The following is a 57,089-nucleotide window of genomic DNA, read 5'->3' on the forward strand; positions in this document are numbered from 1 at the left end:
CCAGGCATCAAATAAAGCAGAAAGCTCAGTCGGAAGGCTGAGCTTTTTTGCGTTTTAACAAGAACCCCGTCCCGAAAGGTGCGGGGTTTTTTGCTGTGTGGGGTATATCTCCCCGGTGGCGCTGCGCTTACCGGGGCTACGGATCCGACACGGGGCTACGTCCCTGTGGCCGGACAAGGTGCGCAGCACCGCCTCCGGGAAAATCCCTCCTATATCACCGTCGATAAATGACTATTGCCTCTCTAACCAACTCACAATAAATGTCGCGATCTGTGGTACATCATTTAAATCCAGCAACGGAAGTGAGGTCACGATCGATACATCGCTGGCCACGGCGATGGTATGCTCATCAATTACCAGCTCTTCTACACGATGGCCGCTGTTTTGCCGAAAAAGCAGGATCTTCGGCACGGGTTCATGTTTGAACCCCTCCACTAAAACCAGGTCCAGTTTGCTGGCATCCATTCGACTGACCAGCCACGTGAGATCTAATTCCGGCTTCTCTGGCGTCTCGGTCATCAATGCCCACCGCTGTTCGCTGGCGACAATAGTTTGCGCAGCGCCCGCCTTACGCAGTTCATAGCTATCTTTGCCCGGCTTATCCACGTCCATATCATGATGGGTGTGCTTTATCAGTCCCGGGCGTAATCCTAGAGCGCAAAGCTCAGGGATAAGACGCTTTAATAATGTTGTTTTTCCGGTACCGCTCCATGCGGCGATCGCCAGTAATGGGATCATGATGGCTCCTGCATCTGCTGCAAATCTTCGAGCGTATTTACATTAATGAAAGCAGTTTTCACATCGCTGAAATTCACCGGGCGCCCACCCATTTGTCGCATAAAAACCATCACCCTGCGCTCTCCATGTGCCAGATAAGCCTCCAGTTCCGGAATGATTTGACGATGAACTAATGCAACGGCAGGATGATCCCGTTCGCCGTCATGGGCCCAAACGACCGGTGCGTCCCCTCTCTGCTGGATAAAGCGCTCCACCAAAAAGGACGGAATGAACGGCGTGTCGCAGGGGCAAAAAACAAACCATGGGCTCGCGACCTGCTGCATCACAGCAAGCATTCCGGCCAGCGGCCCCTGATAACCCTCCTGTATGTCTCGAAAGACCGGATATCCGCTGGCACGCCACTGTTCAAGATGACGATTGGCGCTAATGACTAACTCATCTACCTGCGGGGCTAATGCTTCCGCGACGTGTCGCCAGAGAGGACGTCCATTGAGCAACTGTAATCCTTTATCAATGCCGCCCATTCGCGTGGCCCTGCCGCCCGCCAGCACGACGCCGGTTATCGCCTCGCTTTGCATATGAATATCGCCTCTTTCATTGTGGGATTGACCCTGTTAACTTGTCCCTATCAAGAGTAAGGAGCATGACCATGAAATGTAAACGTCTGAATGAAGTAATTGAACTCCTCCAGCCCGCCTGGCAGAAAGAGCCAGAACTGAACCTGATGCAATTTTTGCAGAAACTGGCGAAAGAGGCTGGCTATGATGGCGAACTGAGCGATCTTTCCGACGATATTCTGATCTATCACCTAAAGATGCGTGATTCTTCAAAAGATGCTGTCATCCCGGGTATTCAGAAGGATTATGAAGAAGACTTTAAAACCGCGCTGCTGCGCGCCCGCGGCGTAATAAAAGAGTAAAAGGTTGTAAGCGCTGCCGCGTAAAGCGCAATGAGATGATATCCTGAACTATTCGTACGATTATCGGATGTCAGGATGCACGATAAGGCTTTTACTTTTCAGACGCTTCGCCCGGATACCATTATCGATGGGTTATTCGATCTGGGTATGCGGGTGGACTCCGGTCTTACCCCGCTGAACAGCTATGAGAACCGCGTTTATCAGTTCCAGGACGAAGAGCGCCATCGTTATGTGGTGAAGTTCTATCGTCCTGAGCGCTGGTCGGCAGCACAAATCCTTGAAGAACACCAGTTTGCGCTTCAGCTTGTAGAAGATGAAGTGCCCGTTGCTGCGCCGCTGTTATTTAACGACAGTACGCTTCATCAGCATCAGGGGTTTTATTTTGCCGTTTTCCCAAGCCTTGGCGGCCGACAGTTCGAGGCGGATAACCTTGATCAGATGGAGTGGGTTGGCCGTTATCTGGGGCGCCTGCACCAGACCGGGCGCAAACAGCGCTTTTCTGCGCGTCCGGAGATTGGCGTGCAGGAATATCTGCTGGAACCACGCCAGGTATTTGAACAGTCGACGCTTATCCCCTCAGGCCTGAAGGCCGATTTCCTGAAGGCGACCGATAAACTCATCGCTGCCGTCATGACGCAATGGCACGGTGGCGGGACTACTTTGCGCCTGCATGGTGACTGTCATGCAGGCAATATCCTCTGGCGCGATGGGCCGCTGTTTGTCGATTTAGACGATGCGCGAACCGGCCCGGCGATTCAGGATCTGTGGATGCTGCTCAACGGCGATAAGGCTGAACAGCGTATGCAGCTGGAGACCATCGTTGAGGCCTATGAGGAATTCAGCCCCTTTAACAGCGATGAAATCGCGCTTATTGAACCTTTACGCGCCATGCGACTGGTTTATTATCTGGCGTGGTTGCTCAGACGCTGGGACGATCCGGCTTTCCCGGTTAATTTTCCCTGGTTAACCGGGGAGGATTACTGGCGAGGGCAGATGTCTACTTTTCTCGAGCAGGTGAAGGTTCTACAGGAACCCCCGCTTCAGTTAACGCCAATGTATTAATGTGATATATCCAGGAGAGAGTAAATCATGAAAAAAGTTTGGCTGGCGCTGGCTGGTATGATTCTGGCTTTTAGTGCATCCGCTGCCCAGATCACCGACGGCAAGCAGTACATCACCCTTGATAAGCCGGTTGCTGGCGAGCCGCAGGTGCTCGAATTCTTCTCATTCTACTGCCCGCACTGCTATCAGTTTGAAGAAGTGCTGCATGTCTCTGACAGCGTGCGCCAAAAACTGCCAGAAGGCACCAAAATGACCAAATACCATGTCGAGTTCCTTGGGCCGCTGGGCAAGGAGCTGACGCAGGCATGGGCTGTGGCCATCGCGCTGGGCGTTGAAGATAAAATTACGGCGCCGATGTTCGAAGCGGTGCAGAAAAACCAGACCGTACAGAGCCTGGCTGACATTCGTAAAGTGTTCGTCGACGCTGGCGTGAAAGGGGAAGACTACGATGCCGCATGGAACAGCTTCGTGGTGAAATCTCTGGTCGCTCAGCAGGAGAAAGCGGCAGCCGATCTGCAGCTGCAGGGGGTACCGGCTATGTACGTCAATGGTAAGTACCAGCTGAACCCGCAGGGGATGGACACCAGCAATATGGATGTCTTCGTCGCTCAGTATGCGGATACCGTGAAGCAGCTGGTTGAGAAGAAATAAAAAAAACGCCGGTCACTGACCGGCTTTTTTTTATCTACTTTGCCGTGACTTCCTTGCTTTGTCCCGCATGATGTCAGTTAACTGACGGTCTTTCTCTTCCCATAGCCCATTCAGCCAGCGCTGGAAACCACGCTTAAAGTTCTTATCGTTGACGTAATCGCCGTGTAGCTCTTCGCCAATCGGTACCAGATTGATACGAACCACAATGCGCGTCAGTCGGCCACTTAGCATGTCGTAAAACGGCCTTGCATGATTTTCCGGGTAGCACAGCGTAACGTTCAGCAGTTTATCGAACTGCGAGCCGAGAACATTGAGCGCCATGGCAATACCCGCCGCTTTCGGTGGTAAAAGATTGTCGTAAGGGGAGCGCGTCTCGCGCTTTTTTACGTCGGTAAAACGCGAGCCTTCCACGAAATTGACGATTGTCGTTGGGTGCGAGCGGAATTTCTCACATGAACGGCGGGTGGTTTCGACATCTTTACCGCGGCGTTCCGGGTGACGAATAAGATAGCTGCGCGAATAGCGGCGCATAAAAGGCATATCCAGCGCCCAGCAGGCGAGGCCTATGAACGGTACCCACGCCAGCTGTTGTTTAAGGAAGTACTTATTCATCGGAATATGCTTGCGGAACAGCACGCATAGCACCACGATATCTGCCCAGCTGTGGTGGTTGCTGATCAGCAGATACCAGTTCTTTTTGTTCAGGCCTTCCAGACCCTGGACGTCCCATTTTAGCCAGGGATTGAGATGCAACAGCAGCGCCAGCCCCTCGCACCAGCAGTACATCATAAAATTGCAAAAAACGGATATAGAGCGCCATACCGCTGGAATGGGGACCAGCAGTTTAATCAGCCCGGCGACGATGATCGGTACAGAGCAGATAACGGTGACTAAGATGGTTAAGGCGATACTCAGCGGAAGTGTTATCGCAGCGAGTAATCTCGACATAGTTAGTTTATTCAGAAAGTTAGGCTGACAAAGAGCGCCTTTAAGCTGCGCAAGAGGCTGATTTTACCAGAAAACGCGGCAAATGACGGGTCTTACCAGAACAGAAAAAAACAAGGATCTTCTATCCACATGGAAGATTAGGTCATCAAATTCATGCCAGGATCGTTGATCTTCTTTTAAGTTATTGATAAATAATAACTAATACTATTTATTCATTTATTTTCAGGGGCGGATAAGCTGACGTTGTAAAACTATGCACAAAGTTATCCACAAGATAAGTTGTCGCGCGATCGGGACGGTCGTTGAATCTTTTCCGCGAAATGCGGGAAAAATTCAGGATTTCATGCCCGTCTGTGGCATCCTTTATCCATAATCTGATAAACAGGCACGGAAATTATGGTTCAGATCCCAGAAAACCCTCTCATCCTCGTTGACGGCTCCTCCTATCTTTATCGGGCGTATCATGCGTTTCCGCCGCTGACTAACAGCGCAGGGGAGCCCACCGGGGCTATGTACGGCGTACTGAATATGCTGCGCAGTTTGATTCTGCAGTATCAACCGACTCATGCCGTCGTGGTCTTTGATGCGAAAGGGAAAACCTTCCGTGATGAATTGTTCGAACATTACAAATCTCACCGCCCGCCGATGCCGGACGATCTGCGCGCGCAGATTGAGCCGTTGCATAAGATGGTGAAAGCGATGGGGCTGCCGCTGATGGCGGTCCCGGGCGTCGAAGCTGACGATGTGATTGGCACCCTGGCGCGGGAAGCGGAAAGGGCTGGACGTCCGGTGCTGATCAGTACCGGCGATAAAGACATGGCCCAGCTGGTGACGCCGGGGATCACCCTGATCAATACCATGACCAACACTATCCTTGGGCCGGATGAGGTGGTTACCAAGTACGGCGTCCCGCCAGAGCTGATTATTGATTTCCTGGCGCTGATGGGCGACTCCTCAGATAACATTCCTGGCGTGCCGGGCGTGGGCGAAAAGACCGCCCAGGCGCTGCTGCAAGGCCTCGGCGGCCTCGATACGCTGTATGCGGAACCGGAGAAGATCGCTGAACTGAGCTTCCGCGGCGCGAAAACGATGGCGGCGAAGCTGGAGCAGAACAAGGAGGTGGCTTATCTCTCTTATCAGCTGGCGACCATCAAAACCGACGTCGAGCTGGAGCTCAAGTGCGAAGAGCTGGAGGTGCAGCCGCCGGCGGCAGACGATCTGCTGGCGCTGTTCAGACAGTATGAGTTTAAGCGCTGGACCACCGACGTTGAAGCCGGAAAATGGCTGCAGGCGAAGGGGGGCAAACCGGCTGCGAAACCTGCAGTGCCTGCAGCAGCGGTAGAAGCGGAAGCAGAGGTTGAGGCCGCTACTGCACTTTCAGCAGAGCACTATGTCACCATCCTTGATGAGGCTACGCTGCTCACCTGGATCGATAAGCTGAAGCAAGCGCCGCTCTTTGCCTTTGATACGGAAACCGACAGCCTGGATAACATCTCCGCCAACATGGTCGGCCTTTCATTCGCTGTTGAGCCGGGCGTGGCCGCCTATGTCCCGGTAGCGCATGATTACCTTGATGCGCCGGATCAGATCCCGCGCGAGCGCGTGCTGGCGCTGCTTAAACCGCTGCTGGAGGATGAGAAGCTGCTCAAGGTTGGGCAAAATCTCAAATACGATCGCGGCATTTTGGCTAATTACGACATTGAGCTGCGCGGGATTGCGTTCGATACCATGCTGGAATCTTACATTCTCGACAGCGTGGCGGGCCGCCATGATATGGACAGTCTTTCCGACCGCTGGCTGAAGCATAAAACGATTACCTTCGAAGAGATCGCTGGCAAGGGTAAGAATCAGCTCACCTTTAACCAGATTGCGCTGGAAGAGGCGGGTCGCTACGCGGCGGAAGACGCCGACGTCACGCTCCAGTTGCATCTGAAAATGTGGCCGAAGCTGCAGCAGCATGAAGGTCCGCTGAATATCTTCCAGCACATTGAAATGCCGCTGGTGCCGGTGCTGTCACGCGTTGAGCGCAATGGTGTTAAAATCGACCCCGCCGTGCTGCATGCGCACTCGCAGGAAATAGCCCAGCGCCTGGTTGAGCTGGAGCAGCGGGCGCATGAGATCGCCGGGGAAGCGTTTAATCTCTCCTCCACCAAACAGCTGCAAACGATCCTGTTTGAAAAACAGGGTATCAAGCCGCTGAAGAAGACGCCGGGTGGTGCGCCGTCCACCTCTGAAGAGGTACTGGAAGAGCTGGCGCTCGATTATCCGTTGCCGAAAGTGATTCTGGAGTACCGTGGGTTGGCGAAGCTGAAGTCGACCTATACCGATAAGCTGCCGCTGATGATTAATCCCAAAACGGGCCGCGTACATACCTCCTATCATCAGGCGGTTACCGCCACCGGCCGTTTGTCGTCTACCGATCCAAACCTGCAAAACATTCCGGTGCGTAACGAAGAAGGGCGCCGTATTCGCCAGGCGTTTATCGCGCCAGAAGATTACGTTATTGTCTCGGCGGACTACTCGCAAATCGAGCTGCGCATTATGGCGCACCTGTCGCGGGATAAAGGCCTGCTGACCGCCTTCGCGGAAGGGAAGGATATTCACCGGGCGACGGCGGCTGAAGTGTTTGGCTTACCGCTGGACAGCGTCAGCAGCGAACAGCGGCGCAGTGCGAAAGCTATCAACTTCGGTCTGATCTATGGCATGAGCGCCTTTGGCCTGGCCCGCCAGCTGAACATCCCGCGTAAAGAAGCGCAGAAGTACATGGATCTTTATTTCGAGCGTTATCCGGGCGTCCTGGAGTATATGGAGCGCACCCGCGCACAGGCGAAGGAGCAAGGGTATGTTGAAACGCTGGATGGTCGTCGACTCTATTTGCCGGATATCAAGTCCAGCAATGGCGCTCGTCGTGCCGGTGCGGAACGTGCGGCGATTAACGCCCCGATGCAGGGGACGGCTGCGGATATCATCAAGCGGGCGATGATTGCCGTTGATGAATGGCTGCGGAGCGAGAAACCTCGCGTGCGAATGATCATGCAGGTTCACGATGAACTGGTCTTTGAAGTGCATAAGGATGAGCTCGATGCCGTATCGAAAAAGATCCACGAACTGATGGAGAACAGCACTACGCTGGCGGTACCGTTGCTGGTGGAAGTGGGCAGCGGAGAAAACTGGGATCAAGCGCACTAAGTATACAAAGCACAACGTGATTTTCTGTAAGTAAGCAACATAACTTATAGAGTTTTGTGAGGATCATTTGAATTTGCTATGTAAATAGTGAAAAAAAACTACAAAAAATGCTTTATCCGTGAGCGAAAGAAGAGTAAAGTTATTCGCGTAGGGTACAGAGGTAAGATGTTCTATCTTTCAGACCTTTTACTTCACGTAATCGGATTTGGCTGAATATTTTAGCCGCCCCGGTCATTTATGACCGGGGCGTTTTTTATTGCGCGAAAGAAAAGTGGCAAAAAGAAGGACGCGCTTGTGCTTGACGCTGGAGAGGAACCCGGACAAGGCGCGGCACGCTCTTATCCGGCTGTTGGTGTCGATTACTCGTCTACGGCGCTCTCTGCTTCCTGCGGCGGGATTTCGTTAAACCAGCTATCCAGCTTCTGTCGCAGCTTATCCACGCCAGATTTTTTCAGCGAAGAGAAGGGTTCAACCTGAACATCGCCATTGAAGGCCAGGACTGCTTCACGCACCATATTCACTTGCGCTTTACGCGCGCCGCTGGCGAGCTTATCGGCTTTGGTCAGCAGCACCAGCACCTGAATATCGCTTTCTACCGCCCATTGGATCATCTGCTGATCGAGATCCTTAAGCGGGTGGCGAATGTCCATCAGGACCACCAGGCCCTTCAGGCACAGGCGTTTTTCCAGGTATTCTCCCAGCGCGCGCTGCCACTTGATCTTCATCTCTTCCGGGACTTGCGCATAACCGTAGCCGGGAAGGTCGACCAGGCGTTTGCCTTCGGCGACTTCGAACAGGTTAATCAGCTGTGTACGTCCGGGAGTTTTGGAGGTCCGCGCCAGGCTTTTCTGGTTGGTCAGCGTATTCAGCGCGCTGGATTTTCCCGCATTGGAGCGGCCGGCGAATGCCACTTCAATACCGGTATCGGCAGGAAGATGGCGGATATCTGGCGCGCTAGTGACAAAGTGCGTCAGTTGATAATTCCAGTTGGTCAAGACGGTCGTCTCCGTTAAAACAGGCTATGGCAGGGATTATACCTGAACAGCAGAAAAAGGCTGTTTTTACCGCACGCCGGTTCTGTAAGTAAAAACCATGCACTTTGTGAGACATTGGCTATTCTTCGTATAGGACATGCCTGAGAAAAATAAGACTAATAAATTATAACCTACTGAAAATAAATAGATTAAAAGAATAGAGAAATCTGAAAAGTGGAATTTTAACGGCCAGACTGGTTGTCGATTTTTGTCAACAGGGTAAAGTAATACACAACGGCGGGGATGCTGAAAAGGATGAGGACTCAGGACGAGGGGTCAGGAAGCGCCAGGAGGCGAAGACCACAGGATTGTCAGGATGACGCGCGTTTTGGAAACGTTTCAAAGGGAAAAGGAAGAAACAGGGACCGTTGGACGCTAAGGGAAAGACAGGGTAAGTCGTTAGCGAACAGGGAAAGAAGAGCCCGTTAAGGGTGGTCAGTGAGGAAAAAGGCGACAGAGTAATCTGTCGCCTTTTTTCTTTGCTTGCTTTCTGCTAGATTCCGCCTCAATTCTATACTGAATAATACTGTCTGAAGATTACACACCATGAAAAAACCGACATCCGCCACCCGTGGCAAATCCGGCCGCAAGTCGCGTGAAGAGTTAAATCAGGAAGCTCGCGATCGCAAACGGCAGAAGAAACATCGTGGCCACGCGGCAGGTAGTCGCGCGAACGGCGGCGATGCGGCTTCAGCAGGTAAAAAACAGCGCCAGGCGCAAGATCCACGCGTGGGCAGCAAAAAACCCATCCCGCTGGGCGTGAGCGAAAGCAGCGCTCCAGCTCCCAAGCAGCATAAACCAAAGAGCGAGAAACCTATGCTTTCACCGCAGGCTGAGCTGGAGTTGCTGGAGAATGATGAGCGCCTGGACGCGCTGCTGGAACGTCTGGAAGAGGGCGGTACCCTGAATGCTGAAGAGCAGAGCTGGGTGGATGCCAAACTGGATCGCATTGATGAGCTGATGCAGCAGCTCGGCCTCTCTTACGATGACGAAGATGAAGAAGAGGAAGAGCGTCAGGAAGATATGATGCGTCTGCTGAAGGGTGGAAACTAACATTTGCATCCCATCGGATTCCCGGTACTGCTTATAACCCTTCTGGTTATATGTTATCTGCTGTGGTTATTCGTTAAACTACGACGGTTGTCGCGGCGTCAGAAATGGCTGCGCAACCGGCTCATGACCCGCGGTGCGGTGGGGCCGGGACGGCGTACCCGTCGGCGGCACCATCGGAAGGAGTGAGCATGTCTGAGCAGATAATCGACTGGGATCTGGCCCTGATCCAGAAATATAACTATTCCGGGCCGCGCTATACCTCGTATCCCACCGCGCTGGAGTTTTCACCACAATTCGGCGCGGCGGAATTCGATGCCGCTGTGGCCCGTTACCCACAGCGTCCCCTGTCGCTGTACGTGCATATCCCGTTTTGCCATAAGCTGTGTTATTTCTGCGGCTGCAATAAGATCGTCACCCGCCAGCAGCATAAGGCCGATCAGTATCTCGATCTCCTTGAACAGGAGATCATCCACCGTGCGCCGCTGTTTGCCAACCGTCAGGTTAAGCAACTGCATTGGGGAGGCGGCACGCCGACCTATCTCAACAAGGCGCAAATCAGTCGCCTGATGGATCTTTTGCGTACCCATTTTCATTTCAGCGCCGAAGCCGAGATCTCCATCGAGGTCGATCCGCGTGAAATCGAGCTGGATGTCCTCGATCATTTACGCGCTGAGGGATTCAACCGCCTGAGTATGGGCGTGCAGGACTTTAATAAAGAGGTTCAGCGTCTGGTTAACCGCGAACAGGACGAAGCGTTCATCTTTGATTTGCTCCGTCATGCGCGGGAGATTGGATTTACCTCGACCAATATCGACCTCATCTACGGCCTGCCGAAACAAACGCCGGAGAGCTTTGCCTTTACCCTGCAAAAGGTCGCCGAGCTCAATCCTGACCGCCTGAGCGTGTTTAACTACGCGCATCTGCCCACGCTCTTTGCCGCACAGCGCAAAATTAAAGATGCCGATCTGCCCTCCGCTGAACAGAAGCTGGAGATCCTCCAGGAGACCATCGGCTCGCTGACGGCGGCAGGCTATCAGTTCATCGGCATGGACCACTTCGCGCGTCCTGATGATGAATTAGCGGTCGCGCAACGTCACGGCGTACTGCATCGCAATTTCCAGGGCTACACCACTCAGGGCGATACCGATTTGCTGGGGATGGGCGTGTCCGCGATCAGCATGATTGGCGACAGCTACGCCCAGAACCAAAAAGAGCTAAAGCAGTACTACCAGCAGGTGGCAGAGCAAGGGAACGCCCTGTGGCGCGGGATCGCGTTAACCCGGGACGACTGTCTGCGTCGCGACGTAATTAAGGCGTTGATCTGTAACTTCCGTCTGGATATTGATGCAGTCGAAGCGCAGTGGGCCGTGGATTTTCAGTCTTATTTTGCTGAGGACCTGAAACTGCTGGCGCCGCTGGCGCATGACGGGCTGGTGGTGGTGGAGAGTGAGGCTATCCAGGTAACGGCGAAAGGCCGCCTGCTGATCCGCAACATCTGTATGTGCTTTGATGCCTATCTGCGGCAAAAGGCTCGGATGCAGCAGTTCTCAAGGGTGATTTAATGTTTTCCCCCTCTCCCGCAGGAGAGGGGGAACAATTAGCTGAACAGCCCGACCAGCGCAGCGCACAGAACGGCAGCGACTGCCGTTTGTGGTGTGTGACTCGCAGCGGCGCCGCTCGATATCATACTCACCAGTGATTCAAACATGATGCTCTCCCCTAATGCCGGGCACGATCATACTCAACTCATCGGAACAGTAAAGTACAAAATAGCAGCACTTTGCGCTGATCGGCTATTTTTCATCACGCCGTTTAACCCTACTCCATACCCAACTCTTTTAGCTTACGCGTCAGGGTATTACGACCCCATCCCAGCAGGCGCGCAGCCTCCTGTTTATGTCCCTGAGTATGACGCAGGGCGGTCGTCAGCAGCGTGCGTTCCATTTCGGGTTGCGCTTCTGAAAGCAAGTTTTGATGACCGGAACGCAGCGCCCGATCGGCCCACTGACCCAACAGCGTCGCCCAGCTGTCTGGCTGCATCTGCGTCGGGCTATCAGGAATGGTGGTCTCAAACAGTTCGCTCGGCAGATCCTGCGTCAGCACCTCCTGGCCGGCGGCCATGACGGTGAGCCAGCGACAGGTGTTTTCCAGCTGGCGAACGTTGCCCGGCCACGCCAGGCGGGTCAGCGCTGTCTCCGTTTCCGGATGCAGCTGTTTGGCTTCAACACCTAGCTCGCGGGCGGCAATCTGCAGAAAATGGCGGGCCAGACGTGGAATATCTTCCCGACGCTCGCGCAGCGGCGGCAAATGCACCCGGATCACGTTCAGGCGGTGGAATAAATCTTCACGGAATTTCCCCTCCTGCACCCGCTGCTCCAGATTCTGATGGGTGGCGGCGATGATCCGCACATCGACCTTCACCGGCGCGTAGCCGCCCACGCGATAAAACTGGCCATCCGCCAGAACGCGCAGCAGACGAGTCTGGACATCCAGCGGCATATCGCCAATTTCATCCAGGAACAGCGTGCCGCCGTCAGCCTGTTCAAAGCGACCCTGACGGACGGTATTGGCGCCGGTAAAGGCCCCTTTTTCATGGCCGAACAGCTCGGACTCAATCAGGTCCTTGGGGATCGCCGCCATATTCAGCGCGATAAACGGCGCTTTTGAGCGCGGGCTATGGCGATGCAGGGCATGAGCGACAAGCTCTTTACCGGTACCGGATTCGCCATTGATCAGCACGCTGATGGATGAGCGCGACAGACGGCCAATAATGCGAAAGACATCCTGCATGGCCGGCGCCTCGCCAATGATATCGGCGGTGGGGCTGCTTATCGGCGCATTTCGCGGCTGCTGCTGCTCCTGATAGTGGCTAATCGCCCGGTCGACGAGGGCGACAGCTTCATCGATATCAAAAGGTTTGGGCAGATAATCAAACGCGCCCTGCTGATAAGCGCTGACCGCGGCGTCCAGATCGGAATGCGCGGTCATTATGATGACCGGAAGCATCGGATGACGCTGCTTAATCTGTTTGAGCAGCGCCAGACCATCCATTCCCGGCATACGGATATCTGACAGCAGTACATCCGGGGTTTTGGTGGTGAGGGCATCTAGCACCTCATTGCCGCTTTCGAACGTTGTGCAGCTCAAGCCGGCTCCGGTGAGCGCGCGTTCAAGCACCCAGCGGATGGAGCTATCGTCATCAACGATCCAGGCTATCCCTCGTTGCATAAACACCTCTACTTCCGAATAGGCAGGTATACCGAAAATTCGGTATGACCCGGCCAGCTGGTGAATTCAATTTTGCCGGAGTGCTGATCGATAAGGCTGCGGGCGATAGATAAGCCCAGGCCAGTACCGCCTTCGCGGCCGCTGACCATCGGATAAAACAACGTATCCTGGAGCTGGGGCGGAATACCCGGGCCATTATCTTCGACGTCAATACGGGCGGCGAGGCGATAACGCACCCCGTGCAGCGTCAGCTGGAAAGCGGTCCGGGTGCGGAGAACAATTTCGCCCCCTTCCGGCCCCAGCGCCTGCAGCGCATTACGGACGATGTTCAGCAACACCTGTTCAATTTGATCCGGGTCGTGGGGGAGCTCCGGCAGGCTGGGGTCGTAATCACGGATCAACTTCACGTTGTCCGGCAACTCCATCGAGACCAGTTTCACTACCCGTTCGGCGACCTTGTGGATGCTTTCGGTAACGTGCATGCCCGGATGCTGTGGGCCGAGCAGGCGATCGACCAGATTTCTCAGCCGGTCGGCCTGCTCGATGATCACTTTGGTATATTCCGTTAGCGCCGGGTCGGGCAGGGCTTTGCTGAGCAGCTGTGCCGCGCCGCGCAGGCCGCCTAACGGGTTTTTAATCTCGTGCGCCAGGCCGCGGACCAGATCGCGGGCGGCGACCTGCTGCGCGTGCTGCAGTTGCTCCTGGCTCAGGCGGCGCTGGTTATCCATCGGCGCCATTTCCAGCAGAATAAAGCCTTCCGGCAGCCGCTGGGCGGTCAGCGACAGGATATGCGAGCGGCCATCGATAACCAGCGTCACTTCGTTATCGGTAAAACCCTGGCCCGCTTGCAGACTCTCCTGCATCAGCCCAATATTTAATGAGAAATAGCTCAACAGCTCAGGTAACGGGGTGCCAAACAGCTTGCGCGAACTCTGCGCCAGCAGCTGCTGCGCCGCAGGGTTGGCAAAGTGCACCGCCAGGTCATCATCGACCAGTAAGATACTGTTGATAAGAGAGTTGAGGATCTGCCCAGCATCGGGCAGTGTGCCTGTTGCCATTCGACAGTCTCCTGAAAAAGAGTGCACCAATTTAGTGCAGTATAGCTTTTTATCGGTAAAAAGCTCGCGAGATCAGCGTGTTGGTGGAGAAAAAAGCCCATCCTGAGATGGGCTGAAAGTTTCCACGGCAACAAAATATCCCGGGCATCCCGCGCCACAACACGACATACCCTGGATTTACAGCAAAATTAGACGCTGTAGTACAGTTCGAACTCAACCGGATGCGGAGTCATGCGTACGCGGTCGTTCTCTTCCATACGCAGGGCGATGTAAGCATCGATAGCGTCATTGGTGAATACGCCGCCAGCCGTCAGGAACTCGCGGTCAGCATCCAGGGCCTGCAGGGCTTCTTCCAGAGAACCGGCAACCTGCGGGATCTCTTTCGCTTCTTCCGGCGGCAGGTCGTACAGGTTTTTGTCCATTGCTTCGCCCGGATGGATTTTGTTCTTGATACCATCGAGGCCAGCCATCAGCAGCGCCGCAAAGCACAGGTACGGGTTAGCAGCCGGGTCCGGGAAGCGCACTTCGATACGACGCGCTTTCGGAGAGGTCACCACCGGAATACGGATGGAGGCAGAGCGGTTACGGGCAGAGTAAGCCAGCATAACCGGCGCTTCGTAACCCGGGACCAGACGCTTGTAGGAGTTGGTGGTCGGGTTCGCCAGGGCGTTGATGGCTTTAGCGTGTTTGATTACGCCGCCGATGTAGAACAGCGCCTGCTCAGACAGACCTGCGTATTTGTCGCCGGAGAACAGGTTAGTCCCGTTTTTCGCCAGAGACATATGGCAGTGCATGCCGGAGCCGTTGTCGCCGAACATTGGTTTCGGCATAAAGGTCGCGGTTTTACCAAAGCGGTGAGCGACGTTGTGAACAACGTATTTGTAAATCTGAATTTCGTCCGCTTTTTTGGTCATGGTGTTGAAGCGGGTTGCCACTTCGTTCTGACCTGCGGTAGCCACTTCGTGGTGGTGAGCTTCAACAACCAGGCCCATCTCTTCCATGATCATACACATGGTGGAGCGGATATCCTGAGAAGAGTCTACTGGCGGAACCGGGAAGTAACCCCCTTTCACGCCCGGACGGTGACCTTTGTTACCGCCTTCGTATTTGGTGGAGGAGTTCCACGCACCTTCGATATCATCGATCGCGACATGGGAGCCGGAGATAGAGGCGCCGAAACGGATGTCGTCGAACAGGAAGAATTCTGGTTCTGGCCCGAACAGGACGGTGTCAGCGATGCCGGTAGCGCGCAGGTACTCTTCAGCGCGTTTCGCGATGGAGCGCGGGTCACGGTCATAGCCCTGCAGGGTGCCTGGCTCGAGGATATCGCAGCGGATGATCAGGGTCGGTTCTTCGTAGAACGGGTCAATGACCGCAGTGGAAGCGTCCGGCATCAGGACCATGTCAGATTCGTTGATACCTTTCCAGCCACCAATCGAGGAGCCATCAAACATTTTGCCTTCTTCGAAGAATTCGGCATTTACCTGATGAGACGGAATCGTGACGTGCTGTTCTTTACCTTTGGTATCGGTGAAGCGCAGATCGACAAACTTCACTTCGTGCTCGTTCAGCATCGTCAAAACGTGTTCAGCGGACATACTTAAACTCTCCCGGATTGGTCATTGTCGTCGTGGTAACGAAAACTTCATACTGCTTAAAAGTGGCGTTGTTGCCTTAAAAAATATAAAGCGAAATCTGTGCCAACTTTTAAATGCCCCATAAAACGCTGTATCATGCGCACCATAGTGCAAAAGGACTGCACCATGATGGAGATAATGCACCAAAATAGTGCCTCAGCGTGAACATTGAGCACCATTTTGGTGCAATTTTTGTTACGGTGCCCTTTTATCGCTCCGTGAAAGCGGTCACAAAGAAACTCTGCAATACTTGTTTGCGGAGGATGTTTGTGATCCTGTTCAGTCCTTCGCTTAATACGTGTACAATAACGCGCTATTTCTAATGCCTGAGGCAAAGTTGTGATCGAAAATCTGCGTAATATCGCCATCATCGCGCACGTTGACCATGGTAAAACTACCCTGGTTGACAAGCTGCTACAGCAATCCGGTACGTTCGACGCACGTACTGAAGCACAAGAACGTGTGATGGACTCCAACGATTTGGAGAAAGAGCGTGGGATTACCATCCTCGCGAAAAACACCGCAATCAAATGGAATGATTACCGTATCAACATCGTTGATACCCCTGGGCACGCCGACTTCGGAGGTGAAGTTGAGCGTGTTATGTCCATGGTTGACTCTGTGCTGCTGGTGGTAGATGCCTTTGATGGCCCGATGCCGCAAACGCGCTTCGTGACCAAAAAAGCTTTTGCCCACGGTCTGAAGCCGATCGTGGTCATCAACAAAGTTGACCGCCCGGGCGCGCGTCCGGACTGGGTTGTCGATCAGGTGTTCGACCTGTTCGTTAACCTCGACGCGACCGACGAACAGCTGGACTTCCCGATCGTTTACGCGTCCGCGCTGAACGGTATCGCGGGTCTGGACCACGAAGACATGGCTGACGACATGACCCCGCTGTACCAGGCGATTGTCGATCGCGTGCCGGCGCCGGACGTTGACCTTGACGGTCCGCTGCAGATGCAGATCTCCCAGCTGGACTACAACAACTACGTTGGCGTCATCGGCATCGGCCGCATCAAACGCGGTAAAGTGAAGCCGAACCAGCAGGTCACTATCATCGATAGCGAAGGCAAAACCCGTAACGGTAAAGTCGGTAAAGTGCTGACTCACCTGGGGCTTGAGCGTATCGAGAGCGACGTAGCTGAAGCTGGCGACATCATCGCGATCACCGGTCTGGGCGAGCTGAACATCTCCGACACCATCTGCGACCCGCAGAATGTCGAAGCGCTGCCGGCCCTGTCCGTTGATGAGCCGACCGTTTCCATGTTCTTCAACGTCAACACCTCTCCGTTCTGCGGTAAAGAAGGTAAGTTCGTTACCTCTCGTCAGATTCTGGACCGCCTGAACAAAGAGCTGGTGCACAACGTGGCGCTGCGCGTTGAAGAAACCGAAGACGCTGATGCGTTCCGCGTTTCCGGCCGTGGTGAACTGCATCTGTCCGTTCTGATTGAAAACATGCGTCGCGAAGGTTTCGAGATGGCGGTTTCCCGTCCGAAAGTTATCTTCCGTGAAATCGATGGCCGTAAACAAGAGCCGTTCGAGAACGTGACGCTGGACGTCGAAGAGCAGCACCAGGGTTCTGTTATGCAGGCGCTGGGCGAGCGTAAAGGCGACCTGAAAAACATGAATCCGGACGGAAAAGGCCGCGTACGTCTCGACTACGTGATCCCAAGCCGCGGTCTGATCGGCTTCCGTTCAGAGTTCATGACCATGACCTCCGGTACCGGTCTGCTGTACTCCACCTTCAGCCACTACGACGACGTTCGTCCGGGCGAAGTGGGCCAGCGTAACAACGGCGTGCTGATCTCCAACGGTCAGGGTAAAGCGGTAGCGTTCGCGCTGTTCGGCCTGCAGGATCGCGGTAAGTTGTTCCTCGGTCACGGTGCGGAAGTTTACGAAGGCCAGATCATCGGTATTCACAGCCGTTCTAACGACCTGACGGTAAACTGCCTGACCGGTAAAAAACTGACCAACATGCGTGCGTCCGGTACTGACGAAGCCACGGTTCTGGTTCCGCCGGTTAAGATGACCCTGGAGCAGGCTCTGGAGTTCATCGATGACGACGAACTGGTAGAAGTCACTCCGACCTCTATCCGTATCCGTAAACGTCACCTGACCGAGAACGACCGTAAACGCGCAATGCGCGGTGCAAAAGAAGAGTAATTGATTCTTCTTGCTGTTCGCTAAACCCCGCCTCTCCGGCGGGGTTTTTTTATGGGTGAGATCTGACAATCGCTGCGCTAACCCGGGGCCTCCAGGAGACCCTGGTCACATTTATACCTAAAGTTTGTCCGAGGAATTGCTTTCTTTTTTTACAGAAGAGTAAGATGAGTCATCTGGTTTAAACCAAATGGATTAAACAATGACTGAAAATCTTTCTACTGTCGAAAATGCAAAAGAGAAACTGGATCTGTGGCTTAAGCAAGGGCTGACGGCTGCGGGTGGAAAACTGCCTTCAGAGAGAGAGCTTGGCGAACTGCTGGGGATCAAACGCATGACGCTGCGTCAGGCGCTGCTCAGCCTGGAAGCGGAATCGAGGATCTTTCGTAAAGACCGGAAAGGATGGTTTGTCGCGCAGCCGCGTTTTAACTACAGTCCTGAGCTCCCCGCGAGCTTTCAGCGGGCCGCCATTGAGCAGGGAAGAGAACCCTCGTGGGGCTTTATTGAAAAACAGCGAACCCGAGACTATCCCGACGCCGCTAAACCCTTGCTGGATGTCACTCCGTCTGATGATTTATATCTGGTCACCGGCTGGGGAGCGCTGGAAGGGCATAAAGTTTTCTACCACGAGACCTTTATCAACCCTAACATCGCGCCAGATTTTATTGACCGGTTGAAGAACCAATCTTTTTCCTCCGTCTGGGAGCGTGAATATCATAAGCCTGTGGTGATAAAAAAACTGGCTTTTAGACCCGTCAGAATGTCGGGCGATGTGAGCAAATTCATCGGTGGCTCTGCAGGTCTGCCGGCTATTCTGATAGAAAAACACCGTGCCGATAGTGCCGGTAATATTGTGCAAATAGATCTCGAATACTGGCGATTTGAGGCTGTGGATCTGTTTATTAACTTGTAGGTATTTTATGGTCACTAAAGATAACGCCGGGAAGATCCTTTCCCGTATTGATAATATACCACTCTACCTTCATGCTTATGCCTATCATTTGAATATGCGGCTTGAACGTGTTTTACCTAATGATTTATTGACCATTGCAGATAGTCTGCATTTAAAGGGGGTGAAAATACACGTTCTTGATGGTGAGCGTTATTCGCTGAGCAATATGAATGATGCCCAGTTAGCCGGGTTTGCTGACAAAGCGAAAGCGTTGCAGCTGGATATTCACATCGAAACCAGCGCCTCCGATAAACAGACCATCGATCAGGCCGCGACTATCGCTTTAAAAACAGGAGCGACTTCCGTTCGTTTTTATCCGCGTTATGAAGGCCATTTACATGACGTAATGGAAAAAATTTCAGCAGATATTCAATACATTAAAAAGGCTTATAGTCATACCGGCCTGACCTTCACCCTTGAGCAACATGAAGATCTCAAAAGCGCTGAACTGGTGAATTTAATTAAACAAAGCGAGATGCCATCGCTATCGCTCCTTTTTGACTTCGCCAATATGATCAACGCTAATGAGCGACCGCTTGAGGCGTTAGCGTTGATGTCACCTTACATTACGCAGGTTCATATCAAAGACGCTTGTATTATTACTGAGAACGGTGGGCTTGGGCATCGGGCCTGTAATTCAGGCCAGGGCGATATGCCGTTTAAGGCGCTGCTGACGGAATTAATTTGTCTTGGTGATGATCATCCGCAGGTCATGGCATACGGTCTGGAAGAAGAAGTGAATTACTATGCCCCCCCGTTCCGTTTTGCCTCGGAGGGGGACAACCCGTGGATCCCCTGGCGACAAATGAGCGAAACCCCACTGCCAGACGCCGATCAGCTTGAAGAGCGACTGCTAAAAGAAAAAGAGGATGCGATAGCGCAGCTCCATTATGTCAAAGAGACGTTGCAGAGAATAAAAGACGAAGCGCTTACGGCGCTGGCACACTAAATTTACTAATAATTCGTTATGCCGGGACATCATTTTTAATAAATGATGATGGTCTGTTATTTTCCTTAAACCAAATGATGTTCAATCATTAGGGGAACTTATGCTCACAAAAAAGAAATGGGCTATATTCAGTTTATTAACCCTGTGCGGTGGCACCATTTATAAACTGCCTTCTCTGAAAGATGCTTTTTATATTCCGATGCAGGACTATTTCCATCTGACTAATGGCCAGATAGGCAATGCCATGTCGGTGAACTCCGTGGTGACCACAATTGGTTTTTTCCTGTCAATTTACTTTGCCGATAAACTGCCTCGCCGCTACACCATGTCGCTATCGCTGATTGCGACAGGCTTGTTGGGGATCTATCTGACGACTATGCCAGGCTACTGGGGAATTCTCTTTGTTTGGGCTCTCTTTGGCGTTACCTGCGACATGATGAACTGGCCGGTGCTATTAAAGTCGGTAAGCCGGTTGGGCAACAGCGAACAGCAGGGGCGTTTGTTTGGTTTCTTTGAGACCGGGCGGGGGATTGTCGACACGATTATTGCTTTCTCTGCCCTGGCTATTTTCACCTGGTTTGGCAGCGGTTTGCTGGGGTTTAAAGCCGGGATCTGGTTCTACGCTCTGATCGTGATTGTTGTCGGGATCATGCTGTTTTTTATGCTGAAAGAAAAGGATGAGGATGCGCCTGAGAAAGCTACCGTCGAGAGCGCCACAGAGAAAAGTAGCATCTCTTCGGTCTTAAAAGATAAAACCATCTGGCTTATCGCGTTCAACGTCTTCTTTGTTTATGCGGTTTACTGTGGGCTCACTTTCTTTATTCCCTTCCTGAAAAATATCTACCTGTTGCCGGTGGCGCTGGTGGGCGCCTACGGCATCATTAACCAGTATTGTTTGAAAATGGTGGGTGGGCCGATTGGCGGCCTGATAGCCGATAAAATCCTCAAGTCGCCAAGCAAATATCTCTTCTATACCTTCTGTGCCAGCACCGTAGCCCTGGTGGCGTTAATATTGCTGCCCCACGAAAGCATGCCAGTCTACCTCGGCATGATCTGCACCCTGGGATTTGGCGCAATTGTGTTTACCCAGCGAGCGGTCTTCTTTGCCCCGATCGGTGAAGCCAACATCGCGGAGAACCGGACCGGCGCCGCCATGGCGCTGGGGAGTTTTATTGGCTACGCACCGGCCATGTTCTGCTACAGCCTGTATGGCTACATTCTCGATCTCAACCCTGGTTTGACAGGCTACAAGATAGTCTTTGGCATCATGGCGTGCTTTGCGCTCTGTGGCGCGTTCGTTTCGGTCATGCTGGTTAAACGCATTCGCGGTGGCAGGAAAACGCTGCGCGCTGCGACAGAATAACCGCCAGCCTGATTCTGCTTATTCAAAGCCGCATTATGCGGCTTTGTTCGCGAGTGGCTTGTTGTTTCAGGTTTATGCATAGTCAAACCTCATCTTTCCCGCTAAAGTTAATTTTCCACGGCGCGGAAGGAGACGAAAATGCTCTATATCTTTGATTTAGGTAATGTGATTGTCGACATTGACTTCAACCGGGTATTGGGGGCCTGGAGCGATTTAACCCGCATCCCGCTGGCGACGCTGAAGCAGCATTTCACCATGGGAGAGGCTTTCCATCAGCATGAGCGCGGCGAGCTCAGCGATGAAGATTTTGCCGCCGCCATGTGCCATGAAATGAATATGTCCCTCAGCTATGAGCAGTTTGCTCACGGCTGGCAGGCGGTGTTTGTCGCGCTGCGTCCGGAAGTGATTGCGATCATGCAAAAACTGCGTGCCCAGGGCCATCGCGTGGTGGTGCTCTCCAATACCAATCGTCTTCACACCACGTTCTGGCCGGATGAATACCCGGAAGTGCGCGCTGCCGCCGATCGCATCTATCTGTCACAGGAGATGGGAATGCGTAAGCCTGAAGCGCAAATTTATCAGCGAGTACTGGAAGAAGAGGGCTTTTCCGCCGCAGATACGGTCTTTTTTGATGATAACGTCGATAATATAGCAGGGGCTAACCGGTTGGGGATCACCAGCATTCTGGTGACCGGGAAGAAGACCATCCCTGACTATTTCGCGAAACAGCTATGCTAAGAACCGTTCATCAAAAATTACTCCACCATACCCGGCCGCTGCTGGCGTGGCTAAAGCTGCTGTGGCGGCGTATTGATGAAGACCATATGACGACCCTGGCGGGGAACCTCGCCTATGTGTCATTACTGTCCCTGGTGCCGCTGATTGCCGTCGTGTTCGCGCTGTTTGCGGCCTTTCCCATGTTCTCCGAAGTCAGCGTGCAGATCCGCCATTTTATTTTCGCCAATTTTATTCCGGCGACCGGGGATGTGATCCAGGGATATATCGAGCAGTTCGTCGCCAATTCCAGCCGCATGACCGCCGTAGGCGCCTTTGGCCTGATCGTCACCTCGCTGCTGCTGATGTACTCGATCGACAGCGCGCTAAACACCATCTGGCGCAGCACGCGCAGTCGCCCCAAAGTTTACTCCTTTGCCGTTTACTGGATGATTCTGACCCTTGGTCCGCTGCTGGCGGGCGCCAGCCTGGCGATCAGTTCCTATCTGCTGTCGCTGCGCTGGGCAAGCGACCTGGACGGCGTAATTGATAATCTGCTCCGTCTTTTCCCGCTGATCCTCTCCTGGGCGGCATTCTGGCTGCTCTACAGTATTGTACCCACCACCCAGGTACGTAACCGCGACGCGGTGATCGGAGCGCTGGTGGCAGCGCTGCTGTTTGAGGCAGGTAAAAAAGCGTTTGCCCTCTATATCACCACCTTTCCGTCCTATCAGCTCATTTATGGCGTGATTTCGGTGGTGCCGATTTTGTTCGTCTGGGTGTACTGGACCTGGTGTATCGTCTTGCTTGGCGCTGAAATTACTGTCACTCTCGGTGAATACCGCAAACTTAAAACAGAAGAAACAGAACAACCATGATTGCATTAATTCAACGCGTATCCCGTGCAAGCGTTACCGTGGCGGACGAGGTGACGGGCGAAATTGGCCCGGGGCTGCTGGTGCTGCTGGGGGTCGAAAAAGACGATGATGAACAAAAAGCGAATCGCCTCTGCGAGCGCGTGCTGGGCTACCGCATCTTCAGCGATGCGGAGGGGAAAATGAACCTGAACGTTCAGCAGGCGGGCGGCAGCGTGCTGGTGGTTTCACAATTTACGCTGGCGGCGGATACCGAGCGGGGAATGCGGCCAAGCTTCTCGAAAGGCGCCGCTCCTGACCGCGCTGAGGCGCTGTATGAGTATTTCGTCGCCCGCTGTCGCCAGCAGGAAATGAACACCCAGACCGGAAGATTCGCTGCGGATATGCAGGTTTCTTTGGTCAATGATGGTCCCGTGACCTTTTGGTTGCAAGTATGACCCAGCTTCCGGGCAGGCTGCGGGTAACAAAAGAGAGTACGACTATGTATCACCTTCGTGTACCGCAAACAGCAGAAGAGTTAGAGAGCTACTATCAGTTCCGCTGGGAGATGCTGCGTAAGCCGCTGCATCAGCCTAAGGGTTCGGAACGTGACGCCTGGGATGCGATGGCGCATCATCAGATGGTGGTGGATGAAGAGGGCAACCTGGTGGCTGTCGGCCGGCTATATATCAATGCAGAGAATGAAGCCTCCATTCGCTTTATGGCCGTTCATCCCTCGGTGCAGGATAAAGGGCTGGGTACGCTGATGGCGATGACCCTGGAGTCCGTCGCGCGTCAGGAAGGGGTTAAGCGGGTCACCTGTAGCGCTCGCGAAGATGCGGTGGAGTTTTTCGCCAAGCTCGGCTTTATCAATCAGGGGGAGATCACCACCCCGACCACCACGCCGATCCGTCATTTCCTGATGATTAAGCCGGTCGCATCGCTGGACGACATTCTCCACCGTGGCGACTGGTGCGCGCAGCTACAGCAGGCGTGGTATCAGCATATCCCGCTGAGTGAAAAAATGGGCGTGCGCATTCAGCAGTACACCGGGCAGAAATTTATTACCACCATGCCGGAAGCGGGAAATCAGAATCCGCACCACACGCTGTTTGCCGGCAGTTTGTTCTCGCTCGCCACCTTAACCGGATGGGGGCTTATCTGGCTGATGCTGCGCGAGCGGCACCTGGGGGGCACCATCATTCTGGCGGATGCGCATATCCGCTACAGTCAGCCCATTAGCGGCCGCCCCAGCGCCATCGCCGACCTCGGTTCGCTGAGCGGCGATCTCGACCGTCTGGCGCGTGGGCGTAAAGCCCGCGTGCAAATGCAGGTGGAGCTTTTTGGCGACGATAAACAGGGCGCCGTTTTCGAGGGGATCTACATCGTGCTGCCGGCGAAGCCCTTTGGCTCTTACGAAGAGGGCGGCAACGAGGAAGAGTAAGCCTCGGGCGGTTATCGTCCTGGCGATGCTAAGCGCCAGGCGATATCCCGCATGGCATCTCGCGCGGCGCGGCTGATCCCACCCAGCTGAAAGAAGCCGTGGATCACCCCCAGATAGCGCTGACAGGAACTCTCCACCCCTTGCGCCATAAGCCTTCGATGCAGCGCTTCGCCCTCGTCGCGTAAAGGATCGAACTCCGCCGTCAGAATATGCACCGGCGGCAGACCGTGAAAATCGTCGCGCCAGAGTGGACTGGCATCCGGATGGTTCGCTGGCGTCGAGGCGAGGTACATTTCATAGCCGCTCAACAACGTGTCCCGGGTAATCACATAGTCAGCGCCGTTGCTGACGTAGCTCGCCATGCTGGCGGTGGGGTCGAGCATGGGATAAATCAGAATCAGCTGCGCGGGTTGCCACGCCGCATTCGCTTTCAGGCGCAGGGCCGTTACCAGAGCAAGGTGCCCGCCGGCGCTGTCGCCAGCCAGTGTGATGCGTGAGGCGTCAACGCCAAGCTGCTCCGCGTGCCGGTGGATGATCATGACACCTTGTTCTGCGTCATCGTGCGCCGCCGGAAAGGTATGCTCCGGCGCCAGGCGGTACTGCACGGCGATCACCCGGCAACCGCTGAACCAGGCTAGCTGGCGGAGCTGATTGTCGTGGGTGGCAAAGCCGCCGCTGACAAAACAGCCGCCGTGATAATACACAATGGTGGGTAGTAAGCCGTTGCTTTTTGGCGGCGAGACGACGCGCAAGGTCATGCCATCGAGCGTGATGTCTTCAACCTGCACCCGCGTTTCTGTTTCCCCTGCGAGAACGGCGCTGGCGAGATAGCCGTTTCTCCGGTCATCAATACTCTGTTCTCGTGATGATGGCCGCCCCGCAGCAATAAACTCCTCAACCAGCGAAGCAATCCCTTTTTCCAACGTCATGGCAAGTCCCTTTTACTGGGTTAATATCCAGTGTTATAGCCTGGTTATTGCGAAAAAGATATACCGAATAAAGCCGCGATCGCATTGTGGAAAGCGGCTCGCAGAAGCGTATTTCTCAGCAAAGATCTGCTTTTTCTTCGTTTTTATCAGGTGTAATTTGCTCGTTATCAGGTGCGCCGTAATACCTTGTCCTTCTGAACAGCACCCTAAAAGTTGAACAATATCTGGAGAAGCAGAAACGGGCTAAGGAGAGCATTTCCGGCGTGTTCACACCGTATGAATGATAACGAGCGACCTGAGTCGCCCGTTATAGGAGCGCAGAACTTATTCCCCTTCGCCGGGGAACATGAACGGGTTAATTGAGCTTCTGGCGAAGCCTTCCTGCTCCATGCGGGCGTCGAGCACCAGGGATGCCAAATCGTCGGCGACGGCTTCGACTTTCGGATCCTTCTCCTGATACATAATCTTCAGGTAAGTTCCGCAGTCGCCACAGCTTTCGGCTTTCACCGCAGCCTGCTCGTTGTCCAGCGACCAGTAGTGCAGATCGCGGCTCTGTTCGCAGTTGCTACATTTGACGCGTACCACGTGCCACTCGGTTTCGCACAGATTGCAGTGCAGATAGCGTAGCCCCTGGGTGGTGCCGATCTGCACGATGCTGGAGACCGGCATCGAGCCGCACACCGGGCAGAACTGGCGCTGTTCGCCGTATTCAGCGCGCGCTTTCCCCGGAATCAGGCTGGCCATCTGCGCCCAGTAGAGCGACAGCGCGGCCCAGATGAACGGCGCTTTATCGCTGCTGACCGAGGCGAAGTCGGAAGCAAACAGCGCGCTGGCCATCTGCTCCAGCTCCTGCTCAGAGGCTTTTTCCAGATTTTCAATGACCGCCAGCGCTGGGCCGCTCATCTCCGGCTTCAGCTCGGCAATCAGCGAGTGCAGCAGCTTGTGCCAGTGTTTGTCGCGCGGCAGGACGTGGATATCCAGCGGCGGCTTGCCCTGTTCGCTGGCCGCTTTAATACGGGCGGTGAGATCCATCTGCAGCGGATGGTCGTACAGCACCACTTCCTGGGCATGGGCGATCAGCGCGGCAAAGCGCAGGTAATCGCCCAGCGGGTTATTGGCGGCCAGCTCGCGCAGACGTTCAGCGCGGCGGTTATACAGATTTTTCAGCCTGGGGAACAGTAGCGGCGGAATTGCTTCCGCCGTGCGTTTCTCGCTCGAACCCAGCTCGTCTTGCGGGATTATGCGAATACTCATTCAGATGACTTTTCCTGTTTCTGGCGGACCTCTCGGTACCAGCGCGGGTGATGTTTCTTCGCCCACGTACTGGTGACCCAGCCTTCCACCATCGCGGTAATGGTGCCTTTCACCCAGAGGGCGGCGTAGATATGCACCATGATAACCACAATTAACGCCACTGCGGCAAATGAATGCAGCATCAGCGCAAATCGGATCACCGGGATTGAGAAAGCCGGCGCAAAATACGGACGCCAGATGATCACACCGCTCACCAGCAGCAGTACCAGGAAGATAATCGCCGCCCAGAATACGCATTTCTGGCCGAAGTTATAGCGTCCGGTATCGCCCACCTCCTCGTTGACGACGATCTTACGAATATTCTTCGCCCAAAAGATATCATCCCGATTGATTAGGTTGTGGTGCCAGTAACGGAAAAACATGATGATGAACGACGCGAACATCACCACCCCGACGAACGGGTGGAGAATTCGCGCCAGCTGCGGCGTGCCGAGGATATGCATCAGCCAGTTAAAGGACGGGAAGAAAAAGCCTAACCCGCTTACCGCCGCCAGGATGAAGCAGAAGGCGGTGACCCAGTGGTTGATGCGTTCCGGCGCCGTGTAGCGCACGATGGTGTCACGTTTTTTCATTTGCGCACCTCGTCTTTCTCTTCATGCAGGTTGTCCTCTTCCTCTTCCGCGCGGTTCGGACCGACGCCGACGTAGTGGAAGATACTGGCTGCGAAGGTCGCGGCGAAGCCGACGGCCGCCAGCGGTTTCCAGATGCCTTTCCAGAACTTGACGGTCTGGCTGATCTCCGGGTTTTCCGGCAGGCCGTGGTACAGATTCGGCTTATCGGCATGGTGCAGCACGTACATGACGTGGGTACCGCCGACGCCGGCCGGATCGTACAGGCCCGCATTGTCGTAACCGCGGGTTTTCAGTTCAGCTACGCGCTCGCCGGCCAGCGTTTTCATATCCTCTTTGGAGCCAAAGTGGATGGCGCCGGTCGGGCAGGTTTTCACGCAGGCCGGTTCCTGGCCGACGGTGACGCGGTCTACGCACAGGGTACATTTGTAGACGCGGTTGTCTTCCGGGTTCAGACGCGGCACATCGAAAGGACAGCCGGCGATACAGTAACCGCAGCCGATGCACTGCTCGGACTGGAAATCGACGATGCCGTTGGCGTACTGAATGATCGCGCCTTCTGACGGGCAGGCCTTCAGGCAGCCCGGGTCAGCGCAATGCATGCAGCCATCCTTGCGGATGAGCCATTCAAGCTTGTCGTTTTGCTCCACTTCCGAGAAGCGCATCACCGTCCATGACTTGGCGGTCAGGTCCGCCGGGTTGTCATACACCCCAACGTTGTGACCGACTTCATCACGAATATCGTTCCATTCGGAACAGGCCACCTGACAGGCTTTGCAGCCGATACAGGTGGTGACGTCGATAAGCTTCGCCACCTCCTGCTGGTGGTCCCGCGCCTGAGGCGCGGGGGTGAAACCGTTAGTCGCGGAACGACGAATAATATCTTGCGATTGATAAGCCATAAGTCGTCTCCGTTACACCTTTTCCACGTTCACGAGGAAAGCTTTGAACTCCGGCGTCTGCGTATTCGCATCACCGACGAACGGCGTCAGGGTATTGGCAATAAAGCCTTTTTTCGCCACGCCCTCATAGCCCCAGTGAATAGGAATGCCGATGGTATCGATATCCTTACCGTCAACTTTTAGCGTGCGAATACGTTTGGTCACCACCGCCTTGGCCTTAATGTAGCCGCGGTTGGAGGAGACCTTGACGGTATCGCCATGGCTGATGCCGAGTTTATTCGCCAGTTTTTCACCGATCTCCACAAACTGCTCCGGCTGCGCGATGGCGTTAAGCAGCGCGTGCTTGGTCCAGTAGTGGAAGTGCTCAGTCAGGCGATAAGTGGTGCCGACGTACGGGAATTTCTCCGCTTTGCCCATCTGCTCGAGATCGCCTTTGAAGACGCGAGCGGCCGGGTTAGAGACCACGTTCGGGTGCAGCGGGTTAGTCCCGAGCGGCGTTTCAAACGGCTCGTAGTGTTCCGGGAACGGTCCTTCCGCCATCTTATCGATAGCGAACAGACGGCCCATCCCTTCCGGCTGCATTATAAACGGACCGACGTCGCTGCCAGGCGCAGCGGCGCTGTAGTCCGGAATATCCACGCCGCCCCATTTCGCGCCGTCCCACTTCAGCAACTGACGCTTCGGATCCCACGGTTTACCCTGCGGGTCCGCGGAGGCGCGGTTATACAGGATGCGGCGGTTGAGCGGCCATGCCCATGCCCAGCCCAGCGTATTGCCGAGGCCTGACGGATCGGCGTTATCCCGGCGCGCCATCTGGTTACCTTCCGGCGTCCAGCTTCCGGCGAAGATCCAGCAGCCGCTGGAAGTCGTGCCGTCGTCGCGTAGCTGTGCGAAGGAGCTCAGCTGCTGGCCTTTCTTGACGATCACCGCGCCGGTTGCCGGGTCGGTAATATCCGCCAGCGCTTTACCGTTGCTCTCCATCGCCACTTCCTCTGACGCCGGCTCGTGTGGCGTGGAGTAGTTCCACGTCATGTTGAGAACTGGCTCTGGCGCCGGGCCACCCTCTTCGGCATACATCTTACGCAGGCGCGTAAAGATACCGGCGAGGATTTCACCATCGGTGACAGCGATCCCCGGGGCGTCCGCGCCTTTCCAGTGCCACTGCAGCCAGCGGCCGGAGTTGACGATAGACCCATTCTCTTCGGCGAAGCAGGTAGACGGCAGACGGAACACTTCGGTCTGGATTTTCGACGGGTCAACATCGTTCGACTCACCGTGGTTTTGCCAGAAGGTGGACGTTTCGGTATTGAGCGGGTCGATGGTAACGAGGAACTTCAGCTTCGACAGGGAAGCGACGACCTTGTTTTTGTTCGGGAACGAGGCGACCGGGTTAAAGCCCTGGCAAATATAGCCATTCACTTTGCCCTGATTCATCATCTCGAAGTACTGCAGAACGTCGTAGCTCTTGTCCCATTTCGGCAGCCAGTCAAAGCCCCAGCTGTTTTCTGCTGTCGCTTTATCGCCGAAGAAGGCTTTCATCATGGAGACGAAGAACTTCGGATAGTTGCCCCAGTAGTTGACCTGGTCTTTCAGCAGCGGCTTCGGCGTGTTAGCCGTCAGGTAGGTCTGCAGGTCGGCCTGTTTTTCGTTCGGCAGCGACATGTAGCCTGGCAGGCTGGTGGAGAGCAGGCCGAGGTCGGTCAGACCCTGGATATTGGAGTGGCCGCGCAGGGCGTTGACGCCGCCGCCCGCCATCCCCATGTTGCCCAGCAGTAGTTGGATCATCGCCATGGTGCGGATGTTCTGCGCGCCGATGGAGTGCTGGGTCCAGCCGAGAGCGTACAGGAACGACGCGGTCTTATCCGGCGCGCTGGTTTCAGCAATGTATTCACAGACTTTGAGGAAGTCGGCCTTCGGCGTACCACAGATGTTTTCGACCACATCCGGGGTATAACGGGAAACGTGCTGCTTCAGCAGGTTCCAGACGCAGCGCGGATGCTGCAGCGTAGTATCGCGTTTGGCGAAGCCGTTTTCGTCCAGCTCATAGTTCCAGCTGGTTTTGTCGTACTGGCGTTTTTCTGCGTTATAGCCGCTGAACAGCCCGTCGTCGAAGCTGTAGTCCTCACGCACGATCAGGCTGGCGTTGGTGTAGGCTTCGGTGTATTCGCGGTTGAATTTTTCGTTATTCAGCAGATACAGGATCACGCCCGACAGGAAGGTAATGTCGGTACCGGAACGAATCGGGGTATAGAAATCAGCCACCGACGCTGTACGCGTGAAGCGCGGATCGATAACGATGAGTTTGGCACCGTTATGGATTTTGGCTTCCATCGCCCAGCGGAATCCCACCGGATGCGCTTCAGCGGCGTTACCGCCCATCACCACGATCAGGTTGGCGTTCTTAATATCCACCCAGTGGTTGGTCATCGCACCGCGACCAAATGTTGGAGCAAGACTTGCTACCGTTGGTCCGTGTCAGACACGCGCCTGGTTATCCACCGCCAGCATCCCGAGGGCGCGGGTGAATTTTTGCGTTAAATAGCCGGTTTCGTTACTGGAGGCGGAGGCGCACAGCATCCCGGTGGTCAACCAGCGGTTGACGGTGATGCCAGCGTCGTTTTGCGCGATAAAGTTGGCGTCGCGGTCCTCTTTCATCAGCTTGGCGATGCGATCGAACGCTTCGTCCCAGCTGATTTGCTGCCATTTATCGGAGCCTGGCGCGCGATATTCCGGGAATTTCAGGCGGCTTTCAGAATGGATAAAGTCCACCAGACCAGCCCCTTTCGGACAGAGCGCACCACGGTTGACCGGATGATCCGGATCGCCTTCGATATGGAAAATGGATGCTTTGGCGTTTTTCGCGCCGTCGCCGAGGCTATACATCAACAGCCCACAGCCGACAGAACAGTATGTGCAGGTGTTACGGGTTTCGCGCGTGCGCAGCAATTTGTACTGCCGTGTCTCCGCGAGCGCAGTCGCCGGGGCAAAGCCCAGCGCTGCTGCCGTGGTTCCCGCCATACCGCCAGCGCAGATCTTAAAGAACTGCCTTCTGCTGACCTGCATGGTTCGCTCCTTGTTTCGACATTGTCACATGTAGTTATTTGCTTTGCGGTGAGAGCCGCAAAGGTTCAGAATTAGGGCATATTTCCCTCATTCCTGAAGGGATAAAAACAGAATACCACATTGTGTGTATGCCTGTTCCAATACGGTTAAAGCAAAGTGAACAAGAAGCCTCTCGAACAAATCGAAAATGTGACGAATGTCACAGGATATCGCCAGGTCTCCCTCTGGAAGCGCGAGGATCTGCAACATCCTCAGCCAGATGAGTTAGCGGAAGAGATACCGGTCGCGCTGGTCTACAACGGTATCTCCCACGTGGTGATGATGGCCACGCCGAAAGACCTGGAGCAGTTCGCCGTCGGCTTCTCCTTATCCGAAGGGATTATTGAGCATCGGCGGGAGATTTTCGGCATGGACGTGGTGTCGGTATGCAACGGCCTTGAGGTGCAGATTGAACTCTCCAGCCGGCGTTTTATGGGGCTCAAAGCCCGGCGTCGCGCGCTGGCCGGGCGTACCGGCTGCGGGGTCTGCGGCGTCGAGCAGCTCAATGATATTGGTAAGCCGGTTCAACCGCTGCCGTTCACTCAGACGTTCGATATCGCCAATCTCGACCAGGCCCTGGCGCATCTTAACGACTTTCAACCGGTCGGCCGACTCACCGGCTGTACCCACGCGGCCGCCTGGGTCCGGTCGACGGGCGAACTGGCGGGCGGTTTTGAAGACGTCGGCCGGCATGTGGCGCTGGATAAACTGCTGGGCCGGCGGGCGGAAATCGGCGAGGGCTGGCAGCAGGGCGCCGCGCTGGTCTCCAGCCGCGCCAGCTATGAAATGGTGCAGAAAGCCGCGATGTGCGGGGTCGAGATCCTGTTCGCGGTATCAGCAGCCACCACCTTAGCGGTGGAGGTCGCCGAGCGCTGCAACCTGACGCTGGTGGGCTTTTGCAAGCCGGGCAGGGCGACGATCTACACCCACCCGCAGCGTTTGATCGCGGGTTAAAAGTTGATCAGTAAATTTGAATGATGACAGCAAATCCTTCCGCTTTTTGTTTGGTGATGTGCGGGCTACTATTTAACACATCAAGGCACAACGCCTTATCTAAACAACTGAATGAAAGGGTTTATATCATGAAAAGCATCAAAACTTTTGTCGCAGTAATCGCTATGGCCGCCTCTTTTGCTTCCTTCGCCGCTGAAACCGTCACCGCTACCGCTGCAACGATGGACGGTGCGGAAGCGAAAATCGCCGCACAGGCCCAGGCAGCAGGCGCGTCGTCTTACAAAATTACCGAAGCGTTTACCGGCAACCGCGTCCATATGACTGCCGAACTGAACAAATAAGCGTAACGCTACTGTCGAAAGAGCGCCTCAGGGCGCTTTTTTTGTTTCCGTTTCGGCAAAAAACAGCCACTATTCCCCACCGCCGTGAAAAAAATGTGGCAGTACTCACGTTTCCGTTCTTTTCTTAACTCCCCATTATTACCGCCAATGAAACATCTTCATTGTTGAATATCTCGATATTTTAACGCTATGAAATATAAAGATATTAAAAAGGAAAAGCGATGAAGAACACGCTCTGCATGTGTGATTTTTGTCACAAAAATAAGCCCGCCGTTGCGACTGTCAACTATTCATGTACGTAATTTAATACGCATTATGTGATCTCCATTGCAAATACAAGTCTTGCAGTCAGGGAAAAATGTCGTCAGGCAAATGAGCGAGGAGGCGTCATGAAAATTGGCATCGTTATTAGCGGCGGGGATGTTTCGGGAATGAATAATTTTATATTCCAGATTGCCAGGCAGGCTGATGCCGATATCACGCTGTTTAATGGCGGTATTCCTGGCCTGCTGGAGAAAAATCATCAGGATATCGCGTGGCGCGATCTGGTTGATTTCTCCATTACCGCGGTGCCGATCATTACCTCCGGACGAACCAGTCGCAAACTACAGCGCAGCGAATATGAAATGATTGCTAAAAAACTGAAATCGCTGCGTATTGACGTGCTTATTATGGCCGGGGGGGACGGCAGCCTGCAGTTTCTCAATACCCTAAGTGAATTTGATATTAATTGCTTTGGCGTGGGAATGACTATCGATAATGACGTGTATGGCAGTGATTATACGATTGGCTTTTCCACGGCCTGCGAGCAGATTATTAAAGAAGTCTCCCGTTTAAGAAATACCGGAAGAGCGCTGCCGGGGCGGGTTTTTATGGTTGAGATATTAGGAGGTTATTGTGGAGAATTAACGTTACAGTCCGCCATTAAATGCAATGCGGATATTGCCCTGATCCCGGAGGCGCAGATGCCGCTGGCCATGCTTGCGGAGCGGATTACCCGGAAGCTGAGCACGCAGAACAGCGTCGTTATCCTCTGCTCAGAAGGCTACACCAAAGAATACTCTCCCGGCTTTCAGGGAGCGATTGATACCATGATTAAACAGCTGGAACCGCAAATCGGCGTCCGAATCCGTAAAACGATTGTCGGTTATGGCCTACGCAGCGGTGACCCGACCTGTGAAGAGATTTATCAGGGCACCATTATGGCCAGTGAAGTGGTTCGCTGTATTCAGTCAGGTATGAAAAATAAAGCCATAGTAATTAATTCCAGTAACAAACCTATTCCGATTGATTTAGTCAGTATGAAAAAACGTCTGGTCGATACTGAAGGACATCATTATAAACTTGCCAAGCAACTCAATATTATTTGAGGAGACCCTCCATGCTGAAAATTTTATGCGTATGTGGCTGCGGCCTCGGTTCAAGCTTTGCCATTGAAATGACGGCGAAGGCAGTTTTAAAAAAGCTGGAAATTCCTGCTCATATTGAACACACCACCGTATCCGAAGCCGGAGCCTTTAAATCGGATATGATTTTGACGCAAAAAACCTTTGCCGACATCTTAACCGCCGATGCCACTGAAGAGGAAATTAAACGCGTCGTGGTGCTCAATAAGCTTACGGATAAAGAGGAAATTGAAACCAAGATCGTCGCATTCTTAAAAGAACGTCATCTGAAGGTGGCTGATTATGAATAGCTTCGTGGCGTTTATCGTTAAGGATTTACTTGGTCAGGCATCCATTCTTATTGCTTTTATTGCCATGCTTGGCCTGATCCTGCAAAAGAAATCGCCGGGCAAAACCGCGGAAGGAACGTTTAAAACGCTGCTTGGCTTCTTAATTATGATGGCCGGGATCAACATCATTGTCGCCACGCTAACCTTTCTGAACGATATCTTCACCCAGGGATTTGGCATGAAAGGCTATATTACCGATGTGGCCGCCATCGCCGGGTTAGCGAATCGGGAATTAGGTTCGGAAGTGGCGCTGACGCTGCTGGTGATCTTTGCCGTCAATATTATTATCGCCCGTCTGACGCCGCTTAAATATATTTTCCTGACCGGCCAGGCGCTGCTGTGGATGGCGACGATCGGCGCCGTGATTGGCTATAAGTCCGGGCTCACCGGCGTACCGCTGATTTTAACCGGGGGCATCTTCGGCGGCGTGATGGCGGTGTTAATGCCGGCCCTGGCGCAGCCGGTGGTCAGGCGCATTACCGGATCTGACGACGTGGCCCTGGGGCACTTCTGTACCATCGGTTATCTGGTGCAGGCCGCCGTCGCAAAGGTCGTCGGCAAAGGCTCCCGCTCCACGGAAGATCTCGAGCTGCCTGATAACTTTAAGTTTCTGCAGGATACCTATCTGGCCATGGCGGTGGTGATGGTGCCGATGTATCTCATCCCGGCTATCGCGGCGGGCCCGCAGTACATCGCGCAGTTCTCCGGCGGGATTAACTACCTGATGTATGCCTTTATGCAGTCCATTCAGTTTGTCGCCGGGGTCTTTGTCCTCTATAGCGGCGTGCGCTTATTGCTCAATGAGCTGGTGCCGGCCTTTCGTGGTATCGCGATGCGTATTGTCCCGGATGCGAAGCCGGCTCTTGATTGCCCGGTACTGTTTCCTTATGCGCCGAATGCGGTGATTGTCGGATTTCTGGCGACGACCGTCGGCTCGATTATCGGCATGCTGGTTTTCCCGATGTTCGGTCTGGCGATGATCCTCCCCGGGCTGTTAACCAACTTTTTCGCCGGCGGCACGGCAGGGGTTTTTGGCAACGCGCTGGGCGGACGCCGCGGGGCGATGATCGGCGGGGTTATTCACGGCCTGTTTATCACGTTTCTGCCGGCCATTCTGGTGCCCATGCTGGAGAGCTATGGCTTTACGGGCGTCACCTTCAGCGACTCTGACGTCATCAGCTCGGGTCTGGTATTAGGCCACGCCTTCCAGAATAACTGGCTCTTTGTCGCCTTATTTATTGTGTTTGTCGCCGCACTGGCATGGTTTGTCAACGGGAAATCCGCTAAGCCGAAAGGGGAAAATGTTCATGAGTCTGTATAATTTCAATGAGATTTTAAAAATTGCCCAAGCGAGAAATTTTAAAGCGATTGGCTCGTTTAACTTGCACTGTATTGAGATGCTGCCGGCGTTTTTCAAAGCCGCGCAAAACAGCCACAGCCCGTTAATGATCCAAATTTCAACCGGGACCGCGGAGTACCTCGGCTATCGTTTGCTGGTAGACGCCGTGCGTTCATTAGCGGACAGTGAAAATATTCCAGCCTGTCTGCATCTTGACCACTGCTCAGATATTAAGGCTATCGAGACGGCAATGAACGCGGGCTTTTCGTCGGTGATGTACGACGGCTCACATTTAAGCCTTGAGGAAAATATCGGTAATACGCGGATTGTGGTGGAGATGGCCCGCCCGCGCAATATTACGGTAGAAGGCGAACTGGGGGCGATAGGCGGGTCAGAGGATGGAAAAGCGGTGGCGGCGGAAGATATCTGTTTTACCACCGTCGAAGATGCGAAACGCTTTGTGGAGGAGACCCAGGTCGATATGCTGGCCGTTTCGGTAGGCACCGTGCATGGCCTCTACACCGGTAAAGCGCAGATACAGCACCAACGGCTGAAACAGATTAGCGCGGCGACCGGCGTGCCGCTGGTGCTGCATGGCGGTACCGGCGTCAGCGATGAGGATATGCGGCTGGCCGTCACCGAAGGGATTAATAAAGTGAACGTCGGGACGGAAATGAACGTGCAGTGGGTTGACCGCTGTAAAACGACGTTTGAGAAAGGGAAGGTGAATGACAGCGTACGGAAATTCTTAATTCCCGCCAACCAGGCGGTCACTGATGTCTTAATGGAAAAAATGGCGTTATTTAAATAACGTTTTCTCCTTCACTCTCTATTTCATTGCCCTGTCTTCCGCCAGGGAGGGAACTTGCTATGTTTGAATCATTGAAAACGTTGTGGAAAAAAGAGCAAACCCCGCTGCAGGATTATGATCAACAGTCCCGTCAGTTGGCGGAGGAGATTGCCAGACTGGAAGGCGAACTACAGCGCCAGCCTGGCAATAGCGAGGTGCAAAAAACATTAATGCTGACTTACAACCGGGCGCTATCGATATATGCCAAAAGCACCACCCACCGGCAGGATATCGATACGCTGTTTCTGCAGATTGATAATTTACGCAATATTATTCGCCGCAATATTTAGGAATACAGAATGACCATAAAAGAACTGCTTATCGAAGCCGATGCCATTCAGGTTGGCGTTGTGGAGTCCGACTGGCAGCGGGTAATAAAGCTGGCTGCCCGCCCGCTGGAGGCAAAAGGCTTTATTTCGACGGAATATAGCCAGGCGGTGATCGACAATACCCTAAACCATGGCGCCTATTACGTCTTCGATGAAGGTATTGCCATCCCCCATGCCCGACCCGAGTGCGGCGTCAGACGCAACTGCTTTAGCCTGGTGCTGCTGGAAAAGCCGATTCCTTTTGCGGACAGTGAAAAAGCCGACATTGTCATTATGTTTGGCGCCCGGGACAGCAATGCGCATATCGAGGAGGGGATCCGCTCCATCGTCGCGCTGCTGGATAACAATGACACGATGGCCAAACTGCGGATGGCCCGCAGCCGGGAGGAGGTTGTCGCATTACTATGAACAGACATCTGACCCCAGTCTGCAAAACGGCTATTTTAATCAACGGCATTCCGGCCTCGGGGAAGAGTACCATCACCCGTTTGCTGGCGGAGACCTTCAGCCTGCCGGTATTGACGATCGACGGCATCAAAGAGCCGTTTATGGCGCGTCTGGCCCCGGTCGACCGGCCAATGAATCGCCAGCTGGGCTGTGCGGCGTATGAGGTGATCTGGTCGATTGTCGGCGCGTCGCCTGCCAGCATGGTTTGGTTGATCGACGCCTGGTTCGGCTTTCAGCCCCGGGAGACCTTGCAAAAATTGCTGCGGCAGGCGGGCGTGGAGCAGGTGATTGAGATCTGGAACCATATCTCCCCCGAGCTGGCGGTCGCGCGCTATGCCTCGCGGCTGGCGACGCGGCCGCCGGGCCACCCCGGCGAAGAGTATCTGCCGGAGCTGGCCCAGCTGGCCGGGCGTGCGCAGCCCATGTCTTTAGGGCCCCTTTTGACGATAGACCAGCAGCGCCCGCTGGAGATAACGGCGGTTATTCACTGGCTTGAAGGCACAATTAGCGGACAACGCACCGGTTTGGCGAATTACGCCTACCCGTCCTAGGACATACCCGCCAGCCGCAGCAGCGCCGTCACCACCGCCGCGGCGATAATCACGCCGATCAGCGGCACCTTGCGCCAGGCGAGAAACACAGCGACAGCCACGCCCAGAACGCGCGCCATGCCGGCGAAATGCGCGCCTTCATAGAAAGTGGTGGCCAGGGCGACGGAAAAAAGCAGCACCGTCGCCGCATCGGAAAGCAGCGCCTGCGAGCGCTCGGAAAATGCCAGCCGATTACCAAGCTTCGCGCCGCCAAGACGCATCAGATAGGTTCCCAGCGACAGGATGGCGATACCGGCGATAAACAGCGTCATATTGCCCATTATTTTTTCCTCGACAGTAAACCAAACAACGAGAGCAGCACCGGCAGCCCGGTAGGCGCAAACGGCACGGCAGCAAGCGCCAGCGCGGCGCCGCTGACGGCGCGGATCAGCGTGGTACGGTTTTTAAAGGCCGGGATCACCAGCGCCAGCAGGATTGCCGGGAAGACCGCGTCAAGCCCGATGGTTTCCGGCGCCGGCAGCAGTTTGCCGACGGCGGCGCCGGTGAGCGTACCCAAAGGCCAGATCAGCGCTACGCCGGCGCCGCACAGCCAGTAGGCCGCTTTGCGCTGCGCGGGGGTGGGCTGCGACAAGCCAAAGACCACGCTCTCGTCGTTCATAATGTGGCACCCGATAAAGCTTAAGGCGCGCCGACCAACCAGTTCGCGCACAGTCACCCCGAAAGGGATATGGCGCGCGTTGACTAACAGGCCGGCGGCGGCGGCGGCCAGCGGGCTACCGCCGCTGGCGACAATACCGATAAACATAAATTCAGAGGCGCCCGCCAGCACGGACACCGAAAGTACGAGCGGCACCCATAAGGGGAAGCCGTAAGCCACCGCCAGCGACCCATAGGACATGCCTACCACCCCGACGGCGAGGCAAACTAAAACAATCGCTTTTATCGTGTCTCCGCTGAGACTGGAGAGAGTTTGTTTCATATCACTTAGCCATATCGAACGAATTTCCATTATAATGAACACATAATGATCGTTTTTCAAGGCGAACAAATCGTTCGATATAAAAAACAAGGGGCGGGTATGACACAGCCAATCAGCGTTATCGCCAAAAGTCTGGTGCGGGAGCGGGCGCGGACCGGGCTTTCGCTGGCGGAAGTCGCGCGTCGGGCGGGTATCGCCAAATCCACGCTATCGCAACTGGAGTCCGGCAACGGTAATCCGAGTCTGGAAACGCTGTGGTCGCTCTGCGTAGCGCTGGATATTCCATTTGCCAGGCTGCTTGAGCCGCAGGTGAACAAAACGCAGGTGATCCGCCGCGGCGAGGGGACAAAAGTAGTGGCGGAGCAGGCGAACTATCAGGCTATTTTGCTGGCCGCCTGTCCACCCGGCGCGCGTCGGGACATCTATTTGCTGCTCACCCAGCCCGGCGCCGACCGCATTTCGCATCCGCATCCGCCAGGCTCGGTGGAACATATTATCGTGACCCAGGGGCGGGCGCGGGTAGGGCTGACGTCGGCGCCGGAAGAGCTCGGCGAGGGCGACTACATCTGCTATCCGGCGGATCAGGAGCATGTGTTTCAGGCCCTGGAGCCGGATACGCAGGCCCTGCTGATCGCTGAGCAAAACTGACATCGCACCGGCGGGCGTCGCGCTCTCGCTGGACGCCATAGCCGTATTGCGGGACACTAGCCGCATTCTTCCGCGAAGACAGGCATACCTATGTCGCTGAAAGCCATTGCTAAAGAACTTGGGATCTCGGTAACGACCGTCAGCCGCGCGTTAAACGGCTATGATGATGTGTCGCAGGAGACCCGTGCTCGCGTGGAGGCTGAAGCGCAGCGTCGCGGATATCGGCCAAACACGTTCGCGCGTCGCCTGAAAATGGGCAAAATCGACGCCGTTGGCCTCGTTTTCCCCGTGCGCCCCGCGCCGCTGAATAACAACGTCTTTCTCGAAATGGTGGGAGAAATCAGCCACGAGCTGGCGCGCTATGAGATTGATTTACTGCTGATCGCCGATGATGAACAGGCCGATAAACACGGCTATATGCGCATGGTGCAGAGCCGTCGCGTCGATGCGTTGATCGTCGCGCATACCCTGGACGACGACCCGCGCCTGATTCAGCTGCTCTCTTCCGGCTTTCCTTTTCTCGCGCTGGGCCGTAGCCGCCTGCCGCAGCCCTACGCCTGGTTTGATTTCGATAACCAGGCGGGCACGTATCGCGCCACCCGCCATCTGATTAGCCAGGGGCACCGGCGCATCGCGCTGCTGAGCGAAAATAATAATCAGGCGTTTATTACTCAACGCCGCAACGGTTACCTGGAAGCGCTGCGCGAAGCGGGGCTGGCGGAAACCTGGCTGCGCAGCGTGCCGCCCACCCGCCGCGGCGGGTTTCAGGCAACGATGGAGCTGCTGCGCTTGCCTGAACCGCCAACGGCGATTGTCACCGACTGCAATACCCATGGCGACGGCGCGGCGATGGCCCTGGCTCAGCTCGGACGTCTTACCGGCGCCGATCGCGTCTCACTGGTGGTCTACGACGGTTTGCCGCAGGATAGCATCATCGACACCCCGGTGGGCGCGGTGGTTCAATCCACCCGACAGGGGGTGGGCCGCCAGATAGCCACGATGGTCCGCCGCTTAATTGCCGGCGAAGATCTGACCTCGCTTCAGGTGCTCTGGCAGCCCGAATTCATTCCCGGCGAAACCGCCTGATAATTCTCTCCACAGATTAATTTCCTGAACTCGATCACGGATCCGAAACGTTTTGGTTGGCGTCCGAAACGTTTCGGATCAACAGTAAGACATTCCTTGATATGGAGATGTCTAATGTCAGATTCGATTATACGCCTGCAAAGCGCAACGGTTGACGTGGTGATCAAAGCCCGCCCTTTCGCCGAAATTATCTACTGGGGGCCGCATTTAAGCCACTTTTCGCCGCAGGATGCCGACAGCCTGACGCGACCGGTCGCCAATGGCCGCCTCGATGTCGATTCCCCGGTCACTTTAATGGCGGAGCTGGGCCATGGTCTGTTTGGCGCGCCGGGCATTGAAGGCCATCGCCAGGGGCTGGATGCCTCGCCGATTTTCGCCACCAGCGAAGTGCGGCACGAGGGCCAGACGCTAACCCTGGTCAGCGAAGACCCGCATGCCGGCCTGCGTTTGTACAGCGAGATCGCGTTGGATGCCAGCGGTGTGTTGAGCGTGCGCCATGGCGTGACCAATCTGCGCGTCAGCCCATGGCAGGTGGATCGCCTGGCGGTCACATTGCCGGTCGCCGAACGCGCTCGTGAGGTAATGGCTTTCCATGGCCGCTGGATCCGCGAGTTTCAGCCTCACCGCCTGACCCTGGAGCACGACAGCTTTGTGCTGGAGAACCGCCGCGGGCGCACCTCTCACGAACATTTCCCGGCCCTGATCACCGGCAGCCACGCCTTTAGCGAGATGCAGGGTGAAGTCTGGGGCGTGCATCTGGCCTGGAGCGGTAATCATCGCTTGCGGGCGGAGGTGAAAACCGATGGCCGTCGCTATCTGCAGGCCGAGGCGCTCTATCTGCCGGGCGAAATGGCGCTGGCGGAAGGGGAAACCTTGTGGACGCCGTACCTGTATGCCAGCTACTCGGCGAACGGGCTGAACGGCATGAGCCAGCAGTTCCATCGTTATCTGCGCGAACGGATTATTCGCTTCCCTGGCAACAAGCCGCGCCCGGTGCATCTCAACACCTGGGAGGGGATCTATTTCGACCACGATCCGGACTACATCATGCGCATGGCGGATGAAGCGGCGGCCCTGGGCGTGGAGCGTTTTATCATTGACGACGGCTGGTTTAAAGGACGCAACGACGACTGGGCGGCGCTCGGCGACTGGTATCTCGATGAGAAAAAATACCCCCACGGCCTGACGCCGGTTATCAACCACGTGAAATCGCTGGGGATGGAGTTCGGTATCTGGGTGGAGCCTGAGATGATTAACCCGGATTCCGATCTGTATCGGGCACACCCTGATTGGGTGCTGGCGCTTCCGGGCTATACGCTGCTTCCCGGGCGTCATCAGTTTGTCCTGAACCTGAATATTCCGGAAGCCTTTGATTATCTGCTGGAGCGGATGAGCTGGCTGCTGGGCGAACACGCGGTGGACTACGTGAAATGGGATATGAACCGCGAGCTGGTGCAGCCGGGCCATAACGGCAAAGCCGCCGCCGATGCGCAGACTCGCCAGTTCTACCGCCTGCTGGATACGCTGGTGGCCCGCTTCCCGCATATTGAATTTGAATCCTGCTCCTCCGGCGGCGGTCGTATCGATTATGAAGTCCTCAAGCGCAGCCATCGCTTCTGGGCTTCTGACAACAATGACGCCCTTGAGCGCAACACCATCCAGCGCGGCATGAGCTACTTCTTCCCGCCGGAGGTGATGGGCGCGCATATCGGTAATCGCCACTGTCATGCCACCTTCCGCCAGCACAGTATCGCCTTCCGCGGCCTGACGGCGCTGTTCGGTCATATGGGGCTTGAGCTGGATCCGGTGAGCGCCGATGAAGAAGAGCGCGCCGGGTATAGGAAATACGCGGCCCTGCATAAGCAGTGGCGCGACGTGATCCATCACGGCGTGCAGTGGCGGATGGATATGCCGGACGCCACCACCCTTGCTCATGGCGTCGTCAGCCCGGATAAAGCGCAGGCGATTTTTCTCGTCAGCCAGCTGGCGATGCCGGACTACACCCTGATGGCGCCGCTGCGCCTGGCGGGGCTGGAGGCGAGCGCCCGCTATCAGGTGACGCTCCTCGATCATCCGAACATTCAGATCACCGGCGAGGGCGGCCACACCATGCGGAAGCTGCCGGCATGGATGACGACGCCGCAGACGGTGAGCGGTGAGTGGCTACAGCAGGCGGGGCTGGCGCTGCCCATCCTCGACCCGGAAAGCGCCATTCTGATTGGCCTGCAACGCGTGTGATGGTATCGGGCCGCGTCGCGGCCCTTCTTGAGGAAAATATAATGAACCCGACCGTCTGTACCCACAAAAACAACCCCAACTTCTGGATTTTCGGGCTGTTCTTCTTTCTCTACTTCTTCATCATGGCCACCTGCTTTCCGTTTCTGCCGATCTGGCTGTCGGATGTTATCGGCCTGAATAAAACTGAAACCGGCCTCGTTTTCTCCAGCCTGTCGCTGTTCGCCATCTGTTTCCAGCCGGTTCTCGGGGTGATCTCTGACAAGCTGGGGCTGAAAAAACATCTGATGTGGATCGTGACCGTTCTGCTGGTGCTGATTGCTCCCTTCTTCCTCTATGTTTTCGCGCCGCTGCTGAAAACCAACATCTGGCTCGGGGCGCTGAGCGGCGGCGCCTATATCGGCTTTGTATTCTCCTCAGGCGCCGGCGCGATGGAGGCCTATATCGAACGGGTAAGCCGCAACAGCGGGTTTGAATACGGCAAGGCGCGCACCTTTGGTTGTCTGGGATGGGCGCTCTGCGCCACCACCGCCGGCATGCTGTTCAGCATTAATCCCGAATGGGTGTTCTGGATGGGGTCGGCCGCCGCGCTGCTGCTGGTGGTGCTGGTGGCTATCGCCAAACCGCAGGCCAGTCAGTCCGCGCAGGTAATGGACTCGCTCGGCGCCAATCGCCCGGCGATCGATTTAAAAACGGCGGTGCGCATGTTCCGTCAGCGGAAGATGTGGATGTTTATTCTGTATGTTATCGGCGTAGCCTGCGTGTATGACGTTTTCGATCAGCAGTTCGCCACTTTCTTCAAATCGTTCTTCGCGACCCCGGAAGCAGGCACCCGTGCCTTTGGTTTCGCCACCACCGCGGGAGAAATATGTAACGCCATCATTATGTTCAGCTCGCCGTGGATTATTAACCGCATCGGAGCGAAGAATACCCTGCTGATCGCCGGGATGGTGATGGCGGCCAGAATGATTGGCTCTTCCTTCGCCACCACCGCCGCGGAAGTGGTGGCGCTGAAGATGCTCCATGCGCTGGAAGTGCCGTTCCTGCTGGTGGGTGCCTTTAAATACATCACCGGCGTGTTTGATGTCCGGCTGTCGGCGACCATTTATCTGGTGGGCTTCCAGTTCGCCAAGCAGGTGGCGGCGATCTTCCTCTCCGCCTTCGCCGGCAATATGTATGATCGGATCGGCTTCCAGGAGACCTATATGATCCTCGGCGGAATAGCCCTGACGGTCACCTTAATATCCGCGTTTACGTTAGCGGGCAAGGCGAAAAGTGAGCCGCTGCGCGATAATGCGATGACCGTTTAATTATCAACATTCCGTGGCACAGGGTGGTGCCTGACAGAGAAGGAAGATGTCATGATGGATATGAAAAAACGTATGAACAGCGGTGAGCTTTACCTGGATGCAGGATATGGCTTGCCGGAGCAGCGGCTGATGGGTAAAGCGCGGGCCTATGAATATAATCATTCGCATCCGTTTAATCAGGAATTGCGCAACGATATTATTCAGCGCATGTTCGCGAAAGTCGGCGAACAATGCTGGATAGAGCCGCCGATCAATATTGCCTATGGGATCCATACGACGATTGGTGATAATTTTTATGCCAATTTTAACCTCACGCTGGTCGACGATGCGGACATTATCATCGGCAATAACGTCATGTTTGCGCCAAATGTCACTATCTCCACCGCCGGGCATCCCATCCACCCCGCGCTGCGCCATACGCATCAACAGTTTTCATTACCGGTGGTGATTGAAGATGGGGTCTGGTTAGGCACGGGAGTGATTATTAATCCCGGGGTAACGATTGGCCAGAATTCAGTCATAGGCGCGGGCAGTGTGGTAAATCGCTCTATACCGGCGAATGTGGTTGCCGCTGGCGTACCTTGCCGGGTATTAAGAGAAATTACCGATGCGGATAAAGACAAATACGCACTTTTCCCCGGATGATGGACGAGAGAAACAGGGGAGCGTAAAGGATCGTGTCCCCTGTTTTGCATTATCGCCGTTGAACCGGCCTCCAGCCCGCATGGGGGAGGCCGGGGAAGGTACTCTCCGGCGTCGCGGGGTTTCACGCCAGATAAAACACTTCTTTGAGCTCCGCGCTCAGCGGGCTGTTGTCCGGGTTGCTGGGCATCACCTCGCGCATGTATTTCCACCAGCGCTGGCACACTTCCGTGCTGGCGACCGCCTCCCAGCGGGCTTCCGACTCAATCTCCACCGTGGCGAACAGCAGGTTGCGCTCTTTATCGAGATAAATGGCGTAGTGGTGCGCGCCGTGCGTTTTCAGCACCGCCTCCAGCTCCGGCCAGATGGGGTTGTGGCGACGTGCATACTCCTCGTGCGCGTCAGGGTTCACCTGCATCACAAAGGCTTTGCGGATCATAATGCCTCCAGATAGAGCTCGCGTACCTCATCGCGGCTGGCGGGGCGCGGGTTACACGGCGCGCACGGGTCGGCCAGCGCTTTGTCCAGCCAGCCTTCGATATCGGCTTTGCTGACGCCAAGCTGGCTGAAGCCCTGGGGGATCCCCACGCGTTTGCTCAGCGCGCGAATGGCGTTGATGGCCTCCATGCTGGCGGCTTCATCGCTCATGCCGTGGGTATCGACACCCATCGCCTGCGCCACGCGGGCGAAGCGCGCCACGGCGTTCGGGCGGTTAAAGTTTTCGATGATCGGCAGCAGGATGGCGTTGCACACCCCGTGCGGCAGGTTGTGGGTGGCGCCAGGCTGATGGGCCAGGGCGTGTACCAGCCCGAGACCGGCGCTGTTGAACGCCATGCCCGCTAGGTATTGGCCAAACGCCATCTGCTCGCGGGCCTGCAGATCGTGTCCCTCCTCTACCGCTTTCGGCAGCCACAGGTTGATCAGGCGGATGGCCTCGAGGGCGTTGGCGTCGGTCAGGGGATGGGCGCCAACGGAGACAAAGGCCTCGATGGCGTGGGTCAGGGCGTCCATGCCGGTGGCGGCGGTAACGGCTGGCGGGATGTCGAGCATCACGCTGGCGTCGTCGACGGCGATATCCGGGATCAGGTTCGGGTCGATAATTACCTCTTTTACCTGCCGCTCGCTATCGATAATCACGGCGTTGCTGGTCATCTCCGCCGCCGTGCCGGCGGTGGTGTTGATGGCCACCAGCGGCACGCCAGCGTTTTTCACTTTGCCGACGCCGGAGTAGGCGGTGGAGGGGCTAGGGTTGGCGGTGAGGATTTTTATCGCCTTGGCGGTATCAATCGGGCTGCCGCCGCCGAAGGCGATCAGGTAATCGCAGCGGGCCGCCTGGTACGCTGCATAGCCTTGCTGCACCAGCGCTTCGGTGGGATTAGGGTACACGCCGTCAAACAGCTGATAAGCCATCTGCTGTTCATCCAGCGCGGAAAACAGACTGTCCAGCAGGCCCAGCTTCACCAGCTGGCCGTCGGTGACGATCAGCGCCTTGCCCCACTGTTTGCCCGCTACCAGCTTGACCATATCACCGATAGCGCCTGCGCCGTGGAGGCTGATTTTAGGTAGTGCCAACATAAAACTCATGATAATTCTCCTTAATGTTGATTTTGGGAAATCCGTTTCCCCTCACCCCGACCCTCTCCCGCAGTGAGAGGGGGAAAACCAGCTCCGGACTACAGGCTGCCTGCATGCGCCGGGCCGTCCCCTCTCCCTTGGGGAGAGGGCCAGGGCGAGGGGGAAATTAACATCGTCTTCGCTGCAGCATCCGCCGGGCCATAATCGGCAGGGAGATCACCACGATCAGCATCGCGCCGATAATCACCGACATCACGATGCCGGGGACGTTTAGCAGGCTCAGGCCGAAGGTCACCAGCCCCATCAGAAAGGCGGCGATGATCACCCCGGGCATGCTGCCGGAACCGCCAAGAATATTGACGCCGCCGAGCACCGCCATGGTGACAACCGCCAGCTCCCAGCCCATCGCCAAAGTGGGGCGGGTACTGCCGAGCCGTGAGGTCAACAGGATCGCCGCCAGCCCGGCCATCAGCCCGACCAGCGCGAACAGCGCGAGGTTATGTCGCTTCACGTTGATCCCGGAGTACCAGGCGCCGGTCGGGTTATTGCCGATGGCATAGGTTCGGCGGCCAAAGTTAGTTTTATGCAGCAGGAAGGTGAAGGCGGCCGCGAGGAGGATAAACAGCGCAAACTCAAAAGAGAGCGCCCCCCACACGTACCCCTGGCCGAACCAGGCAAAGCTCTCCGGATAGTGATTGAGCGCTTGATCGCCCAGCAGGATATAGGTGATGCCGCGATACAGGCTCATGGTGCCGATGGTGATCACGATCGACGACAGGTTAAAACGCGTCACCAGGATACCGTTGAACAGACCGCACAGCAGACCCACGCCCAATCCGACCAATACCAGCAGCGGCGTATCCATCCCCGCCGCCGCGCAGAAGCCCATCACCGTTGAGCTGAGCGCCATCGTCGAGGCTACCGACAGATCGATTTCCCGGGCGATAATTAGCATCGCCATCGGCAGGACGACGATCGCCTTCTCGGTAAAGGTGAAGGTGGCGTCCGACAGGTTCCAGATATTGAGGAAGTAAGGGGAAGCCAGGGCGTTGCCGATAAATACCGCGAGGGTCACCGCCAGTAAAAACCCTTCCCAGCACAGCAGGCGGCGCAGCGGCGACGGCGCGGCCGGGGCGTTTTTCATCTCTTCAGATACCATCATCTTGCTCATGATTTCACCCCTTGTTTCTGCCGGGCTAACGCCGCGTTACGCAGGATTAACCGCCCGTGACCGCGATTGCCGCGCTCGTTAAGCAGTACCGCCATGACGATCACTGCCCCGGAAATCGCCATTTGCCAGAACGGCGAGATGCCGATCACCGGCAGGGCATTATTGATGACCCCGAGGAACAGCGCGCCGCACAGGCAGCCCAGTACCCGTCCGCTTCCGCCCATGGTGCTGATACCGCCGATCACGCAGGCGGCGACCACCTGCAGCTCAAAGCCGTTCGCCACATCGACATAGGCGACGGCGAAGCGCGAGATCCACAGATAGCCGCAGAAGCCAGCCAGCGCGCCGGAGAGGCAGAAGCTGACGAACTGCATTTTCCCGGCGTTAATGCCGGTGTAATACGCCGCCGTCGCGTTGCCGCCCGCGGTATACAAGGCCCGGCCGGTGCGGCTGTAGCGCAGGAAGTAACCCACCAGCAGCAGCGCGGCGATGGCGCACCAGCTCAGCAGCGGCAATCCCAGGAGGGTGCTGCGCGGCAGACTGAGAAAATCAGCGCTCATCTGATGTGAGTTAACCCAGCCGCCGTCGGTCAGCAGGAAGATAATGCCGCGATAAATGCTCATGGTGCCCAGGGTCACCACGATGGCGGGAATGCCGAGGCGCCAGACCAGCAGGCCGTTAATCATCCCCATCAGCAGGCCCAGCAGGGTTGCCAGCGCCAGCAGCGCTACCACCGGAATACCCGGATTGTGGGCGTTGAGCAGGGCGACGATCATCCCGGTCAGCGCCAGGTTGGCGGCCATCGACAAATCGATGCCTTTGGTGAGCAGCACCATCATCTGTCCGAGGGCGAGAATGATAAGGATGGCGGTATCGTTAAACATCTCCACCAGATTACCCGGTGAAACGAACGACGGCGCCCGGCTGCCAATGGCACCGATCATCAAAATGATGACCACCGCCAGCAGCGCTTCGCGATGCTTCAACCATGCGTGTCCCATCATGCTGCCTCCTGGCCGATGCCGCTGGCGGCGCTAACGATGGTTTCCGCCGTCGCTTCCCCGGCCCGGTACTCGGCGACCATCAGCCCTTCATGCATCACGATAATCCGGTCGGCCATGCCCATCACTTCCGGCAGCTCTGACGAGACCATAATCACCGCCAGCCCCTGGCTGACCAGCTCGGACATAAACTGATGCACAGCGGCTTTTGAGCCGATATCGATGCCTTTGGTCGGCTCATCGAGGATGATCACCTTGGGCTGGGTCGCCAGCCATTTGCCGATCACCACTTTCTGCTGGTTGCCGCCAGAGAGGGTCTCCACCGGCTGCCGCCAGCTGGAGGCTTTAACCTGCAGGCGCGAGGCGTACTCGTCCGCCAGCCGCCATTCCCGGGCGTCGTTCAGGACGCCGTTAGGATTGAGCTTGCTCAGCTGCGGCAGACTGATGTTCTGGGCGATAGGCAGGGCGATGATCGCCCCCTGTTTCTGTCGTTCTTCCGGTACGCAGACGATGCCCGCGCGGATAGCGTCGGCGGGTTGGCGAAAGCGCATGGGGCTGCCGTTCAGTCGGATCTCGCCGGAGGAGGGATGCGTTACGCCGGAGAGCGCCTGCATCAGCTCGGTGCGTCCGGCGCCCACCAGGCCGTAAAAGCCGAGAATTTCTCCCTTGCGCAGGCTGAAGCTGATATCGGCAAACTCGGTAGGATGACAAAGATCGTTGACCTCCAGCACCGTTTCCCCTGGGGTACAGTCGACTTTCGGGTAGGTTTGGCTGATCGCCCGGCCCACCATCATCGACACCATCCGCTCTTCGGTAATATCGCTCATCATTCCGGAGCTGACGTACACCCCATCGCGCAGGATGGTGTAATAGTCGGCCAGCTCGAAAATTTCATCGAACTTATGCGAGATAAACAGGATCGCTTTGCCGTCCTGCTTCAGACGCTCAACGATGTGATAAAACTCCAGGATTTCATGCTGGGAAAGCGCGGCGGTCGGCTCATCGAGGATCACCGCCTGGGCGTCGAAAGCCAGCGCCCGGGCAATCGCCACCATGTGCCGCTGGGCGATGCTGAGCGTTTTTAACGTTGCCCGCGGGTCGATCTGGACTTCCAGCCGGGCGAGGATCTCGCCAGCCCGGCGGTGCATCGCCGGCCAGTCGAGCGTTTTGAGCAGCCCTTTATAAAGATACTGACCAACGAAAATATTTTCGCTGACCGAAAGTTCGTCAAACAGTATGGTTTCCTGGTGGATGGCGGTGATCCCCATCTTATGCGCCGACTCCGGCGTTGGCAGATGAATGGGAATCGCTTTATAGAGGATCTCCCCCTCTTCGGGCTGATAAATACCGGTCATCACTTTGACCAGCGTGGATTTCCCCGCGCCGTTTTCGCCGATGAGGGCGGTCACTTTGCCGGGCCAGAGATCGAGCTGCACGTTCTCAAGGGCGCGCACACCGGGAAAAATCTTGGTGATCCCCTTCAGCGACAGCAGTGGCGTTGATGCTGACATGATAGTTCTCCGTAAAATCGCCCCTCACCCTAACCCTCTCCCCAAAGGGGAGAGGGAACGGTCTGGCGCCCGCAGGCCGCATTGCGCAGAGGACCAGTCTTTCCCCCTCTCCCCAGGGGAGAGGGAACGGTCTGGCGCTCGCAGGCCCCATCGCGCAGAGGGCCAGTCTTTCCCCCTCTTCCTTGGGGAGAGGGAACGGTCCGGCGCCCGCAGGCCGCATCGCGCAGAGGGCCAGCCGTTCCCCCTCTCCCTCTGGGAGAGGGCCGGGGTGAGGGAACAAGGGTTAGAAAATTTTCGAGAACTTATCGATGTTGCTCGCATCGTAGACAAACGGCTCGGCCATCGCGCCATTCCCTTCGGCGTCCAGCTTCACTTTGCCCAGCTTGCCCATACTGGCTTCGGTTTTGGTCGCCGTGCCTTTGACTAAATCGTCGGCCAGATAGGTGGCGGCGTAGCCGAGGTCAATCGGGTTCCAGATGGCGAAGCTTTTGCTGGCGCCAGACTTGATCGCGCCGGCCATTTCCGACGGCAGCCCCAGCCCGGTGACATAGACTTTGCCAATTTTTCCCTGGTCCTTCACCGCCTGCGCGGCGGCAACAATTCCCACCGATGACGGCGAAACAATGACTTTCAGGTCCGGATATGATTTAAGCAGGCCCACCGCTTCGCGGTAGCTTTTATCCGACAGATCGTCACCGTAGGCGACGGTCACCAGATTGACGGACGGATACTGCGGCAGCACCTTTTTCATCTCCTCAATCCAGATATTCTGGTTAGTGGAGGTCGGGGTGGCGCTTAACACCGCCACATCCCCCTTCTCCACGTTCAGCGCCTTCAGCGCATCGGCGGCGAGCTTGACGTTGGTCTCGCCAATTAAGGCGTTATTGGAAGGATTAAGATGGATCTGGCGGCCTGCCGGCGCCACGCCGGAGTCCCAGGAAACCACTTTGATGCCGCGCTGCATCGCTTTTTTCAGTACCGGCACCACCGCGTCCGGATCGTTGGCGGAAATGGCGATCGCATCCACCCCCTGGGCGATCAACCCGTTCAGCACATCGATCTGCGCTTCGGCGGTGGTGGTGGTCGGGCCGGTGTAGATCACTTTGACATCACCTAACTCTTTGGCGGCCTGTTGGGCGCCAACGTTGGCGGCTTCGAAGAAGCCATTTCCCAGCGATTTCGCCACGAGGGCGATTTTAACTTCTGCTAAGGCGGAACCGGACAACGCCAGGGCGGCAACGGTGAGGATCAAGCTTGTCTTTGTTTTCATTGCTTTTACTCCACATGAGTCAGTTTGTAGGGTTTGCAGGTGAGGCTTCGCCCCGTCTCGGTGAGCGGGGCGCGATGTTGTTATGGATAAAGATCTAACGCGGACTGCAGCGGCTGGACGTTGAAGCGTTTGCCAAGAGCGATAAGCTCTTCGCGAGTGATGGTCTGCTTCATCCCGCCCATGGACAGGACTTTCACCAGCACTTCGGCGGACTTCTCGGCAGTGTCGATCAGGCCGAAGGTCTCATCCAGGGTTGGGCCGCTGCCGAAGACGCCGTGGAACGGCCACAGCACCAGCGAGTGTTTTTGCATGGTTTCCGCAGTCGCCTGGCCGATTTCATCGGTGCCTGGCACCATCCACGGCAGAATGCCGACGCCATCCGGGAAGACCACCAGACATTCGGTGCTACCTTCCCACAGCTTGCGGGTGAACAGATCGCTGTGGTTCTCCAGAACGTAGGTCAGGGCGATCAGATTGGTGGCATGACAGTGCATGATCACCCGGTCCTTGCCGTCGGTCAGTTTGATGCGCTCGCTATGCGACAGGAAGTGTGCCGGCAGCTCGGAGGTCGGCACCGCATCCTCCGTCAGACCCCACAGGATATGGTATCCCGCGCCGTCGCTGTCGACTTTCACCACGCCAAGGTTAGCGGCCGGGTCGAGCTGGACATTACGGAAGAATTTGCCGGAACCGGTGACGATAAACGGCTGGTTGGCCAGGGTTGGCATCGGCTGGCTGAGGGCGATATAGCGGGGTTTAGCGTGGAAATCCGCCGCGTAAGGTTCGATATCCGCCTCATCCAGACGCAGCGTCAGGTTGCCGCCGTTGCGCTCGTCCCAACCTTTCAGCCAGGCGTCGGAGGTGGCTTTGATCATGCCCTGGACGAACCAGGCGTTGATAATGGTCTGCATAGTCTTGTCTTTCCTGTTAATTCGGTGGGGGTAGCCCCTCACCCTAACCCTCTCCCCACAGGGGAGAGGGAACTGTTCGGTGCGCTCTGGCAACATCGCGCAGTTCGTAGCCCGGGTAAGGCGTCAGCCGCGACCGGGGAAGCCCGTGTATTACCCGCGCTGGCTCAGAACCGCATTCTCATAAGCCCGCACGTTGTCCAGCCACTGGCTGCCCGCCGGCGTGTCGTGACGCTGGCAGTACATCTCCCAGATGGCCTGCCACGGCAGGGATTTTTGCTCTTCGAGTAGCGCCAGGCGGGCGGTGTAATCGCCGTCGTTCTCCAGCTGGCGCAGCTGGTTGGTCGGTTCCAGCAGGGCGCGCAGCAGCGCTTTTTTCATATTGCGGGTACCAATCACCCAGGCCGCGATGCGGTTGATGGAGGCATCGAAGAAGTCGAGGCCGATGTGCACGCGGTCAAACAGGTTATGGCGAATGATTTCGCTGGCGATGGCCTGAGTCTCATCATCCAGCAGCACCACGTGGTCGCTGTCCCAGCGCACCGGGCGGCTGACGTGCAGCAGCAGGCGCGGGATGTAGAGCATGGCGGCGGAGATCTTGTCGGAGATGACCTCCGTCGGGTGGAAGTGGCCGGCATCCAGGCACAGCGCCGTCTGGCGGCTGGTGGCATAGCCCATATAGAACTCGTTGGAGCCGACGGTGTAGCTTTCGGCGCCGATACCGAACAGCTTGCTCTCGACGGCGTCAATGTGGTGCGCCGGATCGAATTTTTCGCTGATGACTTCATCCAGCGCGTTCAGCAGCCGCTGGCGCGGCGCGAAGCGGTCAACGGTAATGTCCTTCATGCCGTCCGGCACCCAGATATTCATCACCGACGGGGTGCCCAGCTGCTCGCCAAAATAAGCGGATACGCGGCGGCTGGCTTTGCAGTGGTCGATCCAGAACTGGCGGATCTCATCGTTGGCATGCGACAGGGTAAAGCCGTCGGCGCTCAGCGGATGCGAGAAGCAGGAGGGGTTGAAATCCAGCCCCAGTTTGTTGGCTTTCGCCCACTCGACCCAGTTTTTAAAGTGCTCCGGCTTTATCTCATTGCGCGCCACCGGCGCGTCGGCTTCCAGATAAATAGCGTGCAGGTTGAGACGTTTTGGCCCCGGAATCAGGCTCAGCGCCTGCTCAAGGTCGGCGCGTAGCTCCTGAGCATTGCGCGCTTTGCCCGGGTAATTGCCGGTGGCCTGGATGCCGCCGGTCAGGCTTCCCGCCGGGTTTTCGAAACCGGCGACGTCGTCACCCTGCCAGCAGTGCATGGAGACGGGCAGACGGTCCAGCTGGCGCAGGGCCTCCTCGACATCCACGCCGACGGCGGCGTAGCGCTGCTTAGCAATTTCCCAGGCTTGTTCAAGTTGAGTGGTCATGCGCAAAGCTCCTTGGTCTGTTGTGGCTGAAACTGCGCCACGAAACGGGCAATTTCACTATCAGGATTGGGGGTAAAGGCGGTGAGGGATGCATTGCCGCGCACCACCTGACGAAACTCATCGACGCTGGCCAGCTCGTCGAGGGTCATTAACTGGATGCCGATATTGCCGAGGGTGGAGGCCTCTGTCGGGCCGGCCACGACGGCGATCCCGCAGGCGTCGGCGCACAGCTGGTTGAGCAGTTCGTTCTGGCAGCCGCCGCCGACGATATGCAGCTGGCTGAAGGGCTGGCCGCGCAGCGCCGCCAGCTCGTTAAGCACCCGGGCGTAGAGCAGCGCCAGGCTGTCGAAAATGCAGCGCGCCAGTTCGGCGTCGCTGTGAGGAACCGGCTGGCCGGATCCGCGGCAGGCGGCCTGGATCTCGGCGCTCATACTGGCCGGGTTGATAAAGCGGTCGTCATTGCAGTCAATGATGAAGCGACACGCCGGCAGCGCGGCAGTGCGGGCGATCAGCCCCTGCAGGTCGCTGACGTTTTGTTCTTTCAGCACCCGCTGCAGCAGCCACAGGCCCATGATATTTTTCAGCACCCGATAGCGGCCTTCGGCTCCGCCTTCGTTGGTGATATTGGCCTGCAGCGCCGCGTCGCAGGTGTAAGGGGTCAGGCTTTCAAACCCCATCAGCGACCAGGTGCCGGAGGAGAGATAGGCGGCGTGGCGGTCGGCCAGCGGGGAGGCGATCACCGCGCTGGCGGTGTCGTGACTGGCGACGGCGACCACCGGAATACGGTTGCCTTGCGGGCAGATCCAGTGGCCTGTCACATTGCCGGGATGCGTCGGGGTGCCAAACCACTCGCGCGGCGCGCCGGTCCAGTTCAGCAGCGTCTCATCCCAGTTATCGCTGTGGATGTTGACCAGCTGGGTGGTGGTGGCGTTGGTATATTCCCAGTTCAGATTGCCGGTCAGGCGGAAGCTGAAATAGTCGGGGATCAGCAGGGCGTGGGCGGCCTGACTGACCAGCTCCGGCTGCTGTTCCACCAGGGCGCGCAGCTGATAAAGGGTGTTAAACGGCAGAAACTGAATGCCACTGCGGCGATAGATCTCCGCCCGGCCCAGCTGTTCTTCAGCGAGACGTAGCAGGCCCTGGGTGCGATCGTCACGATAGGAGACCGGCAGCCCGACGCGCTGACCCTGCTTATCCAGCAGGACATAATCCACGCCCCAGGTATCGATGCCGATGCTGTCGATCAGGATGCCCTGCTCACACACTTTCTCCAGCCCGCGGCGGATCTCGCCTTCGAGGCTATCGAGATCCCAGCAGTCGAAGCCATCCACCTTCTGCAGGCTGTTGGTGAAGCGATGAATTTCACGCAGCGTCAGGGCGCGCGGCCCGGACTGATAGCTGGCGAGCATGACCCGCCCGCTGGAGGCGCCTAAATCGACGGCGACACAATGACGAATACTCATGGAACGACCCTTCTTAAAATCATTGTCCGCAGTCTAAAAAAGGGCGCTGACTCACACCTTCTCGCTACGGACAGCCGAAACTGGCCGCTGGCAAGAAAGCAAAGGTGACCGTGAGGAAAATCACAAATTGCGGTTTTGGGCGGTGGTGAGGAGGATGTGATGGGGTCCGCAGTTCCGCATCTTTCCGGCTGATTCTTGAAAAAGCGGCAGGATTTACGAATTTCGCGGTCAAAAATTGAAGGCCGGATAGCCAACCCTTCATTACTATCAGCCGGTGACTGATAATTTTTCTCATTACGAGGGTGGCATCATGACCATATTGCACAGTACGGATTTCTTTAAGGCCGGGATCTCGACGGTGGCTATTGAACCCCGCCTCCCTCAGTCGGCCTTTCCTGAGCATCACCATGATTTTCATGAAATTGTCATCGTGGAGCAGGGTACGGGCATTCACGTCTTCAATGGCCAGCCCTATACCATCGGCGGCGGCTCGGTCTGCTTTATTCGCGATCACGACCGGCATCTTTACGAGCACACGGACAATCTGTGTCTGACGAACGTGCTTTATCGCGCGCCGGATGCGTTTCGGTTTCTCGCCGGGGTCAGCCAGCTGTTGCCCCAGGAGCAGGAGGGCAACTACCCGTCGCACTGGCGGGTGAACCAGACGGTTCTGCAGCAGGTGCGGCATATCGTGGCGCAGATGGAGGGCATGGGGAGCGAAACGGATACCCATGCCGTTGCCAGCCGTGAGATCCTGTTTATGCAGCTATTGGTGCTGCTGCGGAAAAGCAGCCTTGCGGAAGAGGCCACCAACAACGATGCGCGGCTGAATCAGCTGCTGGCCTGGCTGGAAGACCATTTTGCGCAGGAGATCTGCTGGGAAGAGGTGGCGGCTCAGTTTTCGCTATCGCTGCGTACACTACACCGTCAGCTGAAGCAGCAGACCGGCCTGACGCCGCAGCGCTATCTCAATCGGGTGCGCCTGATGAAAGCCCGCCACCTGCTGCGCCACAGCGATGAAAGCGTGACGGATATCGCCTATCGCTGCGGATTCGGCGACAGTAACCACTTTTCGACGCTTTTTCGCCGCGAGTTTTCCTGGTCGCCGCGCGATATCCGCCAGGGCCGCGACGCCATTCTTCAGTAACGCGAGAAGAGTCAACGTATTGCGGGCTAAAAACGCGAATAATGCGCCCTTATCCGCGTTTGGAGTGTGAGCCGTGGCCGGTCTGATTCTACGTAAAGAGGAGTTTTTCCCTTCCGCCACGCAGGCAGTGGCGGTGGCTGACCGCTACCCGCAAAACGTCTTCGCTGAACACACCCATGAGTTCTGCGAGCTGGTGCTGGTGTGGCGCGGCAACGGGCTGCACGTCCTTAACGATCGGCCCTGGCGCATTACCCGCGGCGATCTGTTCTATATTCGCGCCGAAGATAAACACTCCTATGCTTCGGTTAATGATTTAGTCCTGCAGAACATCATCTATTGCCCGGAGCGGCTGCAGCTCAATTTTGACTGGGCGGGGGCGATCCCTGGCCTCTTCGGCACCCCGTGGAAGCCCCACTGGCGCATGGGCAGCACCGGTATGGCGCAGGCGCGTCAGGTGATTAGTCAGCTTGAGCATGAGTGTTCCCGGCACGATGCGCAGGGGAATGCGATGGCCGAGCTGTTGTTTGCTCAGCTGGCGCTGACCCTCCAGCGGCATCGCTACGCGACGGATAATCTGGCGGCGACGCAGCGCGAAGCGCTGTTGGACAAACTGCTGGCCGCGCTGGCGGCCAGCCTGAGCCGCCCCTTTGTCCTGGAGCGTTTCTGCGAGCAGGAGGGCGGCAGCGAGCGGGCGCTACGTCAGCAGTTTCGCCAGCAAACCGGGATGACCATCAATCACTATTTACGCCAGCTGCGGATCTGCCATGCGCAGTATCTGTTGCAGCATACCGAGCGCTTAATCGGCGATATCGCCATGCAGTGCGGCTTTGAGGACAGTAACTACTTTTCGGTGGTGTTCAGCCGGGAAATCGGCATGTCGCCGGGGCAGTGGCGGCAGCGCAGTCGCGCCGCCGCCTGAAGCGCGTCTTTGTCAGGCAAATGCTCCGGTGCTTAACGGGCCATTCCCAGACCGACGATGTTGGCGGCGATGATGATCACCACGCAGCCGAGGCTCAGGACGCTCACCGGACGACGACCGGCGTTGTTCCACTCCTTCAGCACCAGACCCACCAGACCGCCGCACAGTACGTAGAAGCTCATGTGCAGCATCCAGCTCATATAGTCATACTGCGCCGGAATGCTGGCGTGGCCCCAGGCATAGAAGAAGAACTGGAGATACCACATCAGGCCGCCGAGGGCGGAAAGCAGCAGGTTGCTGATGATGAGGGGTTTGGCCAGCGAGAAATCGGCTTTGACGGACAGGCTCTTCACTTTTGCCAAACGAATAAAGCAGAAGCCAAGGTTAACCAGCGCCCCGCCGCCCATAATCACCACGTAGCTTGGCAGCGCCGCATATAACGGGTCGACGCCGAGCGCCGCGGCGGCATCATGCATCGGTTTGGCGGCGTTCATCG

General features: G+C 56.3%; 55 protein-coding genes (1 of these 55 running past the window's edge). 30 read left to right on the forward strand and 25 right to left on the reverse strand.

All coding sequences use genetic code 11. The features are described 5' to 3' along the window. Positions 1-231 precede the first annotated feature (231 nt). Together mobB and mobA are read right to left on the reverse strand one after the other, a co-directional pair. A complete protein-coding gene (mobB, locus tag ABLU50_RS16825) occupies positions 232-738 on the reverse strand; it encodes a molybdopterin-guanine dinucleotide biosynthesis protein MobB (protein ID WP_087832530.1) in 507 nt (168 codons plus the stop codon). Further along, positions 735-1,316 carry a molybdenum cofactor guanylyltransferase MobA gene (gene mobA / locus ABLU50_RS16830; RefSeq protein ID WP_004203611.1) on the reverse strand — a complete coding sequence of 194 codons (582 nt, stop codon included), beginning with the start codon at positions 1,314-1,316 and terminating at the stop codon, positions 735-737. Before mobA ends, mobB begins: the two co-directional genes overlap by 4 nt. Positions 1,317-1,387: 71 nt before the next feature. On the opposite strand from mobA, the gene ABLU50_RS16835 reads away from it, so the two are divergent. The 3 genes from ABLU50_RS16835 (at position 1,388) to dsbA (ending at position 3,370) form a co-directional block, all read left to right on the forward strand. After that, positions 1,388-1,657 (forward strand): YihD family protein, encoded by a 270-nt coding sequence (locus tag ABLU50_RS16835; RefSeq protein ID WP_002882612.1) that lies wholly within the window; start codon positions 1,388-1,390, stop codon positions 1,655-1,657. A gap of 75 nt (positions 1,658-1,732) precedes the next feature. Then, complete coding sequence (locus ABLU50_RS16840) at positions 1,733-2,719, forward strand: serine/threonine protein kinase (RefSeq protein WP_087832529.1); 987 nt, start codon at positions 1,733-1,735, stop codon at positions 2,717-2,719. 27 nt (positions 2,720-2,746) lie between these two features. After that, a complete protein-coding gene (gene dsbA / locus ABLU50_RS16845) occupies positions 2,747-3,370 on the forward strand; it encodes a thiol:disulfide interchange protein DsbA (protein ID WP_004203613.1) in 624 nt (207 codons plus the stop codon). 30 nt (positions 3,371-3,400) lie between these two features. On the opposite strand, the gene ABLU50_RS16850 is transcribed toward dsbA, so the two are convergent. After that, positions 3,401-4,318, reverse strand: coding sequence for an acyltransferase (locus ABLU50_RS16850; RefSeq protein WP_032425949.1), 918 nt, complete (start codon positions 4,316-4,318; stop codon positions 3,401-3,403). 396 nt (positions 4,319-4,714) lie between these two features. On the opposite strand from ABLU50_RS16850, the gene polA reads away from it, so the two are divergent. Then, entirely contained in the window at positions 4,715-7,507 is a 2,793-nt protein-coding gene (gene polA / locus ABLU50_RS16855) for a DNA polymerase I (protein WP_057212603.1), read from the forward strand. Between the two features lie 359 nt (positions 7,508-7,866). On the opposite strand, the gene yihA is transcribed toward polA, so the two are convergent. Continuing rightward, on the reverse strand, positions 7,867-8,502 hold the full coding sequence (yihA, locus tag ABLU50_RS16860) for a ribosome biogenesis GTP-binding protein YihA/YsxC (RefSeq protein WP_004203619.1): 636 nt from the start codon (positions 8,500-8,502) through the stop codon (positions 7,867-7,869). Between the two features lie 585 nt (positions 8,503-9,087). Here yihA and yihI point away from each other — a divergent pair. Both yihI and hemN read left to right on the forward strand, forming a co-directional pair. Beyond that, the gene (gene yihI / locus ABLU50_RS16865) at positions 9,088-9,594 is read left to right on the forward strand and encodes a Der GTPase-activating protein YihI (RefSeq protein WP_002882743.1); all 507 of its coding nucleotides are present in this window, start codon (positions 9,088-9,090) and stop codon (positions 9,592-9,594) included. A 188-nt stretch (positions 9,595-9,782) separates the two neighbouring features. Beyond that, on the forward strand, positions 9,783-11,156 hold the full coding sequence (gene hemN, locus ABLU50_RS16870; protein ID WP_087832528.1) for an oxygen-independent coproporphyrinogen III oxidase: 1,374 nt from the start codon (positions 9,783-9,785) through the stop codon (positions 11,154-11,156). Positions 11,157-11,191: 35 nt separating this feature from the next. Here the strand turns inward: hemN and ABLU50_RS16875 are convergent, their stop codons facing one another. From ABLU50_RS16875 to glnA, 4 genes are all read right to left on the reverse strand, one after another. Beyond that, entirely contained in the window at positions 11,192-11,302 is a 111-nt protein-coding gene (locus ABLU50_RS16875; RefSeq protein ID WP_004152951.1) for a YshB family small membrane protein, read from the reverse strand. A 110-nt stretch (positions 11,303-11,412) separates the two neighbouring features. Continuing rightward, positions 11,413-12,822 carry a nitrogen regulation protein NR(I) gene (gene glnG, locus ABLU50_RS16880; protein ID WP_002882749.1) on the reverse strand — a complete coding sequence of 470 codons (1,410 nt, stop codon included), beginning with the start codon at positions 12,820-12,822 and terminating at the stop codon, positions 11,413-11,415. An 8-nt stretch (positions 12,823-12,830) separates the two neighbouring features. Continuing rightward, positions 12,831-13,880 (reverse strand): nitrogen regulation protein NR(II), encoded by a 1,050-nt coding sequence (glnL, locus tag ABLU50_RS16885; protein ID WP_004203621.1) that lies wholly within the window; start codon positions 13,878-13,880, stop codon positions 12,831-12,833. A gap of 188 nt (positions 13,881-14,068) precedes the next feature. Beyond that, positions 14,069-15,478 carry a glutamate--ammonia ligase gene (gene glnA / locus ABLU50_RS16890; protein WP_002882753.1) on the reverse strand — a complete coding sequence of 470 codons (1,410 nt, stop codon included), beginning with the start codon at positions 15,476-15,478 and terminating at the stop codon, positions 14,069-14,071. A gap of 378 nt (positions 15,479-15,856) precedes the next feature. On the opposite strand from glnA, the gene typA reads away from it, so the two are divergent. From typA to fabY, 8 genes are all read left to right on the forward strand, one after another. Further along, on the forward strand, positions 15,857-17,680 hold the full coding sequence (typA, locus tag ABLU50_RS16895) for a ribosome-dependent GTPase TypA (protein ID WP_002882755.1): 1,824 nt from the start codon (positions 15,857-15,859) through the stop codon (positions 17,678-17,680). 199 nt (positions 17,681-17,879) lie between these two features. After that, entirely contained in the window at positions 17,880-18,590 is a 711-nt protein-coding gene (locus tag ABLU50_RS16900) for a GntR family transcriptional regulator (RefSeq protein WP_087832527.1), read from the forward strand. Positions 18,591-18,597: 7 nt separating this feature from the next. Further along, positions 18,598-19,578: a TIM barrel protein gene (locus ABLU50_RS16905; protein ID WP_087832526.1), complete on the forward strand. Its 981-nt coding sequence runs from the start codon at positions 18,598-18,600 to the stop codon at positions 19,576-19,578. Between the two features lie 100 nt (positions 19,579-19,678). Next, complete coding sequence (locus tag ABLU50_RS16910) at positions 19,679-20,941, forward strand: MFS transporter (RefSeq protein ID WP_057212601.1); 1,263 nt, start codon at positions 19,679-19,681, stop codon at positions 20,939-20,941. Positions 20,942-21,079: 138 nt separating this feature from the next. Beyond that, positions 21,080-21,679 (forward strand): glucose-1-phosphatase, encoded by a 600-nt coding sequence (gene yihX, locus ABLU50_RS16915; RefSeq protein WP_017899838.1) that lies wholly within the window; start codon positions 21,080-21,082, stop codon positions 21,677-21,679. Further along, positions 21,673-22,533 (forward strand): virulence factor BrkB family protein, encoded by an 861-nt coding sequence (locus tag ABLU50_RS16920; RefSeq protein WP_004203625.1) that lies wholly within the window; start codon positions 21,673-21,675, stop codon positions 22,531-22,533. Before yihX ends, ABLU50_RS16920 begins: the two co-directional genes overlap by 7 nt. Beyond that, positions 22,530-22,967, forward strand: a complete 438-nt coding sequence (gene dtd / locus ABLU50_RS16925; RefSeq protein WP_004203627.1) for a D-aminoacyl-tRNA deacylase — start codon at positions 22,530-22,532, stop codon at positions 22,965-22,967. The genes ABLU50_RS16920 and dtd overlap by 4 nt, the downstream gene beginning before the upstream one ends. A gap of 44 nt (positions 22,968-23,011) precedes the next feature. Beyond that, on the forward strand, positions 23,012-23,953 hold the full coding sequence (fabY, locus tag ABLU50_RS16930) for a fatty acid biosynthesis protein FabY (protein WP_025999202.1): 942 nt from the start codon (positions 23,012-23,014) through the stop codon (positions 23,951-23,953). Between the two features lie 11 nt (positions 23,954-23,964). On the opposite strand, the gene ABLU50_RS16935 is transcribed toward fabY, so the two are convergent. The 5 genes from ABLU50_RS16935 to fdnG form a co-directional block, all read right to left on the reverse strand. Beyond that, positions 23,965-24,882 (reverse strand): alpha/beta hydrolase, encoded by a 918-nt coding sequence (locus tag ABLU50_RS16935; RefSeq protein WP_017899837.1) that lies wholly within the window; start codon positions 24,880-24,882, stop codon positions 23,965-23,967. Between the two features lie 324 nt (positions 24,883-25,206). Next, a complete protein-coding gene (fdhE, locus tag ABLU50_RS16940; protein WP_004203631.1) occupies positions 25,207-26,136 on the reverse strand; it encodes a formate dehydrogenase accessory protein FdhE in 930 nt (309 codons plus the stop codon). Further along, a complete protein-coding gene (gene fdoI / locus ABLU50_RS16945; protein ID WP_087832524.1) occupies positions 26,133-26,768 on the reverse strand; it encodes a formate dehydrogenase cytochrome b556 subunit in 636 nt (211 codons plus the stop codon). Before fdoI ends, fdhE begins: the two co-directional genes overlap by 4 nt. After that, complete coding sequence (gene fdxH / locus ABLU50_RS16950; protein WP_002882822.1) at positions 26,765-27,667, reverse strand: formate dehydrogenase subunit beta; 903 nt, start codon at positions 27,665-27,667, stop codon at positions 26,765-26,767. Before fdxH ends, fdoI begins: the two co-directional genes overlap by 4 nt. A gap of 12 nt (positions 27,668-27,679) precedes the next feature. Then, a complete protein-coding gene (gene fdnG / locus ABLU50_RS16955) occupies positions 27,680-30,730 on the reverse strand; it encodes a formate dehydrogenase-N subunit alpha (RefSeq protein WP_106479130.1) in 3,051 nt (1,016 codons plus the stop codon). A 156-nt stretch (positions 30,731-30,886) separates the two neighbouring features. Here fdnG and fdhD point away from each other — a divergent pair, with 156 nt between their 5' ends. From fdhD to ABLU50_RS17000, 9 genes are all read left to right on the forward strand, one after another. Further along, complete coding sequence (gene fdhD, locus ABLU50_RS16960; RefSeq protein WP_087832523.1) at positions 30,887-31,723, forward strand: formate dehydrogenase accessory sulfurtransferase FdhD; 837 nt, start codon at positions 30,887-30,889, stop codon at positions 31,721-31,723. A gap of 128 nt (positions 31,724-31,851) precedes the next feature. Beyond that, on the forward strand, positions 31,852-32,064 hold the full coding sequence (locus ABLU50_RS16965) for a YdgH/BhsA/McbA-like domain containing protein (protein ID WP_004203637.1): 213 nt from the start codon (positions 31,852-31,854) through the stop codon (positions 32,062-32,064). Positions 32,065-32,453: 389 nt separating this feature from the next. Continuing rightward, on the forward strand, positions 32,454-33,434 hold the full coding sequence (locus tag ABLU50_RS16970) for a 6-phosphofructokinase (RefSeq protein WP_087832522.1): 981 nt from the start codon (positions 32,454-32,456) through the stop codon (positions 33,432-33,434). A gap of 11 nt (positions 33,435-33,445) precedes the next feature. Further along, a complete protein-coding gene (locus ABLU50_RS16975) occupies positions 33,446-33,760 on the forward strand; it encodes a PTS sugar transporter subunit IIB (RefSeq protein ID WP_004203640.1) in 315 nt (104 codons plus the stop codon). Further along, positions 33,753-35,120 (forward strand): PTS sugar transporter subunit IIC, encoded by a 1,368-nt coding sequence (locus ABLU50_RS16980; protein ID WP_004203642.1) that lies wholly within the window; start codon positions 33,753-33,755, stop codon positions 35,118-35,120. Before ABLU50_RS16975 ends, ABLU50_RS16980 begins: the two co-directional genes overlap by 8 nt. Next, positions 35,107-35,949, forward strand: coding sequence for a class II fructose-bisphosphate aldolase (locus tag ABLU50_RS16985; protein WP_025999201.1), 843 nt, complete (start codon positions 35,107-35,109; stop codon positions 35,947-35,949). Before ABLU50_RS16980 ends, ABLU50_RS16985 begins: the two co-directional genes overlap by 14 nt. A 59-nt stretch (positions 35,950-36,008) precedes the next feature. After that, entirely contained in the window at positions 36,009-36,278 is a 270-nt protein-coding gene (locus ABLU50_RS16990; protein ID WP_017899833.1) for a hypothetical protein, read from the forward strand. 9 nt (positions 36,279-36,287) lie between these two features. Next, complete coding sequence (locus tag ABLU50_RS16995; RefSeq protein ID WP_004203645.1) at positions 36,288-36,725, forward strand: PTS sugar transporter subunit IIA; 438 nt, start codon at positions 36,288-36,290, stop codon at positions 36,723-36,725. After that, complete coding sequence (locus ABLU50_RS17000) at positions 36,722-37,315, forward strand: hypothetical protein (protein ID WP_004203646.1); 594 nt, start codon at positions 36,722-36,724, stop codon at positions 37,313-37,315. Before ABLU50_RS16995 ends, ABLU50_RS17000 begins: the two co-directional genes overlap by 4 nt. Here ABLU50_RS17000 and ABLU50_RS17005 read toward each other — a convergent pair. Together ABLU50_RS17005 and ABLU50_RS17010 are read right to left on the reverse strand one after the other, a co-directional pair. After that, positions 37,312-37,635, reverse strand: a complete 324-nt coding sequence (locus ABLU50_RS17005; RefSeq protein WP_004203647.1) for an AzlD domain-containing protein — start codon at positions 37,633-37,635, stop codon at positions 37,312-37,314. The genes ABLU50_RS17000 and ABLU50_RS17005 overlap by 4 nt on opposite strands. Next, entirely contained in the window at positions 37,635-38,294 is a 660-nt protein-coding gene (locus ABLU50_RS17010) for an AzlC family ABC transporter permease (protein ID WP_032431168.1), read from the reverse strand. The genes ABLU50_RS17005 and ABLU50_RS17010 overlap by 1 nt, the downstream gene beginning before the upstream one ends. A gap of 99 nt (positions 38,295-38,393) precedes the next feature. Between ABLU50_RS17010 and ABLU50_RS17015 the strand changes: the two genes are divergently transcribed. From ABLU50_RS17015 to ABLU50_RS17035, 5 genes are all read left to right on the forward strand, one after another. Then, on the forward strand, positions 38,394-38,942 hold the full coding sequence (locus ABLU50_RS17015; RefSeq protein ID WP_002882865.1) for a helix-turn-helix domain-containing protein: 549 nt from the start codon (positions 38,394-38,396) through the stop codon (positions 38,940-38,942). A gap of 90 nt (positions 38,943-39,032) precedes the next feature. Then, positions 39,033-40,028, forward strand: a complete 996-nt coding sequence (locus ABLU50_RS17020) for a substrate-binding domain-containing protein (protein WP_004203649.1) — start codon at positions 39,033-39,035, stop codon at positions 40,026-40,028. A 114-nt stretch (positions 40,029-40,142) separates the two neighbouring features. Next, entirely contained in the window at positions 40,143-42,266 is a 2,124-nt protein-coding gene (locus ABLU50_RS17025; protein WP_087832521.1) for an alpha-galactosidase, read from the forward strand. A gap of 41 nt (positions 42,267-42,307) precedes the next feature. Then, positions 42,308-43,573: an MFS transporter gene (locus ABLU50_RS17030; RefSeq protein WP_087832520.1), complete on the forward strand. Its 1,266-nt coding sequence runs from the start codon at positions 42,308-42,310 to the stop codon at positions 43,571-43,573. Between the two features lie 51 nt (positions 43,574-43,624). Continuing rightward, positions 43,625-44,218, forward strand: coding sequence for a maltose acetyltransferase domain-containing protein (locus ABLU50_RS17035; RefSeq protein WP_017899831.1), 594 nt, complete (start codon positions 43,625-43,627; stop codon positions 44,216-44,218). A 121-nt stretch (positions 44,219-44,339) separates the two neighbouring features. Here ABLU50_RS17035 and rhaM read toward each other — a convergent pair whose 3' ends face one another. The 9 genes from rhaM to rhaB all read right to left on the reverse strand — a co-directional run bounded on the left by rhaM (position 44,340) and on the right by rhaB (position 54,527). Further along, positions 44,340-44,654 (reverse strand): L-rhamnose mutarotase, encoded by a 315-nt coding sequence (rhaM, locus tag ABLU50_RS17040; protein WP_017899830.1) that lies wholly within the window; start codon positions 44,652-44,654, stop codon positions 44,340-44,342. Next, entirely contained in the window at positions 44,651-45,799 is a 1,149-nt protein-coding gene (gene fucO, locus ABLU50_RS17045; RefSeq protein ID WP_087832519.1) for a lactaldehyde reductase, read from the reverse strand. The genes rhaM and fucO overlap by 4 nt, the downstream gene beginning before the upstream one ends. Before the next feature lie 157 nt (positions 45,800-45,956). Then, positions 45,957-46,961: an ABC transporter permease gene (locus tag ABLU50_RS17050; RefSeq protein WP_017899828.1), complete on the reverse strand. Its 1,005-nt coding sequence runs from the start codon at positions 46,959-46,961 to the stop codon at positions 45,957-45,959. Further along, the gene (locus ABLU50_RS17055) at positions 46,958-47,965 is read right to left on the reverse strand and encodes an ABC transporter permease (RefSeq protein WP_165453258.1); all 1,008 of its coding nucleotides are present in this window, start codon (positions 47,963-47,965) and stop codon (positions 46,958-46,960) included. Before ABLU50_RS17055 ends, ABLU50_RS17050 begins: the two co-directional genes overlap by 4 nt. Then, positions 47,962-49,473, reverse strand: a complete 1,512-nt coding sequence (locus tag ABLU50_RS17060) for a sugar ABC transporter ATP-binding protein (protein ID WP_087832518.1) — start codon at positions 49,471-49,473, stop codon at positions 47,962-47,964. The genes ABLU50_RS17055 and ABLU50_RS17060 overlap by 4 nt, the downstream gene beginning before the upstream one ends. 283 nt (positions 49,474-49,756) lie before the next feature. Next, positions 49,757-50,743: a rhamnose ABC transporter substrate-binding protein gene (gene rhaS, locus ABLU50_RS17065; RefSeq protein WP_004203661.1), complete on the reverse strand. Its 987-nt coding sequence runs from the start codon at positions 50,741-50,743 to the stop codon at positions 49,757-49,759. Between the two features lie 80 nt (positions 50,744-50,823). Further along, positions 50,824-51,654, reverse strand: coding sequence for a rhamnulose-1-phosphate aldolase (gene rhaD, locus ABLU50_RS17070; RefSeq protein WP_087832517.1), 831 nt, complete (start codon positions 51,652-51,654; stop codon positions 50,824-50,826). Between the two features lie 150 nt (positions 51,655-51,804). Continuing rightward, positions 51,805-53,064: an L-rhamnose isomerase gene (locus tag ABLU50_RS17075; protein ID WP_004203663.1), complete on the reverse strand. Its 1,260-nt coding sequence runs from the start codon at positions 53,062-53,064 to the stop codon at positions 51,805-51,807. Beyond that, positions 53,061-54,527 (reverse strand): rhamnulokinase, encoded by a 1,467-nt coding sequence (gene rhaB / locus ABLU50_RS17080; RefSeq protein ID WP_048326169.1) that lies wholly within the window; start codon positions 54,525-54,527, stop codon positions 53,061-53,063. The genes ABLU50_RS17075 and rhaB overlap by 4 nt, the downstream gene beginning before the upstream one ends. Positions 54,528-54,837: 310 nt before the next feature. Between rhaB and rhaS (ABLU50_RS17085) the strand changes: the two genes are divergently transcribed. Further along, positions 54,838-55,674 (forward strand): HTH-type transcriptional activator RhaS, encoded by an 837-nt coding sequence (gene rhaS / locus ABLU50_RS17085; RefSeq protein ID WP_087832516.1) that lies wholly within the window; start codon positions 54,838-54,840, stop codon positions 55,672-55,674. Positions 55,675-55,747: 73 nt separating this feature from the next. Then, complete coding sequence (gene rhaR, locus ABLU50_RS17090) at positions 55,748-56,593, forward strand: HTH-type transcriptional activator RhaR (protein ID WP_004203666.1); 846 nt, start codon at positions 55,748-55,750, stop codon at positions 56,591-56,593. 32 nt (positions 56,594-56,625) lie between these two features. Here rhaR and rhaT read toward each other — a convergent pair whose 3' ends face one another. Next, a protein-coding gene (rhaT, locus tag ABLU50_RS17095) for an L-rhamnose/proton symporter RhaT (protein ID WP_004203667.1) crosses the window boundary here: on the reverse strand, positions 56,626-57,089 show its end. Its footprint extends 571 nt past the window's final position; 464 of the gene's 1,035 nt are visible here — the last part of the coding sequence; the start codon falls outside the window, past its right edge — the gene reads right to left on this strand; its stop codon occupies positions 56,626-56,628.

It is taken from the genome of Klebsiella sp. GG_Kp173 (genome assembly GCF_040062415.1).
GTDB classification, from domain to species: Bacteria; Pseudomonadota; Gammaproteobacteria; order Enterobacterales; family Enterobacteriaceae; genus Klebsiella; species Klebsiella quasipneumoniae.

Excerpts from the sequence above, each read along its gene's own strand:
- mobB (WP_087832530.1), bottom strand. The coding sequence starts at position 738 with ATGATCCCATTACTGGCGATCGCCGCATGGAGCGGTACCGGAAAAACA.
- mobA (WP_004203611.1), bottom strand. The coding sequence starts at position 1,316 with ATGCAAAGCGAGGCGATAACCGGCGTCGTGCTGGCGGGCGGCAGGGCC.
- ABLU50_RS16835 (WP_002882612.1), top strand. The coding sequence starts at position 1,388 with ATGAAATGTAAACGTCTGAATGAAGTAATTGAACTCCTCCAGCCCGCC.
- ABLU50_RS16840 (WP_087832529.1), top strand. The coding sequence starts at position 1,733 with ATGCACGATAAGGCTTTTACTTTTCAGACGCTTCGCCCGGATACCATT.
- dsbA (WP_004203613.1), top strand. The coding sequence starts at position 2,747 with ATGAAAAAAGTTTGGCTGGCGCTGGCTGGTATGATTCTGGCTTTTAGT.
- ABLU50_RS16850 (WP_032425949.1), bottom strand. The coding sequence starts at position 4,318 with ATGTCGAGATTACTCGCTGCGATAACACTTCCGCTGAGTATCGCCTTA.
- polA (WP_057212603.1), top strand. The coding sequence starts at position 4,715 with ATGGTTCAGATCCCAGAAAACCCTCTCATCCTCGTTGACGGCTCCTCC.
- yihI (WP_002882743.1), top strand. The coding sequence starts at position 9,088 with ATGAAAAAACCGACATCCGCCACCCGTGGCAAATCCGGCCGCAAGTCG.
- hemN (WP_087832528.1), top strand. The coding sequence starts at position 9,783 with ATGTCTGAGCAGATAATCGACTGGGATCTGGCCCTGATCCAGAAATAT.
- ABLU50_RS16875 (WP_004152951.1), bottom strand. The coding sequence starts at position 11,302 with ATGTTTGAATCACTGGTGAGTATGATATCGAGCGGCGCCGCTGCGAGT.
- glnG (WP_002882749.1), bottom strand. The coding sequence starts at position 12,822 with ATGCAACGAGGGATAGCCTGGATCGTTGATGACGATAGCTCCATCCGC.
- glnL (WP_004203621.1), bottom strand. The coding sequence starts at position 13,880 with ATGGCAACAGGCACACTGCCCGATGCTGGGCAGATCCTCAACTCTCTT.
- glnA (WP_002882753.1), bottom strand. The coding sequence starts at position 15,478 with ATGTCCGCTGAACACGTTTTGACGATGCTGAACGAGCACGAAGTGAAG.
- ABLU50_RS16900 (WP_087832527.1), top strand. The coding sequence starts at position 17,880 with ATGACTGAAAATCTTTCTACTGTCGAAAATGCAAAAGAGAAACTGGAT.
- ABLU50_RS16905 (WP_087832526.1), top strand. The coding sequence starts at position 18,598 with ATGGTCACTAAAGATAACGCCGGGAAGATCCTTTCCCGTATTGATAAT.
- ABLU50_RS16910 (WP_057212601.1), top strand. The coding sequence starts at position 19,679 with ATGCTCACAAAAAAGAAATGGGCTATATTCAGTTTATTAACCCTGTGC.
- yihX (WP_017899838.1), top strand. The coding sequence starts at position 21,080 with ATGCTCTATATCTTTGATTTAGGTAATGTGATTGTCGACATTGACTTC.
- ABLU50_RS16920 (WP_004203625.1), top strand. The coding sequence starts at position 21,673 with ATGCTAAGAACCGTTCATCAAAAATTACTCCACCATACCCGGCCGCTG.
- dtd (WP_004203627.1), top strand. The coding sequence starts at position 22,530 with ATGATTGCATTAATTCAACGCGTATCCCGTGCAAGCGTTACCGTGGCG.
- fabY (WP_025999202.1), top strand. The coding sequence starts at position 23,012 with ATGTATCACCTTCGTGTACCGCAAACAGCAGAAGAGTTAGAGAGCTAC.
- ABLU50_RS16935 (WP_017899837.1), bottom strand. The coding sequence starts at position 24,882 with ATGACGTTGGAAAAAGGGATTGCTTCGCTGGTTGAGGAGTTTATTGCT.
- fdhE (WP_004203631.1), bottom strand. The coding sequence starts at position 26,136 with ATGAGTATTCGCATAATCCCGCAAGACGAGCTGGGTTCGAGCGAGAAA.
- fdoI (WP_087832524.1), bottom strand. The coding sequence starts at position 26,768 with ATGAAAAAACGTGACACCATCGTGCGCTACACGGCGCCGGAACGCATC.
- fdxH (WP_002882822.1), bottom strand. The coding sequence starts at position 27,667 with ATGGCTTATCAATCGCAAGATATTATTCGTCGTTCCGCGACTAACGGT.
- ABLU50_RS16965 (WP_004203637.1), top strand. The coding sequence starts at position 31,852 with ATGAAAAGCATCAAAACTTTTGTCGCAGTAATCGCTATGGCCGCCTCT.
- ABLU50_RS16970 (WP_087832522.1), top strand. The coding sequence starts at position 32,454 with ATGAAAATTGGCATCGTTATTAGCGGCGGGGATGTTTCGGGAATGAAT.
- ABLU50_RS16975 (WP_004203640.1), top strand. The coding sequence starts at position 33,446 with ATGCTGAAAATTTTATGCGTATGTGGCTGCGGCCTCGGTTCAAGCTTT.
- ABLU50_RS16980 (WP_004203642.1), top strand. The coding sequence starts at position 33,753 with ATGAATAGCTTCGTGGCGTTTATCGTTAAGGATTTACTTGGTCAGGCA.
- ABLU50_RS16985 (WP_025999201.1), top strand. The coding sequence starts at position 35,107 with ATGAGTCTGTATAATTTCAATGAGATTTTAAAAATTGCCCAAGCGAGA.
- ABLU50_RS16990 (WP_017899833.1), top strand. The coding sequence starts at position 36,009 with ATGTTTGAATCATTGAAAACGTTGTGGAAAAAAGAGCAAACCCCGCTG.
- ABLU50_RS16995 (WP_004203645.1), top strand. The coding sequence starts at position 36,288 with ATGACCATAAAAGAACTGCTTATCGAAGCCGATGCCATTCAGGTTGGC.
- ABLU50_RS17000 (WP_004203646.1), top strand. The coding sequence starts at position 36,722 with ATGAACAGACATCTGACCCCAGTCTGCAAAACGGCTATTTTAATCAAC.
- ABLU50_RS17005 (WP_004203647.1), bottom strand. The coding sequence starts at position 37,635 with ATGGGCAATATGACGCTGTTTATCGCCGGTATCGCCATCCTGTCGCTG.
- ABLU50_RS17010 (WP_032431168.1), bottom strand. The coding sequence starts at position 38,294 with ATGAAACAAACTCTCTCCAGTCTCAGCGGAGACACGATAAAAGCGATT.
- ABLU50_RS17015 (WP_002882865.1), top strand. The coding sequence starts at position 38,394 with ATGACACAGCCAATCAGCGTTATCGCCAAAAGTCTGGTGCGGGAGCGG.
- ABLU50_RS17020 (WP_004203649.1), top strand. The coding sequence starts at position 39,033 with ATGTCGCTGAAAGCCATTGCTAAAGAACTTGGGATCTCGGTAACGACC.
- ABLU50_RS17025 (WP_087832521.1), top strand. The coding sequence starts at position 40,143 with ATGTCAGATTCGATTATACGCCTGCAAAGCGCAACGGTTGACGTGGTG.
- ABLU50_RS17030 (WP_087832520.1), top strand. The coding sequence starts at position 42,308 with ATGAACCCGACCGTCTGTACCCACAAAAACAACCCCAACTTCTGGATT.
- ABLU50_RS17035 (WP_017899831.1), top strand. The coding sequence starts at position 43,625 with ATGATGGATATGAAAAAACGTATGAACAGCGGTGAGCTTTACCTGGAT.
- rhaM (WP_017899830.1), bottom strand. The coding sequence starts at position 44,654 with ATGATCCGCAAAGCCTTTGTGATGCAGGTGAACCCTGACGCGCACGAG.
- fucO (WP_087832519.1), bottom strand. The coding sequence starts at position 45,799 with ATGAGTTTTATGTTGGCACTACCTAAAATCAGCCTCCACGGCGCAGGC.
- ABLU50_RS17050 (WP_017899828.1), bottom strand. The coding sequence starts at position 46,961 with ATGAGCAAGATGATGGTATCTGAAGAGATGAAAAACGCCCCGGCCGCG.
- ABLU50_RS17055 (WP_165453258.1), bottom strand. The coding sequence starts at position 47,965 with ATGATGGGACACGCATGGTTGAAGCATCGCGAAGCGCTGCTGGCGGTG.
- ABLU50_RS17060 (WP_087832518.1), bottom strand. The coding sequence starts at position 49,473 with ATGTCAGCATCAACGCCACTGCTGTCGCTGAAGGGGATCACCAAGATT.
- rhaS (WP_004203661.1), bottom strand. The coding sequence starts at position 50,743 with ATGAAAACAAAGACAAGCTTGATCCTCACCGTTGCCGCCCTGGCGTTG.
- rhaD (WP_087832517.1), bottom strand. The coding sequence starts at position 51,654 with ATGCAGACCATTATCAACGCCTGGTTCGTCCAGGGCATGATCAAAGCC.
- ABLU50_RS17075 (WP_004203663.1), bottom strand. The coding sequence starts at position 53,064 with ATGACCACTCAACTTGAACAAGCCTGGGAAATTGCTAAGCAGCGCTAC.
- rhaB (WP_048326169.1), bottom strand. The coding sequence starts at position 54,527 with ATGAGTATTCGTCATTGTGTCGCCGTCGATTTAGGCGCCTCCAGCGGG.
- rhaS (WP_087832516.1), top strand. The coding sequence starts at position 54,838 with ATGACCATATTGCACAGTACGGATTTCTTTAAGGCCGGGATCTCGACG.